Origin of the sequence: Marilutibacter maris, from assembly GCF_006546735.2 — a bacterium.
Taxonomy (GTDB): Bacteria; Pseudomonadota; Gammaproteobacteria; order Xanthomonadales; family Xanthomonadaceae; genus Marilutibacter; species Marilutibacter maris.
The window spans coordinates 1-56214 of sequence record NZ_VICD02000006.1; the positions used below are offsets into that span (position 1 = coordinate 1).

At 69.0% G+C, this 56214-nt stretch carries 53 protein-coding genes; 16 read left to right on the forward strand and 37 right to left on the reverse strand.

Going from position 1 to position 56214, the window contains the following annotated elements:
- Positions 1-56 precede the first annotated feature (56 nt).
- Positions 57-839 (reverse strand): type III pantothenate kinase, encoded by a 783-nt coding sequence (locus FKV24_RS00340; RefSeq protein ID WP_111265506.1) that lies wholly within the window; start codon positions 837-839, stop codon positions 57-59.
- Complete coding sequence (gene birA, locus FKV24_RS00345) at positions 836-1867, reverse strand: bifunctional biotin--[acetyl-CoA-carboxylase] ligase/biotin operon repressor BirA (RefSeq protein WP_141480759.1); 1032 nt, start codon at positions 1865-1867, stop codon at positions 836-838. Before birA ends, FKV24_RS00340 begins: the two co-directional genes overlap by 4 nt.
- A gap of 204 nt (positions 1868-2071) precedes the next feature.
- Here birA and FKV24_RS00350 point away from each other — a divergent pair, with 204 nt between their 5' ends.
- Both FKV24_RS00350 and FKV24_RS00355 read left to right on the forward strand, forming a co-directional pair.
- Entirely contained in the window at positions 2072-2356 is a 285-nt protein-coding gene (locus FKV24_RS00350; protein WP_111265505.1) for a hypothetical protein, read from the forward strand.
- Between the two features lie 77 nt (positions 2357-2433).
- A complete protein-coding gene (locus tag FKV24_RS00355) occupies positions 2434-3177 on the forward strand; it encodes a M90 family metallopeptidase (RefSeq protein WP_141480855.1) in 744 nt (247 codons plus the stop codon).
- 132 nt (positions 3178-3309) lie between these two features.
- Here FKV24_RS00355 and FKV24_RS00360 read toward each other — a convergent pair whose 3' ends face one another.
- The 5 genes from FKV24_RS00360 to dusA form a co-directional block, all read right to left on the reverse strand.
- On the reverse strand, positions 3310-4680 hold the full coding sequence (locus FKV24_RS00360; protein ID WP_170288161.1) for an ATP-binding protein: 1371 nt from the start codon (positions 4678-4680) through the stop codon (positions 3310-3312).
- 349 nt (positions 4681-5029) lie between these two features.
- On the reverse strand, positions 5030-5713 hold the full coding sequence (locus tag FKV24_RS00365) for a response regulator transcription factor (protein ID WP_141480760.1): 684 nt from the start codon (positions 5711-5713) through the stop codon (positions 5030-5032).
- A gap of 79 nt (positions 5714-5792) precedes the next feature.
- The gene (locus tag FKV24_RS00370; RefSeq protein WP_111265502.1) at positions 5793-6179 is read right to left on the reverse strand and encodes a PepSY domain-containing protein; all 387 of its coding nucleotides are present in this window, start codon (positions 6177-6179) and stop codon (positions 5793-5795) included.
- Between the two features lie 241 nt (positions 6180-6420).
- Positions 6421-7329 (reverse strand): arginine deiminase-related protein, encoded by a 909-nt coding sequence (locus FKV24_RS00375; RefSeq protein ID WP_141480761.1) that lies wholly within the window; start codon positions 7327-7329, stop codon positions 6421-6423.
- 39 nt (positions 7330-7368) lie between these two features.
- Complete coding sequence (gene dusA, locus FKV24_RS00380; protein WP_211371732.1) at positions 7369-8439, reverse strand: tRNA dihydrouridine(20/20a) synthase DusA; 1071 nt, start codon at positions 8437-8439, stop codon at positions 7369-7371.
- Positions 8440-8768: 329 nt separating this feature from the next.
- Here dusA and FKV24_RS00385 point away from each other — a divergent pair, with 329 nt between their 5' ends.
- The 3 genes from FKV24_RS00385 to FKV24_RS19670 are packed head-to-tail and all read left to right on the forward strand — an operon-like array spanning position 8769 to position 11199.
- Entirely contained in the window at positions 8769-9398 is a 630-nt protein-coding gene (locus FKV24_RS00385) for a hypothetical protein (RefSeq protein ID WP_141480762.1), read from the forward strand.
- Positions 9395-10645, forward strand: coding sequence for a peptidoglycan-binding protein (locus tag FKV24_RS00390; RefSeq protein WP_141480763.1), 1251 nt, complete (start codon positions 9395-9397; stop codon positions 10643-10645). The genes FKV24_RS00385 and FKV24_RS00390 overlap by 4 nt, the downstream gene beginning before the upstream one ends.
- 14 nt (positions 10646-10659) lie before the next feature.
- Positions 10660-11199, forward strand: a complete 540-nt coding sequence (locus FKV24_RS19670) for a hypothetical protein (RefSeq protein WP_249040853.1) — start codon at positions 10660-10662, stop codon at positions 11197-11199.
- A gap of 221 nt (positions 11200-11420) precedes the next feature.
- Here FKV24_RS19670 and FKV24_RS00400 read toward each other — a convergent pair whose 3' ends face one another.
- Positions 11421-12545 carry an NADH:flavin oxidoreductase gene (locus FKV24_RS00400; protein WP_211371733.1) on the reverse strand — a complete coding sequence of 375 codons (1125 nt, stop codon included), beginning with the start codon at positions 12543-12545 and terminating at the stop codon, positions 11421-11423.
- 1 nt (position 12546) lies between these two features.
- Entirely contained in the window at positions 12547-12936 is a 390-nt protein-coding gene (locus FKV24_RS00405) for a RidA family protein (protein WP_141480764.1), read from the reverse strand.
- A gap of 136 nt (positions 12937-13072) precedes the next feature.
- Between FKV24_RS00405 and FKV24_RS00410 the strand changes: the two genes are divergently transcribed.
- The 3 genes from FKV24_RS00410 to FKV24_RS00420 all read left to right on the forward strand — a co-directional run bounded on the left by FKV24_RS00410 (position 13073) and on the right by FKV24_RS00420 (position 15192).
- A complete protein-coding gene (locus FKV24_RS00410; RefSeq protein WP_141480765.1) occupies positions 13073-13975 on the forward strand; it encodes a LysR substrate-binding domain-containing protein in 903 nt (300 codons plus the stop codon).
- A 145-nt stretch (positions 13976-14120) separates the two neighbouring features.
- On the forward strand, positions 14121-14627 hold the full coding sequence (locus tag FKV24_RS00415; RefSeq protein ID WP_141480766.1) for a hypothetical protein: 507 nt from the start codon (positions 14121-14123) through the stop codon (positions 14625-14627).
- Positions 14628-14778: 151 nt separating this feature from the next.
- A complete protein-coding gene (locus FKV24_RS00420) occupies positions 14779-15192 on the forward strand; it encodes an acyl-CoA thioesterase (protein WP_141480767.1) in 414 nt (137 codons plus the stop codon).
- A 109-nt stretch (positions 15193-15301) separates the two neighbouring features.
- Here the strand turns inward: FKV24_RS00420 and FKV24_RS00425 are convergent, their stop codons facing one another.
- The 22 genes from FKV24_RS00425 to FKV24_RS00520 form a co-directional block, all read right to left on the reverse strand.
- Positions 15302-17545, reverse strand: a complete 2244-nt coding sequence (locus FKV24_RS00425) for a hypothetical protein (protein ID WP_141480768.1) — start codon at positions 17543-17545, stop codon at positions 15302-15304.
- A 13-nt stretch (positions 17546-17558) separates the two neighbouring features.
- Complete coding sequence (locus FKV24_RS00430) at positions 17559-19778, reverse strand: AAA family ATPase (RefSeq protein WP_141480769.1); 2220 nt, start codon at positions 19776-19778, stop codon at positions 17559-17561.
- A gap of 116 nt (positions 19779-19894) precedes the next feature.
- Positions 19895-20155, reverse strand: coding sequence for a hypothetical protein (locus FKV24_RS00435; protein WP_141480770.1), 261 nt, complete (start codon positions 20153-20155; stop codon positions 19895-19897).
- 17 nt (positions 20156-20172) lie between these two features.
- A complete protein-coding gene (locus FKV24_RS00440) occupies positions 20173-20601 on the reverse strand; it encodes a hypothetical protein (RefSeq protein ID WP_141480771.1) in 429 nt (142 codons plus the stop codon).
- 16 nt (positions 20602-20617) lie between these two features.
- The gene (locus tag FKV24_RS00445; protein ID WP_141480772.1) at positions 20618-22960 is read right to left on the reverse strand and encodes a hypothetical protein; all 2343 of its coding nucleotides are present in this window, start codon (positions 22958-22960) and stop codon (positions 20618-20620) included.
- Between the two features lie 47 nt (positions 22961-23007).
- A complete protein-coding gene (locus FKV24_RS00450; protein ID WP_170288149.1) occupies positions 23008-23784 on the reverse strand; it encodes a phage tail protein in 777 nt (258 codons plus the stop codon).
- Positions 23781-24833, reverse strand: coding sequence for a baseplate J/gp47 family protein (locus FKV24_RS19070; protein WP_170288150.1), 1053 nt, complete (start codon positions 24831-24833; stop codon positions 23781-23783). Before FKV24_RS19070 ends, FKV24_RS00450 begins: the two co-directional genes overlap by 4 nt.
- Positions 24830-27964, reverse strand: coding sequence for a putative baseplate assembly protein (locus tag FKV24_RS00455; RefSeq protein WP_141480774.1), 3135 nt, complete (start codon positions 27962-27964; stop codon positions 24830-24832). The genes FKV24_RS19070 and FKV24_RS00455 overlap by 4 nt, the downstream gene beginning before the upstream one ends.
- Position 27965: 1 nt before the next feature.
- Positions 27966-28412 carry a GPW/gp25 family protein gene (locus FKV24_RS00460; RefSeq protein ID WP_141480775.1) on the reverse strand — a complete coding sequence of 149 codons (447 nt, stop codon included), beginning with the start codon at positions 28410-28412 and terminating at the stop codon, positions 27966-27968.
- A 2-nt stretch (positions 28413-28414) separates the two neighbouring features.
- On the reverse strand, positions 28415-28735 hold the full coding sequence (locus FKV24_RS00465; RefSeq protein ID WP_211371735.1) for a hypothetical protein: 321 nt from the start codon (positions 28733-28735) through the stop codon (positions 28415-28417).
- Complete coding sequence (locus FKV24_RS00470) at positions 28735-29424, reverse strand: phage baseplate assembly protein V (protein WP_141480776.1); 690 nt, start codon at positions 29422-29424, stop codon at positions 28735-28737. The genes FKV24_RS00465 and FKV24_RS00470 overlap by 1 nt, the downstream gene beginning before the upstream one ends.
- Positions 29421-30479 carry a phage late control D family protein gene (locus FKV24_RS00475; protein WP_141480777.1) on the reverse strand — a complete coding sequence of 353 codons (1059 nt, stop codon included), beginning with the start codon at positions 30477-30479 and terminating at the stop codon, positions 29421-29423. Before FKV24_RS00475 ends, FKV24_RS00470 begins: the two co-directional genes overlap by 4 nt.
- Before the next feature lie 17 nt (positions 30480-30496).
- Complete coding sequence (locus FKV24_RS00480; protein WP_170288151.1) at positions 30497-31192, reverse strand: CIS tube protein; 696 nt, start codon at positions 31190-31192, stop codon at positions 30497-30499.
- On the reverse strand, positions 31189-32736 hold the full coding sequence (locus tag FKV24_RS00485; protein WP_141480778.1) for a hypothetical protein: 1548 nt from the start codon (positions 32734-32736) through the stop codon (positions 31189-31191). Before FKV24_RS00485 ends, FKV24_RS00480 begins: the two co-directional genes overlap by 4 nt.
- A complete protein-coding gene (locus tag FKV24_RS00490; protein ID WP_211371736.1) occupies positions 32733-33278 on the reverse strand; it encodes a phage tail protein in 546 nt (181 codons plus the stop codon). Before FKV24_RS00490 ends, FKV24_RS00485 begins: the two co-directional genes overlap by 4 nt.
- 45 nt (positions 33279-33323) lie before the next feature.
- Positions 33324-33485 carry a DUF6760 family protein gene (locus FKV24_RS19075; protein WP_170288152.1) on the reverse strand — a complete coding sequence of 54 codons (162 nt, stop codon included), beginning with the start codon at positions 33483-33485 and terminating at the stop codon, positions 33324-33326.
- Complete coding sequence (locus tag FKV24_RS00495) at positions 33482-33769, reverse strand: hypothetical protein (RefSeq protein ID WP_211371737.1); 288 nt, start codon at positions 33767-33769, stop codon at positions 33482-33484. Before FKV24_RS00495 ends, FKV24_RS19075 begins: the two co-directional genes overlap by 4 nt.
- Before the next feature lie 74 nt (positions 33770-33843).
- The gene (locus FKV24_RS00500; RefSeq protein ID WP_141480779.1) at positions 33844-34278 is read right to left on the reverse strand and encodes a phage tail protein; all 435 of its coding nucleotides are present in this window, start codon (positions 34276-34278) and stop codon (positions 33844-33846) included.
- A 6-nt stretch (positions 34279-34284) separates the two neighbouring features.
- Positions 34285-35523, reverse strand: coding sequence for a phage tail sheath family protein (locus FKV24_RS00505; RefSeq protein WP_141480780.1), 1239 nt, complete (start codon positions 35521-35523; stop codon positions 34285-34287).
- A 10-nt stretch (positions 35524-35533) separates the two neighbouring features.
- On the reverse strand, positions 35534-37108 hold the full coding sequence (locus FKV24_RS00510) for a phage tail sheath family protein (RefSeq protein WP_211371738.1): 1575 nt from the start codon (positions 37106-37108) through the stop codon (positions 35534-35536).
- A 188-nt stretch (positions 37109-37296) separates the two neighbouring features.
- Positions 37297-37905, reverse strand: a complete 609-nt coding sequence (locus FKV24_RS00515; protein WP_170288153.1) for a Pvc16 family protein — start codon at positions 37903-37905, stop codon at positions 37297-37299.
- Between the two features lie 220 nt (positions 37906-38125).
- Positions 38126-42142, reverse strand: a complete 4017-nt coding sequence (locus FKV24_RS00520; protein ID WP_170288154.1) for an ATP-binding protein — start codon at positions 42140-42142, stop codon at positions 38126-38128.
- 596 nt (positions 42143-42738) lie between these two features.
- Between FKV24_RS00520 and FKV24_RS00525 the strand changes: the two genes are divergently transcribed.
- Positions 42739-43056: a hypothetical protein gene (locus FKV24_RS00525; protein WP_211371739.1), complete on the forward strand. Its 318-nt coding sequence runs from the start codon at positions 42739-42741 to the stop codon at positions 43054-43056.
- 143 nt (positions 43057-43199) lie between these two features.
- Here FKV24_RS00525 and FKV24_RS00530 read toward each other — a convergent pair whose 3' ends face one another.
- A complete protein-coding gene (locus FKV24_RS00530) occupies positions 43200-45182 on the reverse strand; it encodes a TonB-dependent receptor domain-containing protein (RefSeq protein WP_111265477.1) in 1983 nt (660 codons plus the stop codon).
- Between the two features lie 332 nt (positions 45183-45514).
- Here FKV24_RS00530 and FKV24_RS00535 point away from each other — a divergent pair, with 332 nt between their 5' ends.
- Genes FKV24_RS00535 through FKV24_RS00560 form a run of 6 tightly spaced genes read left to right on the forward strand, consistent with a single transcriptional unit; the run spans position 45515 to position 52190 of the window.
- Entirely contained in the window at positions 45515-46771 is a 1257-nt protein-coding gene (locus tag FKV24_RS00535; protein WP_141480783.1) for an isochorismate synthase, read from the forward strand.
- A complete protein-coding gene (locus FKV24_RS00540) occupies positions 46768-48432 on the forward strand; it encodes a (2,3-dihydroxybenzoyl)adenylate synthase (protein WP_425481552.1) in 1665 nt (554 codons plus the stop codon). The genes FKV24_RS00535 and FKV24_RS00540 overlap by 4 nt, the downstream gene beginning before the upstream one ends.
- Positions 48429-49310: an isochorismatase family protein gene (locus FKV24_RS00545; protein ID WP_111265475.1), complete on the forward strand. Its 882-nt coding sequence runs from the start codon at positions 48429-48431 to the stop codon at positions 49308-49310. The genes FKV24_RS00540 and FKV24_RS00545 overlap by 4 nt, the downstream gene beginning before the upstream one ends.
- Positions 49307-50614, forward strand: a complete 1308-nt coding sequence (locus tag FKV24_RS00550; RefSeq protein WP_141480784.1) for a condensation domain-containing protein — start codon at positions 49307-49309, stop codon at positions 50612-50614. The genes FKV24_RS00545 and FKV24_RS00550 overlap by 4 nt, the downstream gene beginning before the upstream one ends.
- Positions 50611-51411 carry a siderophore-interacting protein gene (locus tag FKV24_RS00555; RefSeq protein WP_141480785.1) on the forward strand — a complete coding sequence of 267 codons (801 nt, stop codon included), beginning with the start codon at positions 50611-50613 and terminating at the stop codon, positions 51409-51411. Before FKV24_RS00550 ends, FKV24_RS00555 begins: the two co-directional genes overlap by 4 nt.
- On the forward strand, positions 51408-52190 hold the full coding sequence (locus tag FKV24_RS00560) for a 2,3-dihydro-2,3-dihydroxybenzoate dehydrogenase (protein ID WP_111265472.1): 783 nt from the start codon (positions 51408-51410) through the stop codon (positions 52188-52190). The genes FKV24_RS00555 and FKV24_RS00560 overlap by 4 nt, the downstream gene beginning before the upstream one ends.
- Before the next feature lie 6 nt (positions 52191-52196).
- On the opposite strand, the gene FKV24_RS00565 is transcribed toward FKV24_RS00560, so the two are convergent.
- The 4 genes from FKV24_RS00565 to FKV24_RS00580 all read right to left on the reverse strand — a co-directional run bounded on the left by FKV24_RS00565 (position 52197) and on the right by FKV24_RS00580 (position 54386).
- Entirely contained in the window at positions 52197-52853 is a 657-nt protein-coding gene (locus FKV24_RS00565; protein ID WP_141480786.1) for a hypothetical protein, read from the reverse strand.
- Positions 52854-52909: 56 nt separating this feature from the next.
- Complete coding sequence (locus FKV24_RS00570) at positions 52910-53353, reverse strand: hypothetical protein (protein WP_407067492.1); 444 nt, start codon at positions 53351-53353, stop codon at positions 52910-52912.
- Positions 53354-53403: 50 nt separating this feature from the next.
- Complete coding sequence (locus FKV24_RS00575) at positions 53404-53880, reverse strand: hypothetical protein (protein ID WP_111265470.1); 477 nt, start codon at positions 53878-53880, stop codon at positions 53404-53406.
- A 158-nt stretch (positions 53881-54038) separates the two neighbouring features.
- Complete coding sequence (locus tag FKV24_RS00580) at positions 54039-54386, reverse strand: HAD family hydrolase (RefSeq protein WP_425481553.1); 348 nt, start codon at positions 54384-54386, stop codon at positions 54039-54041.
- A 101-nt stretch (positions 54387-54487) separates the two neighbouring features.
- Here FKV24_RS00580 and FKV24_RS00585 point away from each other — a divergent pair, with 101 nt between their 5' ends.
- Complete coding sequence (locus tag FKV24_RS00585; protein WP_141480787.1) at positions 54488-55891, forward strand: tyrosine-type recombinase/integrase; 1404 nt, start codon at positions 54488-54490, stop codon at positions 55889-55891.
- Between the two features lie 3 nt (positions 55892-55894).
- On the opposite strand, the gene FKV24_RS19995 is transcribed toward FKV24_RS00585, so the two are convergent.
- Positions 55895-56146 carry a helix-turn-helix domain-containing protein gene (locus FKV24_RS19995; RefSeq protein WP_141480861.1) on the reverse strand — a complete coding sequence of 84 codons (252 nt, stop codon included), beginning with the start codon at positions 56144-56146 and terminating at the stop codon, positions 55895-55897.
- Positions 56147-56214 lie beyond the last annotated feature (68 nt).

A 56214-nucleotide genomic window follows, 5' to 3' on the forward strand; every position in this document is an offset into this window, starting at 1 on the left:
CCACCAGGCGGCGACCCCGAGGTTGAGGACGGCCAGGAATACGATCAGGGCTCGGATCAGCATGGCGGCGATTCTAGCGGGTCGAGTTCGGCCGTCGCCCAGTGCGCCAGCCCCTCCAGCACCAGTCCGGGCGACCACCGCGCCGACGGCAGCATCGGCAGCAGGCGCTCGCCTCCGCCGCCATGCACATGCAGGGGCGGCTTCGATCCGAGCAGGCGCGCGGCCTCCTCGACGCTGCGCGCGATCAGCGCCAGCGCCGCGCCGTCGCAACCCGATGCCAGGGCGTCCTCGGTATCGGCGGCGAACTCGCGGTAGTCGCCACCGGAGACCGGCAGCTGCGCCGCGCGGGCATTCAGCGCCTCGCGCATCAGCGCCGGCGATGGCGCGATGCGGCCGCCGAGGTGACGGCCGCCGGCGTCGAGCAGGTCGACGGTCAACGCGGTGCCGACGCCGCAACTCAGCGCCGGACCGCCGCGCCGATGCAGCGCGACCAGGGCCAGGAAACGGTCGACGCCGAGTTTGTGCGGACGCGCGTAGGCGATCGTCATCCCGGCGAAGCGCGGCTGGGTGCGTGCGCACGAGATCCGGCCGCAGTGCCGGCTCAGGGCATCGAGCACGGTCGCGGTCAGCTCCGGCGAAGCGACGCTGGCCAGATAGGCGACCTCGAAGCGTGCCGGCAACGCCGCGTCCATCGCCGCGGCCACATCCTCGATGCGATGCGGCAGCGCCAGCACCTCGCCGACGCCGCCGTCCGCGCGCAAGGGGGCGCACTTGAGGCGGGTATTGCCCAGATCGAACAGCCACCGGCCCGGCGGCCGGCTCTTGGATGTCGCGCTCACGGGGTGTCCTCCCGGTTCCGTGCCGCGTCCGCCGCTTCGCGCCGCACGCTGACCTCACCCGAATGCACGTTGCAGACCTCGCCCGAGGCCAGCCGCACCTGCAGGGCGCCGTCCGCGGCCAGCCCGGTGACCGTCGCCGCGCGGCCGCCGGTTTCCGAATGCAGGGTCACCCGGCGGCCGCGGAGAACGTCCAGCGCCGCATAGCGGGGCAGGAACGGCGCCAGCCCCTCGACGTCGAACGTGGTCAGCGCCGGCAGCCAGTGCGCGAGCAGGGTCGCGGCCAGTCGATTGCGGTCGCAGGCGCCGTCGGCGGCCAATCCGGCCAGGTCGCACCATGGCTGCCCGATCGAGGCGGCCGCATCGTCGGCCGGCATCCGCACGTTCAAGCCCAGGCCGATCACCGCATGCGCCGGGCCGGCATGCTCGCCGCCGCCCTCGACCAGCAGGCCGCCGAGTTTGCGCAGCCCGTCCGCATCCTCGACGACGATGTCGTTCGGCCACTTCAGCCGCGCCTGCCGCACGCCCAGCGCATGCAGCGCCTCGACCGTGGCGATGCCGGCGACCAGGCTCAGGCCGCCCAGGCGCGCCAGCCCGCCCTCGAAGCGGCGCCCCAGCGACAGGTACAGATGCGCCGCCAACGGCGATACCCAGACCCGTCCGCGGCGGCCGCGCCCTCCGGTCTGGCGCTCGGCCAGCAACACCCGTGCCCGCCGCGGCTGCAGATCGGCCGACGGTCGCCGCAGCAGTTCGCTGTTGGTCGAGTCGATGCTCCATGCCAGCTCCAGCGTCTGCAGTTGCGCGAGCAGCGGCGCCGGCAGGGCCGCGCGGATCGCCTCGGCGTCGAGCAGGTCCAGCGGCGTCGCCAGCATGTAGCCGCGCCCCGGCCGCGCCTGGATCGGCACGCCCGCCTCGCGCAGCGCCCGGACCCGTTTCCACACCGCCGCGCGGGTCTGTCCGAAGCGCCGGGCGAGCGCGTCGCCGGACACCGGGCCGGTCATCAATGCCTGCAGCAGGTCGCGCTCATCCATGCCGGCGCCCTCCGGCCGACGGACGGTCATCGTGTTCAGGGAACTGGGCCGGAGCCCGGGAAACAGTCATGGCGCGGTTCATCGGCGGCATTATGCGCGAGCCGCTCCTGCTGCAATGCAGCATGAACAATCGAACACGATCCGCAAAAACGGGCTATATTCGGGATCTGCCGGGGACCGCCCGGCGCCCGGCAAGGACCCCCCATGCTCCGGATTCGCCTCTGCCTGTCGATCATCGCCTTCGCCGTCGCGATCACCGCGCCGGTGCTGGCGCGCGACACCAAGATGAGCAGTCCGGACGGTGGCGGTTGCTCGGAGTCGCCGACGCCTGCGACGGCCCTCAGGGAGACGCCGGCGCCGAAGGCCAGCCGCGCAACCAATCCGGAGCGCGAGACCCGCGCCAAGCCGAGCGTGCACGGCGATGCCCCGCACAGCGGGCGGATGCCCTCGCGACGCTGGCACAGCTTCCTGCCGGGCATGGTGCGCTGAGCGACGCTGCGGCGGCGCGCCGCCTTCGATCCCCCTGACCGCCTCCACGATTCCGCACAGGATTGCGCTTGCTCGGTCTGTTCAAGCGGCTGCGTCGCACGCCGCCACCGATTCCCGATGATATCTGGAACAGCGTCCGTGCCGACACGCCCTGGCTGTGCCGGCTCGATGAGGTTCGTGCCGGCAGGCTGGCGACACTCAGCGCCCGCTTCCTGCACGAAAAGGCGATCACCCCGGTCGGCGAATTGACCCTGGACGCACCCGCGCGCTGCCGGCTTGCCGCGCTGTGCTGCCTGCCGCTGCTGGAGTTCGGCGGCGAAGGGCTGCACGGCTGGCGCCAGGTGCTGGTGTATCCGGACGCCTTCCGGGTGAATCGCAGTCACGTCGACGCCGCGGGCGTGCTGCACGAGTGGCAGGACGAGCTGATCGGCGAAGCCTGGGAACAGGGGCCCTTGATCCTGTCGTGGGCCGACATCGAGGCCGATTGCGCCGATCCGCGGGCCGGTTACTGCGTGGCCGCCCACGAGATGGCGCACAAGCTCGACGCCCTGGACGGCGTGCTCGACGGTACGCCGCCGCTGCCGCGACCGTGGCAACGCGAATGGGCACGCGACTTCCAGAGCGCCTACGACGCCTTCGCCGACGCGGTCGACGCCGGCCGCAGGACCGCGATCGACCCGTATGCGGCCGAGTCGCCGGAGGAGTTCTTCGCGGTCGCCACCGAGTACCACTTCAGCGACCCGCAACTGCTGCGCAGCCAGATGCCGGCGGTGGCCGATCACCTGCGCCGGCTGTACGGTGCATCGCCGTTCGAGCCCTAGCCGCTCCTACGGGCAACAGCTCGGGACCCAGCCCCGTGATTCGCGCAGTGCGCGAATAGGGGTGTGGATGGAAGATATCCGGGCGCAGCCCGGGGATCGCGGCTTACGCCGCGCCTACGACCCGTTCCACCGTTACAGGCCCGGCGGCAGCCTGACCTCGAAGCGGGCGCCGCCCAGCTCCTCGGAGCGCAGCACGTCGAGGGTGCCGCGGTAGCTGCGGACCACGTCCTGCACCGTCGCCAGACCAATGCCGTGGCCCTGCACGCGCTCGTCGCCACGGACGCCGCGCTGCAATACGCGCTCGATCTTGTCCACGGGAATGCCGGGGCCGTCGTCGTCGACCGCCAGCAACAGGCCCGGGCGGCGATTGGGGGCGACCTCGCCGGGCTTGACCGTCAGCAGCACCCGCGAGCCGGCCCACTTGAACGCGTTCTCCAGCAGGTTGCCAAGCACCTCCTGCAGGTCGCCGGGCTCGCCATGGAAGGCGATTCCGGGCTCGATCTCGAACTCGCACAGCACGCCCTTGGACGCGTAGATCTTCTCCAGGCTGCGCACGATCTGGTCGGCGTAGGGCTCGATCTCGACCGGCGCCGCGAACAGCATGTGGCCCGAGCGCGCCGCGCGACCGAGCTGATAGGACACCAGGTCGCTCATCCGCCGCACCTGCAGATCGACCTCCTCGCGCAGTTCCTCGGCCGGCACGTGCTCGGCGCTGCGCGCGCGCAGCACCGCCAGCGGGGTCTTCAGGCTGTGGGCGAGATCGGCCATGGTGTTGCGCTGCCGTTCCAGATTCTCGCGCTCGCTCTCGATGAACGCGTTGATGCTCTCGGTCAGCGGTTCCAGCTCGCGCGGGTGACGGCCGCTCATCCGCGACAGCAGACCGCGCTGCACGCGCTTGAGTTCGTCGACCACGCGCTTGAGCGGGCGCAGGCTCCAGCGCAGGATCAGTCCCTGCAGCAGCAGCAGGATCAGGCCGGCGCCGCCGAGGTAGCGCCACAGCGCCTCGCGGAACACCGCGACCTGGCGCCGCAGCTGGGTGGTGTTCTCGAGGATGTAGATCGTGTAGCGGATGCCCTCGCCGGTGTCGCCGGTCTCGTGGATCACGCCATAGCCGTAGCGGTAGACCTCACCGATGCTGCCGTCGAGTTCGGTCACCGGCAGCTTGCGGTCGAAGCGCTCCTCGCCGGCCTCCAGCATGTCGCCGGGCGGCAGCTCCGGGCCGACCGCCGAGGCCGAGTCCCAGTGCGAGCCGTCGAGCACCACCTCGGCATAGAGGCCGCTGCCGGGCATGTCGAAGCGCGGGTCGACCGCGTCGTAGGGCGGGATGAACTCACCGTTGCGGGCGAACTCGCCCTTGCCGGTGTAGGCCAGCGCGTAGCTCTTCAGCCGCTGGTACAGATTGCTTTCGGCGGTATCCAGGAACGCGCGGTCCAGCGCATAGCCGGCCAGCGCCAGGAACGCCAGCAGGCCCAGGCTGGCGGCGAGCAGCTGCCGTGCCTGCAGCGAACGCGGCTGGCCCCAGCTCACCGTCCAGCTCCACGGGACGGTGAGCTGTCCGTGATTCGCGAGGCGGACGATCCCGGAACGAGACACCGTCCTCCAGGCCGTGCGCACGTCGCGGTCATGGCCCCCTGCATGGCAGGAAGCGCCCGGACAAGTGCAAGTGGGTTGGAAGACGGGCTGGACATGCGGCGACAGGTTAGCGGTGCGGCGGCCGGGGATGCATCAGGGCGCTTTCGGGCGGAGCGGGCCGGGAAACCGGACGCTGGAAACGAAAGGGCGCGGACAAGGCCGCTGCCCTGTCCACGCCCGTCGTGGCCGGTCCACGTCGAATCCGGGACCGACGCCGGCTTCACTCCCCGCTGCGCGGGATCGCGAAGCGGTAGCCGCGACCGCGCACGGTCTCGATCGGCTTGAGCGCGCCTTCCGGATCGAGCTTCTTGCGCAGACGACCGATGAAGACCTCCAGCACGTTGGAGTCGCGGTCGAAGTCCTGCTGGTAGATGTGCTCGGTCAGGTCGGCCTTGGAGACCAGCTCGCCGGCATGCATCATCAGGTACTCGAGCACCTTGTATTCGTAACTGGTCAGGTCGACGTTCTGGCCGTCGACGCTGACCGTCTGCGCGGCCAGGTCCAGGGTCACCGGCCCGCACTCCAGGGTCGGCTTGCTCCAGCCCGCGGCGCGGCGGACCAGCGCGTTGATGCGCGCCAGTAGCTCCTCGACGTGGAACGGCTTGACCAGGTAGTCGTCGGCGCCCTGCTTCAGGCCCTCGACCTTGTCCTGCCAGCTCGAACGCGCGGTCAGGATCAGGATCGGGAACTTCTTGCCCTCCTCGCGCAGCGCCTTGATCAGCTCCATGCCCGACATCTTGGGCAGGCCGAGGTCGATGATGCCCAGGTCGAACGGCACTTCGCGGCCCATGTACAGGCCTTCCTCGCCGTCCTGGGCGGCGTCGACCGCGTAACCGTCGCGCTTGAGGCGGGCGGCCAGGGTCTCGCGCAGCGGGGCTTCGTCTTCTACAAGCAGGATTCGCATGGGAACTCCGTTCGGGGGAACTCCGTGGAGGGGATGCCCGAGGCCGCCAACGGCCCGGGAATGCCTACACCTTGGAGCTTCAGTCGTCGTCGTCGCGTGTACGTCGCGCATCGAGCCGCTCGGGCATCGGGCGCGGCGCGCGCGAGGAATGGGGATCGTCCATGTAGACGCGGACCCGGCCGCTGGAGTCGACCACCTTGATGCGATTCACGTCGCGCCCGTCGAAAGGCACGCGTTCGGCGCTGAGAACCTGCCCGCCGGTACGCCGCTCGACCCGCCGCACCGCGTCGCTGAGCGCACGGTGGTCGGCACCGCGCGAGTGCCGGGCCGGCTCGGCCGGCCGCGACTCGCGACGGTCCGTCGGCGCCGGACCGCGTCCGAGTTGCTGCGCCGCGACCTCACCGCCGACGACCGCGGACGCGGCCAGCAGGATCAACACGGTGGAGCGGGCGAGCGATCTGGGCATGGGTCTCCGGCGCTTGCGGAACAGGTCGTTTCGGGAGCTGCCGCGACCGTTCACCGGAAACCGGTGCCGACGCGGCTGTGCAGAGGCCACGTGGGTGGCGTTGCAGGGGCATTCTCTGAACAAGGCGGTGAATCCGATCTGAACTTTTCCGGTATCCGGGCGGCCCCCATTCAGCCACGCCCGGGGAACGGACGCAAGCGGGCCGCCGCCATGGGCCCTGTCGGCAAGCCGTTGAGCGGACTCAGAAAATCTCGCCGACGCAGCAGCGCAGCGAGCCGCCGGCGGCCTCGATCGCGTCCAGCGCCACCGCGGCCACCCGGAATCCCGCCGCCCGCAGCGCGAATCGCCCGGCCTCGCCCAGTGCCCGCTGCGCGCGCGTGCTCATCCAAACCGTGTCCGCGCCCAGGGCGATCGCATTGCCGGCGTAGGCGGCGCGTGCCCCGGCCGACAGCATCAACGCATGCGGCGCGTACAGGCCGGCGATCGTCGCGGCCAGCGCCGGGTCGGCGAAACCGTCGGCGCAGACCAGGGCCGCGCGTCCGGCCAGCACCGCCAGCACGACATTGGTGTGGTACTCGCCCGGGGCCAGCTCGAACATCAGGGTCGCGCGCAGGCCAAAGGCCTCGTGCATCAGCCGCGCCCCGGCCTCGTCGCAGCGTTCCGACAAGCCGCAGAAGCCCAGCCCGCGGGCGCGGTCGATCACCATCGAGCCGGTCAGCTCGCAGGGATGCGGCTGGGTCGACAGGTCGTGCAGCGCGTAGCCCAGCACATCGCTGAAGAAGCCGCGGATGTCCGCGCGGGCGGCCTCGCGCTGGCGGACCGGATGGCGCATCCGCGCGACCAGGCAGCGCCCGGCCACGGTCGCGAACACATTGTTGGGGAACACCGCATCCGGGGTGGCCGGATCGCCGGCGAAGCAGACCGTCGGCAGGCAGGCCGACAGGGCGCGGTGCAGCCCGCGATGCTCGGCCAGCGCGCGCGTGGCATCGAAACCGGCGGCGGCCATGTAACGGTTGTCGCCGGCCGACTGCTCGGCGCGGGCGAAGCCATCCGGGGCGACCAAGAACGCCGCCCGCGCGGTCGCCGGCCCGAAATCGGCGGCGCAGCCACGCGCGGCATCGAGGAAGGCGGACGGGTCGCGGGTGATCATGGCGATGGCGTCATGTCGGCGGGCCCGCGAGCGACCGGATCAGGCCCGCTGCCGCTCGGGCCCGGCGAAGGACTCGGTGAGCGCCAGCGCGCGCTCGACCAGCGACCAGTCGGCCCCGGGCTTGTGCGCGCCCTCGCTGAGCACCTGGCGGAACGCGCGACCGCCGCGTTCGCCGGCGAACAGCCCCAGCAGGTGGCGGGTGATGTGTTTGAGGTAGACCCCGCGCTCGAGCTGCGCCTCGACATACGGCCGCAGCGCGCGCAGCAGCTCGCCGCGCGACTTCAGCACGCCATTGAAAGGCGGCCCCGCGAACCAGGCCACGTCGAGCCGGTGCAGCAGGTACGGCGTGTGGTAGGCCGCGCGGCCGAGCATCGCGCCGTCGGTGTGCGCCAGGTGCGCGGCCGCCTCGTCGGCATCGGCGATCCCGCCATTGACCAGCACCCGCAGATCGGGCCGCTCACGCTTGAGCCGGTAGGCCCAGTCGTAGCGCAGCGGCGGCACCTCACGGTTCTCCTTCGGACTCAGGCCCTGCAGCCAGGCGTTGCGGGCGTGGACCACGAAGATCCCGCAACCGGCCGCGGCGACGGTGTCGATGAAGGCGCGGAAGCGGTCGTAGTCGTGGTCGTCGTCGACCCCGAGCCGGCACTTGACCGTCACCGGCACCGGCCGCTCCAGTCCGGCGCAGGCCGCGACCATCGCCGCCACCGAATCGGCGACCAATGCCGGCTCGCGCATCAGGCAGGCACCGAAGCGCCCCGCCTGGACCCGGTCGGACGGGCAGCCGCAGTTGAGGTTGATCTCGTCAAAGCCCCACTCCGCACCGATCCGCGCCGCCTGCGCCAGCAACGCCGGCTCGCTGCCGCCCAGTTGCAGCGCGACCGGATGCTCGACCGGGTCCATCGCCAGCAGACGCTCGCGATCGCCATGGATCACCGCGTTGGCATGGACCATCTCGCTGTACAACCGCGCATGCGGCGCCAGCAGCCGATGGAACACCCGGCAATGGGAGTCGGTCCAATCCATCATCGGCGCCACCGACAGGCGCAGCGAGGCCGGATCCGGCATCGCGGCGGAGGTCGGGCCGGAGGACGATGGAGTGAGAGCGGTCATGGGACGAAGTGGCGGACAGGCACTGGGGGACCGCCATTCTCGCCGGTTGTCGGGGGCGGGTCGAATGGAGGCGGCGAACGAGCCCGGCCCGACATATCGGATAGCCCCGCCGGCCGCATGGCCCTCGTCACGGCACCTAGCCACTGGAGGGAGCAACGTGACCGCGTCTGGACACCCGCCGTGACCGCCGGTTGTCTGGCCACCGCTCGATGGGAGTTTTCCGACCCTTCCCCCGGGTGGTTTTCCGATACGTCCAGACCGGACGACGTGGCATGCTCGTTGGCAGGTACGCCTTCCGTAGGCAACTGATCAACCGGCAGGAGCATCGAATGGATATCGTTGTGGGTACTGGGGCTGGGCGACTGAGCTTTGCCGCGTTGCTGGCCGTCGCCTTGGCGGCGTGCAGCGCGACACGTGCAGCACAGCAGGCTGAGGCGGCCCCAGCGAACCAGAACGAAAGCTGCTTCTCGATCGGAGAGGCCAATGATCGCGAGCACTGTCTCGCGCAGTTGGCCGAACAGGATGCGGCCGCGTGTGAACATACAGATCCGTTGACCTGCCAGCCTTCCGGACCGGAAGCCACCGACGCTCCACCCACACTTGACCAGCGCCGCGACCAGGCGCCCCTGGAGTCGTCATCCGGACACGTTCAGTTTCCCGAAGCGTTGCGCGGCTTCTGGGTCTCTTCTGTGCAGAACTGCTCGGATGACACCGAAGGCTTGATGGAGATTTCCTCGGACCAGCTCATTGGCTACGAGGAAATCCTCAAAGCGACACATGTCACCAAACTGTCCGACTCGCCGATGTCGTGGAAAATCGATACGGAGGTCGACATCGGCCCCAGCGGCTTCTTCTCCGAGTACGGCCCAGTTGAGTTCACGCTGAAGGACGGGATCCTCGTTTCGGACTACAAGCCTTTCGTGGACGCCTACAGGAAGTGCGCCCAGGAGGAGCCATGAGCGACAACGACGCGCGTGCCTATAGGGTGATGGAGTTGGGCCCCATCCGGGGAGGCATTCAGTTGAATGAGCCCGTAACCGACTTCGACAGCCTGGAAACGCATCACCCGGGCGACAACCACAACGCACGAATGCACGAAGGAACGATCGTCAATGGACAGAAGGGGCGCGTTCACGGGTTCATAGGAGGCGAAGTACAGGAGATCGAAGTCACCAGGAATGGGCGCACCTATGGTCTGGCACCCGACCAGGTCCTATTGAAGAAGGACTTCATCCTGGAGGACCCGGATCACCCTGAAAGATCCAGTGCGGCTCGCGCCGTCGATGTTCCTTCACCTGTCGCTGGATACATCGGCAAGACAGATGACACCTATGGACTGGTGGACATCTATGACCGGCCGGGTGGTGAAGTCATAGCTCGCATCCGGCACATGAAGCCGATCGCTGTTGAGGAAGGCCAGTTCATCGAATACGGTCAATCACTCGGCACTCAAAGCAATCAGAAGACCCCGAACAAGCACGTCCACATGGAGATGGACACCCGCTACTACCAGCAGTTCGAGAACTACGTATCCGACCTGGTCGGTGGGAGGCTTCCAATCGAAGCCGAACATCGTGAGAACGTCGAACCCCAGCCCGTCATCGACGACGGCATCTTCCGCCTGGGCGAATCCGGCGAGCGGGTTCGCGATCTTCAGCGAGTGATGGCCGAGGAAGGCTATCGCGCGGCCGGTGGGCAGCCGCTGGACCAGGACGGCGTCTACCGCCTCGGCATGCAGGGGGCCGTGCTCGACTTCCAGCGCGACCACGGTGTGCCGCAGACCGGAGACGTCGATCCGGCCACGTTGCGCTTCGCCCCGCCCACGCGCTCGCGTGAGGTCGATCGGCAGGACCACTTCATGCACGGCCAGTCGATGCCGCCTGCGGTGCCGGAGCCGCCCACCGCGCCCGGACATCCGGACCACCCCGACCATCGCCCCGGCCTGCCGGACCCGCTGGAGCCACCGGTCAACCAGCGCGGGCCGCGAACCGGCAACCTCGGCGATCCCCAGCTCGACCGACTCGCCGAAGCGCTGCTGACCGACGACGACGCGGCCCTCTCCCGTATCGCCGCCGAGATCGAGCGGTCGCCCGAGGTCCAGGCGATGGTCCGGCAAGGCCACCAGGCGCTCGCCGAACAGGAGCGGCAGCAGGAGCAGGAACGCCAGGCCCAGCAGCAACAGAGCGCGGCCCATTCCCTCGGATAGACGCAGGAGGCTCCATGGACGGTGGAGATTCGATGAAGGACGCCGCCCGGCTGCTGACCGCGCTGGTGGCCAAGTTCGAGCAGCGCGAGGCACGAATGCAGGCCGCGTTCGACCAGAGGCTGCAGGCGCTCGGGAACGAGGTCAGCCAGTTGCAGCAACGGGTCAACGGCATCGTCGACGGCGCCCAGGCCCGGATCACCGAGGAAGCCAGGGCGGCGATGGGTCCGGTCGCCTCGGAGTACGGCCGCGCCGTTGCCGGCACCTCGGCGCAACTGCGCGGCGTCAGCCGGACCGTATGGACCTGGTACGGTGGCCTGGCGATGCTCGCCGTGCTACTGCTGGCGATCGGCTGGGGCGTGCTGGGCTACTACCGCCGCGAACTCGCCCAGACCCAGGACGAACTCTCGCGCTACGAGAACGCCGTGCCGGTCGTGCAGGCGTTCTACGCCTCCGACGCAACCCTCTGCGACGGCCGCATCTGTGTCAACGTAGATCGCAACGGCAAGCGTCTGGACGACAAGCAGCAATACCTGCCAGCCAAGCCGCGGCAATAGCCCGCCCGATGGCGTCTCTCCTGTCGCATGTTCAGACCGCAGGATTCGATCCTGCAGGTCCAATCAACTTCTGGACGTCCAGAGAATCGCCAACCTCCACGTCCCGGCCACGATCTGCCGCCGACCGTGCGCGACATCGGCAGGTTCGGGCACGGCGCATCGAGCACAACGACCTTCGTGGCGACGCCCCTCCCGACTGGAGGAGCGGTCGGCCGCGGCCATCAGCCTTCCGCGCAGACACGCTCGGCGTTCTCCAGATCGGCGACCGGCGACAGCAGTGCGCGATTGAACTCCGAGACGGCGAGCCCGGCATCGACACGTCGCGGCCAATCGGCGTTGGCGAGCGCGCCACGTCCCAGCGAAACCAGGCTGGCCTCGTCCGCGGCGATCATCGCGGTGGCGCGCTCGGGATGATGGAGCGAACCGTTGGCGATGACCGGCAGGCGGGCATGCTCCCGAGCGAGGGACGCCAGGCTCGCGCCCGCCCCGAACGCCGGCTGCCACGCCTCGAACTCGGTGGTGTGCACGTAGTCGACCGGCAGCCGGCCGATTCGCTGGAAGATGGTCCTGGCGTCTTCCAGCCCTTCCTCCCACTTGTGCAGGAAGTCGTTGACCTTGCCCTGGGAAACGCGGACCCCCACGACCTTGCCGTCACCCACCCGCTGGCGGACGGCGACGGCCACCTGCTCCAGCAAGCGGATGCGGTTGCCGGTATCGCCTCCGTAGCCATCCTGCCGGTGGTTGGAGTAGCGGGTCAGGAACTGGTCGATCAGGTAGCCGTTGGCACCATGGATCTCCACACCATCGAAGCCCGCGGCGAACGCACGCGCGGCGGCTTGCGCAAAGCCGTCCACCGCCTCGTCGATCTCCGCCTGCCCCATCTCCAGCGGAACGGGATAGCGGCCCTGCCCCCGGTAGAAGCTCATCTGCTCGCCCCTGGGCTCGACCGTCGACGGTCCGGCGCCGCGGTCGCGGAACCGGTTGCCCTGCGACAGCGCGCCGGCATGCATCAACTGGGCGAAGATCCGCGCGCCATGGGCGTGGACGCGATCGACGATCCCGTGCCACGCCGCCTGCTGCGCATCGTCGGTCAGCCCCGGCTGGTACAGGTAGCCCTGCGAGAACGCGCGATCGGTGTAGATGCCCTCGGTGATCACCAGCCCGAACCCGCCACGCGCGAACGCCTCGTAGTAGCCGCGCATGCGCGTGGTGGGGACGCCCTCCGCGGTCGCGCTCACCCGGGTCATCGGCGCCACCGACAGCCGGTTGCGCAACTGGATCGGCCCGATCCGCGTCGGCGTCGACAGGATCCCGTGGGGGTGCATCGGGGTGGCGGAGGCGTGCATGTCAGCGCGCCTCGTCGACGACCGCGATCGCCTCGATCTCGATCACCACCTTGGGATCGTAGAGCGCGGAAACCTGGGCGATGGTGTCGGCGGGATAGGGCTCGGAGAAGAATTCGCGCCTCAGCGCGACGACGTCCTTGAAGTCGGCCATGTCGGTCACGAAGATCGTGACCTTGGCGACCTTGTCCAGGCTCGAGCCGCCGGCCTCCAGCGCTCGCCGCAGGTTGGCGAAGGCCTGGCGCCCCTGGGCAAGGAAGTCGCCGGGGACGATCTTGCCCGACGCGTCGTAGCCGGCCTGGCCGCTGACGAAGAGCAGGCGGTCGACGCGGATGGCCTGCGACAGCAGATAGGGGGCGTAGGGGTCCGGATGGGCGTTGACCTTGGCGATCATGGGGTTCTCCTGGGATAGACTGACTTGGATGAGTCGCCCTCATGTCGAGAGCGCAGGACCACTCTTCCAGAGCGTGAAAACGCCGACAAACGACCATTTCTCGCCACATAGATGAGATGAATTCACCCGTATGCCAATGACCCGAAGAAGACTGCCGCTGTCCGCCCTGCGCGCGTTCGAGGCAGCGGCGCGGATCGGCAGCTTCAAGGGCGCCGCCGAGGAACTCGGGGTGACCCCGACCGCGATCAGCCACCAGATCCGCGACCTGGAAGCGGAACTGGGCATCGCGCTGTTCACCCGCCAGGTCCGCAAAGTGGTCCTCACCGATGCCGGGCTCCAGCTGTTCCCGGTGCTCCGCAACGGCTTCGACGCGTTCCAGGACGCGATCGAGCGGGCGGCGAAACCGGGAGGCCGCACCGTCGTCACGATCGGGGCGACCAACGCCTTCACCGCGCGCTGGCTGGTGCCGCGGCTTGCCGCCTTCAGCAAGCTGGAGCGGTCGATCGACCTCCAACTGGCGGCCTCCGACGATGTCGTGCCGCTTGCCCGCAGCGAGGTCGACATCGCCATCCGCTACGGCCAGGGCGACTACCCTGGCCACGTCGTCGAGCGTCTGTGGCAGGACGAGTTCTCCCCCGTCTGCAACCCCCTGCTGGAGATCGACAGCGCCGAAGCGGTCGCCACCACGCCCCTCATCGACTTCAAGTGGAAGCGCGCGACGCCGCGCAACCCGACCTGGGAACGCTGGAGCAAGGCCTCCGGCGTGGCGATTCCCGACGACACCCCGTTCTTGCGCTTCAGCGACGAAACCCACGCGATCCAGGCCGCCGTGGCCGGACAGGGCATCGGGCTGCTGAGCACCCTGCTGGTGGCGCCGGAACTGGCCTCGGGTGCGCTCGTGGAATGCTTCGGGCCGCGCATGCCCGCCCACGACTACTTCCTGGTGACGCGGCCACGCGCAATGGACAATCCGGCCGTCGGCGCGGTTGCCTCATGGATCAAGGCGCAGTTCGCGACATCACCGCCAAGCGATGGCTGACCGCGCATCCGAATCCTCCGCGCGCGGGCGGCGAACCATGACGGCGCGTGCCCGTGCTTGACCGGTCCCGCACCGGCGCACACGATTCGGGGCTCATCCCATGCGTGGGACCCGTTCGCCCCCAGACAGCCAATAGGGAAGCCTCATGTATCGCTATCTGTTAGCCGCAGCCCTTGTCGCATCGCCATTCCCCGGCGCCTCGGCCATGGACACCGATGACGCCGCCGAAAAGGAGATCCTGGCGGTGGTGGACGCGTTCAAGCACGCGATCATCGAGAAAGACAAACCTGCGTTTCTCGACCTGTTCCTGCACGACCGCGCCACCTGGCAACCGGTGATGTCCGATGAGCGACATGCCCGCGCCAAGCTCATCGAGCCGGCCGCGGCGAGGGCTGCCTACAGCCCCGAGGAGACGCCCGAGAAATTCATCGACGGCATCGTCAACAGCGCGGCGGGCATCGAGGAGACCTTCGAGGACGTGCAGATCGATACCGACGGCTCGGCCGCCTCCGTAGCGTTCGACTTCAAGTTCCTGCGCAACGGCAAGGCCCTAAACGTCGGCCGCGAGTACTGGCTGATGGTCAAGACCGACACCGGTTGGAAGATCGCCTCGGTCGTCTGGTCACGCAATACGCCGCCGACTTCGGACTAGTTCGCTCCCTCGACACGCAACTCCGGACCAGGCCCGGCTTGCCCCGGATAGCACCCGGCCAGCGCCCGCACATCGATGTCGGTGGAACACGCACTGAAAGACAAGCTGACCTGATCCAGCACCGCCCACGCCGGACCGGAGGCCGCCCGCCATGCCATTGACGATCAACCGCACCATCCTGTTCGGGGACTGCGATCCCGGGGGCGTGGTGTACACGCCGCGGATCGGTCACTTCGTGGTCGAGGCGGGGCTGGCGTTCCTGTCGCACCTCCTCGACGGACCGGCGGCGCGGCGGATCTTCGCGATGGGGGTGCTGCCACCGGCGCGGGCGCTGTCGATCGAGTTCCTGCACCCGATGACCTGGGACGAGGAGATCGCGATCGAAGTGTCGGTCGAGGAGATCCGCACGCACGCGTTCGCGCTGCGGGTCGTCGCCCGCAACCGCGACGGCACCGAGACCTTCCGCGCCTCCCAGACCCAGGTCTGCGTATCGCCGGACACCCGGCGCCCGGTGCCGTTGCCGGCGGACCTGCGGGCCGCACTGGAGCGGGATCTGGCCAGCTGATGCCTCCGGCCGCCGCGGTCGCTTCGCGTCCGCGTCCGGAAAGGCCGTTCGCGCCCGTTGCGGAAGGCTCCGGCTTCATCCTTGCCCGCCCGATCAACTGACAGCGTCGTCAATACGAGACGAAGTCCCCATACGAAGCGTACCTCGACCATCGCGAGCCTCTGCGACGCGCGCCCTCGGCATCGAACAGGGCCATGACGCCGCCCAGCCACTGGTCGACATCGTCGCCGGCATATGCGTCCTGGAACGTCCCGATCCTGCCCAGCGACGTGGCCAGCTCGTGCAGCTCTCTCCTCACGTTGCGCGATTGCCGCATCTTTTCCAGATCGTCCCGATGCTTTCGGGCCCACTTCAACCAGCGGGCCCGACCCTCGTGGTTGCCCCGATCGTCCGCCTGCAGGCCCAGGTAGATCGTCTGCACATAGGCGATCGAGGAGTGGCCGATCGTCTCGTGTCCGGCGAAGGTGAGACCGAAACCGGCACCGAGCCCAAGGGTCAGCCCCCCATACAGCGGCACGCCACCGACGCCGGCGCTCAGGCCGACCGGCACGGTGGCGCGCTTGTACAACAGTTTGAAGCTCGGCAGGCTGACGTCTCTCGCCAACATGCGCCTGGTCGTAGTTCCGCTCTGATACCAGACCAGCGTGACCTGGGTCCCCGCATTGACTCCGATGCCGACGCTGCCCACGGGGAGGCTCATCTTCTCGATCGTCGCGCCGACGGTGCCGCTCAGCAGGTCCATCAAGGTGCCGCCGGCGGTGACGCTGATGTCGGCGGTCGCATCGACCGGCGCGCGCAGCAGGTTGGCGACGGCTTCCACGCTGCCGCTGATGGTGGCCGTGATATAGGTGCCGTCGTTGTCCGGATTGGCATCGTTGTATATATGCGACAACGACAGGGTCCCGCTAAATGGTCCGGCATCGACGGAGGTAACGCCCTCGATGACGAAACCGGTCTTGCGTTCGTGTTTGCGCCCCCGGCTGGCGGTTTCGCCCCTGTCGAAATTGATCTTCCTGGTGAACCGCTTGCCGGTGACCGAGATCCCCGCTCCCGCGCCAAACAAGCCCATCAAGGCTCGGACATCGGCACGCGCGTCGACGGATATGGCCTTGACCCGAGTCCGCCTGCGTCGCTCCAGTTCACGAATGGCGCTGTATTGCGGATCGTCGTTCTTCAGCCTGGTACCCCGCCCCCCCAGTCGCCTAAGCATCCGCTTGACGAACTTTCCCGCCTTGTACAGGACGAAGGTGGTGACAACGTCGGAGATCGAGCGCAGGTAGTGCGCGACGAAATGTTCGAGGTTGTCGTACGAACCGACAAGCGCCCCGCTGATCCCGGCACTCACCGAGGCGCTGGCGCCGGCTTTCTCGGCGATGTTGATGTTCAGGGCGCCGCTGACCTTGATCTTGATTGCCGAGCGGATCTTGTGGTCGTCGCCGGTGGTGATCGTCCCGCTGAGCTGCAAGGTCAACTCGGGACCGAGCCTCGCGAGCAGGCTGGTCGGCACGGGAATGCCCAGCGCGCCCGCCGTCAGAGCCATCGATATGACGTCAATCCCCAACGTGCCCGACCCATCGACACTGCATGCGGCACCCCGCTTGCGAAGCTTCCGCAGCGGCGATCCCCTGCCGACCGCCGCGTTGTACAGCTTGACGTAGCGTCGCTGCCCGTTGCGCCGGATGGCATCGCGACTCGCGGGCCCGCCGCCCATGACCGCGTCCGGGTTCTGGAGGCCATCCAGGGAGCTGGACTCATCTATCCGCGACACTCCGGAAATGCGGGACGAATCCTCGGTGGCGACTTCGGGGCTACCGACATCCGAGGCGCTCCGGTCCTCGGCATGCTCGTTCCGCCCGGACTGAAAGTACATCTCCAGCAGATCGTCCGCGGCGACGTTCCGGCGCCCGTCCGCTTCTGCGCCACCCGCTCCCTCGCTCTCGACCACGGTCGATCTTTCGATCAACTCCATGAGGCTTTCTATGGTCGGCTCGTTGCCGACCCCGGACGCCTCCGGATCGTCCGGTCCGAGCTCGTCGTACTCGTCGTCGGACTCCTCGTCGACCGGATCGTTTTCTCCGATATCGGCCACGAGCGCCGCGACATCGCCGCCGCCCTCCAGTTCCACGTCTTCGAGCGTGTCTAGCAATTCCCGGGCACCGGAGGCCTTCGGGCGATCGAACCCCGGCGCCGTATCGTCCGAGAAGTCGTCCATGTCCGGGTCATGCTCGACATCGAACGCGTCGTCGCTTTCGTCATCGAACCCGTCGACCGGTTCGCTGTACGGTTCGAGCGCCCCCTCGCCCTGCAGGCGGGCCAGTGTCTCTTCAGGCAGTTCTCTTTCCGAACCAGGCATGGCGATGCGCCTCCTAGGGCTGTTTCCGCTCGGTGCGGAAGATGGATTCAAGTTCCTCGTCCTCGAACACCCGCCCGACCTTGGCGTACTCGCGCTGGGTGGCCGCGGACAGGTGACGCATGCCGACCGCGACGTCCTCAGCCGCGGCGAGGTAGGCGGCGGACACGGCGATGTTGCGCAGGTAGCCGCCGGACAGCTCGATGCCGTCGGCAAGACGTTCCAGGTCGATGTCATCGCTGCGTGGCGTCCGCGCCGGTAGCAGGCGCTGCCAGATCGCCAGGCGCTGGGTGCGGTCCGGAACCGTGAAGGGCACGATGAAGCGCAGGCGGCGGACAAAGGCCTCGTCCATGTTCCTGGGCAGGTTGGACGCCAGGATCACCAGTCCTTCGTACTCGTCGACCCGTTGCAGCAGGTAGCTGGTCTCCAGATTGGCGTAGCGGTCGTGGGAATCGCGGACCTCGGTGCGCTTGCCGAACAGGGCGTCGGCCTCGTCGAAGAACAGGATTGCGCTGTTGGCCTCGGCCTCGTCGAACAGGCGCGCCAAGTGCTTCTCGGTTTCGCCGATGTACTTGCTGACCACCTGCGACAGATCGACGTGATACAGGTCCAGGCCCAGCTCGGTGGCCAGGACCGCGGCGGCCATCGTCTTTCCGGTGCCGGGCGGCCCGGAGAACAGCGCACTGACCCCACGCCCCAGCATCAGGGTGCGGTCGAAGCCCCATTGCGCCATCACCTTGTGGCGGTAGCGGACGTGATGGCAGAGATCGCGCAGGGCCTTGCGGCGCGAATCCGGCAGCACCAGATCGTCCCAGCCCGGACGCGCACGTATGCGCCGGGCCAGGGCGGACAGTCCGCCGCTGTGCAGTTGGCGGGCCGCGGCCAGCAGCATGCGTCGGGAAACGAACGGTGCCCGCGGTTCCCGCAGCCGCGACAGCGCGGCGGCGGTCGCCCCGGCGGCCTCGATCGCCGCGGGCGGCAATCGCACCGTCGCGGTGAAGGATTCCAGGTCCAGGTCCGGGTCGATCGGCTTGAACACGGAAGTGGCGTCGCGCCAGCACGCGGCCAGTTGCGCCGCATCCGGCGTCGGAACGCTCACCTCGACCACCGGCCGCCGGCCGAGCCGGCAATGGTGTCGCCAGTCGTCGCACCCGCCCGAGAACAGCCAGGGGCGATAGTCCGCGAGTGCCTGCCGCATCGCATGCTGCAACGGTGGCGAGCGCCCCGACATCCAGTCGTCCAGTCCGTCCCAGTACACCGCCGCACGCTGCATCATCGCTTCGCGCAGGACGATCGCCGGCAGTCCCGGCGTCGCCAGCTCCAGCAGGGCGCGCTCGACCACCAGCAGCGGCCGCCGCTGGCGCGCGGCGAGCGTCGCCGCCAGCATCTTCTTGCCACACCCCGCCGGTCCGGCCAGGTGGATGATCGCTCCCGGGCCCTGCACGGGTTGCGCCTCCAGCAGGTCGATCAGGGCGGCAAGACGTCCCGGTGGCAGTGTCGGCCCACCGGCATCGCCGCCCACCCCGACCACCCGCACATACGCAGCGATCCGTTCGTCCGGCGCATCGTCTCCAAGCAGGAACGCGAGCACTCTCGGATCCGGCTGCAACGGCTGCCTCGGCGCCGGCGGCGGATCGGACTGGCGGCCATCCGGCAACCGCAACAGATCGTGGCGCCGCAACGGCGCCTGTGCGCCGAGTCGGCTGCGCAGGCGCCAGCGCGCGTGGCCATCGACGGCGAGCAGCCGTTCGGCAAGTTCCAATGTCGGCCATCCACCACGATGATCGGGCAGCAGATAGCCGAGCAGGTCGCTGAAGCGGCTGTCCAGCGCCGGCAACATCGACAGCAGCAACAGGTCGCGGTCCTGCGGCTCCAGTGCGGCGTAGTCGGCCAGGCGCTCCAGTCGCAGGCATACACCCCGCGCCTGCGCGACCCGCGCCGATGCGGCATTTCGCGACCGCAGCGCCTCGCCGCGTTCGCGCGCGCTTTGCAGTTCGGGCCTCGCTTCCGGTTCCAGCAGGGTTCCGGTCAGTATCGTGTCGACCGTTTCGACGATCCCGCCGACGCCACGCTGCCGCCATTGCCGCGCATGCTCCGGTTGCGCGGGCACCTCGGTCTCGCGTACTTCGGTGGCCGCACGCACGAGCCACTCCACCCGCTCCAGTTCGGCGCGCAGGTGTGAGTTCGAACAGGTGAAGCCGGCGTCGACGATCGACGCGGCCTGGGCGCTGGACATGGTCGTGTTCCTTTGGATCCGATCAGGCCTGCGTCGCCTTCGACAAAGGCGGCACCCGACACGGCCCCGTTCCTCCCGGGCCGGAATGCCGGATACCGCCTTCGTCACGGCGACGCCTAGGGGGTCCCGCCGTTCGAGGAGGGCATCGCGGCATCGGCCGCCGGCGGCACCTGGCGGACGCCCGCATCGTGCGAGCGGACGCCGGACGCATCCGACTGGTTTGCGAGCATCTCGCCCAGCACCGCCATCGCCCCCTCTATGCGCAGCAGGGTCCGGGCAAGCTGCGCGCGCTGCTCATCGAGCTCGGCGAGGGCTTGCCGGCCCTTCTGCTGCTCGGCGGCAAGCGTTTCCAGGCGTCTCTCCAGAAGCTCCTTCATACCGCCCTCCCCTCAGTTCACGAGTCGGCCGGGTTACCGACCGGCATCCAGCACAGACTGCGCGCGGCAGGTCCGCTCGTACCACCGGGAAGGTCGCAGTCCTGCGAGAAATCCACCCTCCACTCCTCGCCCTTCCTCACCGGCATCGTGATGCTGCAATAGTCCACCAGCGTCTTGTTGCTGCCGTCGGCGTCGCGATGCGCCGATGCGGCGGCGCGGGTGCTTCCGTTCACCTGACCCACCAGGTTCCCCTGACGCTTGTCGGTGTGACAGTCCAGCCATGCAACCACGACCCCATCGCTGGCGGCGGTGTAGTCGGTGCCCCATTCGCAGTCCTGCTGCGTCGGGCCAAACAGGCTCGAAGGTCCGTTCAGCGTCATCCCGTCCTTGACCGTGAGGGTCTCGACGGTGACATCTTTATCCGCAACAACGTTCATGTCGTTCATAAATCCTCCATTGGGTTCAGTTGCCTATCGGCATGAAATACAGGCGACGCTGATTCGATCCGCTTGTGTCTCCAGGCAGATCGGAGTCCTGCGTGTGACTCACCTTCCACGTCTCTCCCTTTCTCACCGGCATCGTGATGCTGCAGTAGTCCACCAGTGTCTTGTTGCTGCCGCCGGCATCGCGATGCGAGGAAGCGGCCGCGCGGGTTTCTCCACCCACCTCGCCCACAATATTTTCCTGTCGCTTGTCGATGTGGCAGTCCAGCCAGGCCACCACGAATCCGTCGCTGGCAGCGCTGTATTCGGTACCGAACTCGAGGTCCTGCCTCTGGCCCAGCAGACTCGAATTTCCGTTGAGGGTCATGCCGTCGCCCACGGTCAAGCCGCCATTGGCGTTCATGTGGGCCGCACCGGCGACGTTCACCGCGTTGCCGGTGACCGTGAACAGCCGGGTTCCACCGCTCCAGACCTCCAGCGGATGGGAGCTGTCGTCCGGCGCATGCCCGATCGACAAGGTCCCGCTGGTGTCGATGCGGGTATCCGACACGGCAAGACCACCATTGGCGTTCAACCGGGCTGTCGCGCCCACGGCCACACTGCTGGTGGACACCGCGAACAGCTTGGTGCCGCCGCCCCACACCTCCAGCGGATGCGTGACGTCGTCCGGGGCGTGCCCGATCGACAGGGTGCCAGTGCCGTCGAAGCAGGTGTCCGACACCGATATCCCGCCATTGGCAGAGAAGGGCTTGTTCGAGCAGACGTTCACGCCATCGGCGGTGACCGCGAGCAGTTTGGTGGCGCCGTCCCAGACCTCGAGCGGGTGCGAGACATTGTCGGGCGCATGCCCGATCGACAGGGTGCCGGTGCCGTCGAAGCAGGTGTCCGACACCGATATCCCGCCATTGGCGGAGAAGGGCTTGTTCGAGCAGACGTTCACGCCATCGGCGGTGACCGCGAGCAGTTTGGTGGCGCCGTCCCAAACCTCGAGCGGGTGCGAGACATTGTCGGGCGCATGCCCGATCGAGACGGTGCCCGAGCCGTCGATCCGCGTGTCGGCGACCACCAGTCCGCCGCCGGGCTTCAAGGGTATCGACTCGCTCACGTTCACGGCGCCGGGCGTGACCACGAACAACTTCGCATCGCCGCTCCACACCTCCAGCGGATGCGTGCGGTCGGAGGACGCATGCCCGATCGACATTACGCCGCTGTCGTAGATCTTCGTATCCGCAACGGTGACGCCGCCGTTCGCATGCAGAACGACGCCCGCATCCAGGGCGGCACTCTCGGAGGTCACGCCAAGAAGCCGCGCATTGCCGTCCCATACCTCCAGGTTGTCGTCGGGACTGCCGTTGGAATAGCTCTTCCCGATCGACATCCGGCCATTGGCGCCGATGGTCGCCTTCGAATAGACCTGGACCCCCTTGGTTTCGTCCATGACGCAGAACAGCGGCGCGGAAGCGCCGGGGTCGGCGTTGTTCCAGACCTCGAAATGATAGGTCGGCGACTGCGCGGTCCCGACCGCCATCATCGCTTGGGCGTTGAACAGGTCCGTCACCGCGCCGGTCCCGGTGACCACCAGGCCATCGCGCGCCTCCATCGGCACGGACGCTGCGACCCCTTCCCCGGTCACCTCCAGCAACGGGCTGTCGGCTTCCGCATCGACCTCGAATCCACCGCGCGCGGTCAACAACACCCGGTAGTCGGGCGGCACATAGCCGCCATCCTCCGGATAGGCGTCTGCGGTCTGCGCGGCAACCACGTTCTCGACCCGAAGCGTCGCCGCCTCGCCCGGAGGTCCCGGCAGGTGCGCGCCGGCATAGCGCCGGGTGCGCCCATCCACCCGGACGCAGTCCATGTCGACGGCATCGATGCTGCCTCCGGTCACCCGCACCCGGGCCAGCGGCAGCGCTCCCTCCGGCACCTCGCTGCCGATACCGATCGTCTTCGCGGGCGCCTGGGTGAAGCGGGTTTCGCCGCCACTGCCCTCTTGCGGGTCGGACGGCGTCTCCACGAAACTGACGAAGACGAGGTAGTCGCCGTTGGCGGCATCGGCTTCCAGCGTCACCGTGGTCGCCTCGGCCAGCAGGACCTGGTTGCCCATCGCGTCCAGCGCCGAGCCTGGCGCGACCACGACCGACAACGGCGATGCCCCACTTCCGTCGATCCGCACCGCCAGGCCCTCGAGGACACCCGGCGCATGCAGGTGCGTCTCGTGCCGGGTCTGGCGATCGACGTGGTAGTTCTGTTCGTCGACGAAGTCCGCGGTCGCCAGGAACTCGCCATCGAAGTAGCGCAACCTCGAGGTGACGTACAGCGGCCGTCGCTGGTCGGCCGGCGGCGTGCTGGGGGTGTTGCTCATGACATCTCTCCTGTCGATGATTCGGGTCTGACCTGGTGGCGTGGCGCTCACGTCCGCGACGGCGGGTGATCGCTCACCGCCTGCAGCAGCGGCGCCGGCAACTTCACACCGGTCTGCATGTCCACCGGCACGCTGCCGAGCACGGTGTTGCGCGCCACGTACACGCCCTGCGCCGCAAGCACCGTTTCGCGCAGGGAGGGCGGATCGCCCAGCTCGGGATCGGGCCGATCCAGCAGGACCAGCGAGGGGTACTGCAGTTGCAGGCTGTAGTAGGTGTGCGCGGGCTTCTGCAGCTCGATCGCCGCCTCGACCTTGCGGTAGAGCTGGCGCAGCGTCGCCGGGTTCTGGCGCGCCCGGATGGTCAGGCTCACCACGAAGTGGTAGTGGTTGACCGACGAGTCGCCGTCGTCGACGCTGATCTCCACCGCCTCGGTGACGCACAGCCTCAGCATCTGCTCGATCCCCCTGCGAGTGCCGCGCAGCATGTACAGGGGCACCACCGATGCCACCACGTTGCGGCGGGTCGCGTCGGACCAGTCTTCGCGCAGGTCGACCGCCACCCAGCTCGCCAGCCACGGCAGGAAGTCCTCCGGCGTGTCCTGCGGGCGGAAGTAGGCGGAGATCCCGTCCAGGGTCTCGGCTAGTCCCTGCAGGCGTTCGACACCGCGTCCGGCGCCGCTCGCGGGCACCGTCACTCCGCCGGACAGCACCGCCTGGAAGGCGAGCAGGAAACGGCCAATGAAATGCCCGTCCTGCAGCGGCGCCGGCAGGTACTGCAGGTACTGGCTGACCTGACCGTCCTTGCAATCACCCCTCATCATCATTCGACCTCCGTGTCCGGCATCCAGGCGACCCACCGACTGCCCTGCTGGCCCAGGACGCCCTGCAGCACCATCGCGGCCGGATCGAAATCGGACGGCGCCATCTGCGGCAGCTGATCGTCCGCCAGCACGACCGAGTCGCCGCCGTTGACGCTCGCGCCCTCGACGAAGGCGACGCCGGGCACCGCGGCCAGCCGCACCGTCAGATCGCTGCCGCGGACGGTGCGCCCGAACGGCCAGCCGCCTCGATCGGCACCTCCATGAAGTGGATGCAGATACTCGAACAGCACCCGGCGGGCCCGCTCCAGGACCTCGGGTGCGCGGAAGTCGCTGTCGATGTACAGGGTGGCGGCGACCTGCAGCGCTACGAAGCGGGGACCGGCCACGCATACCGTCGTGGTCACGATGCGGCGGTCCTCGAAGAACGCCGACAGCGCATCGGCCAGATCGGCCGACGGTTGCGACCAGGGGGCGCTGTCGGTTGCCTGCGGCAACACGACAAGACTGATCGCGCCGGGCTGCGCTTCCGGCGCCGCTTCGCCGCCGCCGGCGGCTGCATTCACCTCGGGCAGGCAAACCAGACGCGCGATCGACCCGCCATCGGCGCTGGCGATCGCATCGGCGGCGTGCGTCTGCGGGAAGGTCGACAGCGCCAGTCGCTCGTAGTCGGTCACGGTGACCGCGCGATAGCGGCGGCGCAGCAGCTGCAGCACTTCGCGCACCGTCTGCAGCGGCTCGCCGGCTGAAGGATCGTGCGGACCTGCCAGCGCAGCCTCATCCCCCGAGACCGCCTGCAGATCGCGCAGCGCCGATTCTCCGTATCCGGTCAACAGCTGCAGGAACGCGCGGTAGCTTTCGGGCTGGATCCGGTTGCTGCGATAGACCAGCATCTCCGTCAGCCACGCCAGCATCTCCAGCACCGCGATTCCGGGGTCGGAAGGGTTGTAGTCGGTCCAGTCCGAGCCGTACCCCGGCAGCGCGGCAACCGCGCCGGAGATCAGCTCGTCGTAGTCGATATCGTCGAGATCGGGCAGTTCGATCGGCATGGTCATGCGCTCCCGGCAATCGTCACGGCGTGCCTGCCCGAGCAGACCAGCAGCACATCGAGCCTGCGGTCGGCGATGTCCTCGGCCACCTCGTTGCCGACCGCGGCTCCGGTCCGGGTCAGCAGCGGCCGTCGCGACACGGACAGCTCGCCGACCCCGTCGACGCCCGGCAGCGAGGCCAGCAGTCGCATCAGGTCGGAGTCGTGCACCATCTGCCCCAGCTCCCAGCCGGCGTGGTCGAAACCGCCCGACAGCGGGTGCAGAAACCGCTCCAGCGCGCGTTCGACCTCCTCCCCCAGCGCACCGGCACGGTCCATGCCGCGCGCGACGACGGTGACCGTGACCGCGACCTGCATCCAGTCCGGTCCGGACAGCCCCAGCGCTACCGCGGGCGGCATGCGCGAGCGGATGAAGCCTTCGACCTGGCGCAGCAGGCCCAACTGCGGCGACGGCCGCGCGCGCTCGTCGTCGGGAACGACGATGACCAGAACATGGCCGGCACTGGGCGCGGAGCCGGCACTGGCGGTCGGGTCGAAGCCCGGCGTGATCGCCCTCACCTTGGCGATCTGCGGGAACCCCTGCCTGACCAGGTCCTCATAGTCCTGGCGCGCGGTGGCGCGACCGCGGTGGCGCAGCAGCTTCGGCCCCCAGTCCATGACCGCGCCGTTGTCCTCGCCGTCCGCGCCGCCCGACGCGGCCACGAGGTTGTCGACCGAAGCGACGTGGGCAACCGCGGTGACCAGGCGGTTGATCACTCCCGCGGGCAGATTGCCGTCGGCACCGCCGCCGGAGCGGTAGTGGGCCATCACCACGTTGTTCCTGCCGGCCGGCGGAACCCGACCGTTCCTGCCGTCGCCGAAGGTCACCGTCCCGCTGCCGTGATCGAGCGTGTAGTGGCGATCCTGCGGTCCGGAGGCCGCGAAGCTGCCGACCTGCTGCCAACGCATCCAGGCGGTGCCGGTCTGCGCCGATCCGTCGTCCGGCTCCGCCTTCCCTGGCAGCTCGCCACCGCCCGATGCCGGGTCGGAGGACGGCGCGAGCGGTTCGCGCACCACCAGCCTGGTGTTCTCCAGGACCGGCGTATGGGCGAGGACGAAGGTCTGCCCGGGGGTCTGATGACTGGACCCCAGCACCTCGTCGTGCACGCCCCGGGCGTTGCTCGCGGCCACGCTGTTGGGCAGCACCCGGCCCGCGCACGGAGATACCGCGTAGCCGCCCGCGCTCAGGCGCGCACGCAACCAGTACAGGGGCAGCGATCCGAACTGGGCGCTGCGCAGGTGGTCGGACGGAGCGATGAAGCGCAGGAAGCCGCTCTGGGCGAAGCCTTGGGTACCGTCCTCGACCTGCAGCGTCCGCCACCGGGTGACGCCTGACTCGGCGGAGACCGGATATTCCCAGCGCACGTCCGCCAGGCCCTCGCCACCGAAACCGTTGCTCCCGTGCTTCACCGCGTTGACGCTCTCGCGGGTCACGCCCGACAGCGGGCTGACCTCCAGATACAGCGACACCGAGGCTTGGCCGAGCGAATCGCCGAAGGCCAGGTAGAACGCCGGCTGGTCGTCGTCACGGAAACGGAACGGCGTCAGCGGGGTCGAGAAATCCAGCACCTGACCGCCCTCGCCATTGTCGACCACGCAGACGGGCTTCACGCTGGGGGTGTACTCGGCGCTCACTGCGAGGCCGGCGAGGACAGGCGGACGACAGCCGTTGTCGATGACGCCGGTGACCGCATCGCCGTTGGCGGGGTCGGTGGCGGCGGTGATGCCGGTGCCATAGCTGCCCGACGCGATCCGGATGCGCAGGCTCGGCTGCTCGACATCGGACGGGGCGCGGAAAAGCCGGATTCGCGCGGTGCCGTCGTGCTTCAGTGTCGACACGCTGGTGTAGGTGGCATCGGGCGGGGCATCGGCGTCCGCCACGTCGCTCCCCTGCGGCGGCGGGTCCGAGGTGAATTCGGGCATCACCGCGCACCAGCTGTCGCCGGCACCCAGCTCCCAGGCGAGTCGCGGATCGTCGCCGGCCACCAGCGCCTGGTCCGAGGCGGCCAGGGTGACCCGCAAGGTGATCGTTGCGTCCGCCGCGGCCGGTACCGGCGCGTAGACGACGGTGCAGCAATCGTTCAACGCCGGCTGTGGCCCCAACGGCTGGTAGTCCTTGCCGGTGTCGATCGCCAGACCATTGAACAACACCTGCTCGGGTGCAGCCTCGGCCATCAGGACCGGCGCGGTCGTGGTCAGATGCGCGTCGCACCAATCGGGGATCGAGTCGACGCCTCCCAACGGAACGGCGTCCAGGCGTACCCGGACCCAGCAGGCGTGCCCGGCCGCGGGCGCCGACCGCAACGTGCAGCCGGCCATGTCCGCGGGGCGCGTCTGCGGATCGAACAACTGGCAGCGATAGGTCCGGTCGTCGGTCGTGCCCGCGCCGGGGACAAGCGGCTTCCACGCAGCGCCCTCGTCGGCGTCGGAAAAATACTCCCAGACCACGCTGCCGGCCTCCTGCAGGTCCGCCCAGGCCTCGGCATCGGCGGCGGACGCGAAGTCGATCGACAGCTCGACCGTCGCGTCGGCAATCGAAAGCACCTCGTCGGCGGCCAGATAGACCGCATGCTCCACCGCCTCTTCTCCGGCGAACACCTGGTAGCTGCCCGCCGCCCTGGCGGTCGCGATCGAGGTATCGAACGAGATCCGGTCGAGACAGTTCGCCTGCTTCGGCTGGTAGCTGATCGCACGCGCCAGCAGCGGCCCGCCGGCCGGCAGCAACTCCAGCGCATCACTGGTGTAGAAGGTGACGCTGCTGCCGTCGGCGCGTTGTCCACGTACCTGGGTGCCGGCCGGCACCCGCACCTGCTGGGCGCCCCCGTTGGCGGTGAACGTCAGCGGCACCTCGGCCGCGCGCGCGGGCCGCGGCTGCAGGCCGAGCATGCGCAGATAGGCCAGGAAATGCCGGTTCGGCATCTGGTTCAGGCGCACGATGACCTGCTGCGCCATGCCGGCGAACGCACCGATCAGGGCCGAGGCCGCATCCGGGCCGGCGCCGGGCGACCAGCCCGACAGTGCCTGCGCCAGCCGCGATGTCTGCCGGACCAGGTCTGCGTTGTCGCGCGAATCGATGTCGGGAGGCGTGATGGGCTTCATGTCAGGCCGGCTCGGCAGCGGTGAGATAGAAGGGGTAGACCATGTTGAAACGGCTGTTGGTGGCCCGGATCAGGTAGCGGATCTCGACCGTCACCGCGCCCTCGGACGACTGCGACGGCTCCGATCGCACGCCGATCAGCTCGATGCGCGGCTCCCAAAGTTCCAGCGCCTGGCGCACGGCATGGTCGATCTGTCCGAGGGTCGAGGCATCGAGCGACGCGAAGACCAGGTCGTGGATCGCGCAGCCGAAATCCGGGCGACTGACGCGCTCGCCGATGGCGGTGCCGAGGATCAGCCAGATCGACTGGTGGACCAGTTGTTCGCCGTCGGCCTCGGCGATGCGGCCATCCGCATCCAGACCGATGCCGAATCCGTCGGAGCCGAGCGTGGGCAGACCGTAGTTCCATCCACTGCCGAGAAAGCCGCGCTGGCGCTTGTCCGAAGCCATGCTCAGCGCCCCCTCACCCGGGTCTGTCCGGGCAGGATGCTGACCGCGACGCCATTGGGCACGCTGACGCCCCGGTCGCCGTCCAGGAGCAGGGCCTGTCCCATCGAGCGCAGTCGCAGCGCGCCGGTCGGCCACAACGCGGACACGCAGGGCAGCGGGCTCCCGCCCTCGGTCAGGTGCGGGCAGCCGGCGATCAGGTACGGCGGCGGCTGGGTCACGATCGGCTTGCCGCCAAGCCGGACCCGCGGATTCGGAGCGGTCGGCTCCGCCTTGCCACCATGGCTGCACAGCACGGTATTGGCGATGGTTGCCAGAAAGCCCATCAGGTCACCTCCAGAGCGTCCTTGTTGATGCGTACGCCGGCCAGGCACTCGATGTCGATGCCGCTGTCCGCGGACAGCCGGCCTTTGGCCCCCTGCAGCTCGCAGGACGACCTCGCGGTGACCTTGAAGGCGTTGCAGGAGACATTGACGTCGCCGTCGTCGCTGCTCAGGTCGATGCCCCCGGCGGCAGCGACCCGCACCTTGCCGGCGGACTCGATGGTGACGACGTCCTGGCTGGCGTCGATGACGACCTTGTTGCGTTGCGCGGCATCGATCAGGGTGATCGTCTCCGCGCCCTCGGTGTCGTCGAAGGTCAAGGTGAGGCCGCTGCGCGAACGGATCACCCGGCGATCGTTGCCGCCGTCGCGATTGTCGTCCGGCGGCGCGTCGACGCCGTTCCAGAGCGCGCCCACGACATAGGGCTGGTCGATGTTGCCGTGCGCGAACATCACCAGCACCTCGTCGCCGACCTCGGGCAGCATCCACACTCCGCGGTTGGCGCCCGCCATCGGCGTGGCGATCCGCGCCCAGCCGCTCTCGTCCTCGCTGCTGAGCCACGGCAGCCGCAACCTGACCCGCCCCATCCCTTCCGGGTCGACATTGTTGGAGACAAGCCCCACGACCGCGCCGTAGATGCGCCCGGGAACATGCGTGGCATCCGGCCACCGGCTTGATCCGGGCAGCGTCATGATGCGTTCCTCCGTACCTTGATCGTGGTCTGATAGCCACTCGTGGAAGAGAAGCCGTGGCGCGCCTGGGTGATGTAGTACGGACCACTGAAGCGCTCGCCCATGTCGCCGAGGGACACCACGCTCCCCGCCCGCAGGCGGGTCGAGCCATGACAGACGCCCTCTCCGAGAATGAAAGCCAGACCGCGGTTGGCGAACTGCCCCCGGCTGGCGGCATCCGCCTCGTCCTGGGAGTCGACCGGCTGCGCGATGCGTACCGAGCAGCTGTCGCCAAACGCGCGATCGGCGATATCCGCGCCCAGGGTTCCGCCCATCGCCCGCAATCCCGCGCTGTCCGCGTATCCGACGATCGCCTGCTTGTTGCCGATGTCCCAACCGTTGACCTGCAGCGCGCCGACCTGGCCCTGACTGGTCATCCTGAGTTCGAACGACTCGATGTCGCGGTTGCTGAACAGCTCCGCCACCGGTTCGGCCGCGGTCTGGTGCGGGCGGAAGCACAGGGTCGAGCCCTGCATCGCGACCTCGTAACCGATCGCCTCGGCGCGGGCGCTCAGGAAACCCAGGTCGGACTGCGCGTGCTGCCAGACGTGCTCGTGAACCACGCCGCTGTCGACCACCTGCGCGGCCAGGTCGTTGTCGCGGGCGATCTGCGCGGCGATCTCGCTATCGCTCATCTGCACGAAGGTCCGCGTGCGCCCGCCGCGCAGCAGGCGATGGCGCCGGTCGTAGCCGCGCACCAGCAGGCGCGGCTGCGCGTCCGTGCCGACGCCGAGTTCGAGGCTGGTGATCTCGCCGCTGATGACCGTTTCGAGACGGTCGACATAGCCGAGCGCAACCTCGACCTCGGCGCCGATCGCGAACAGATCGCTGTCCACCCAGGTGTAGCTCTGCGTGGCCTGGTGCCAGCTGGCCAAGGTCAGCGCGAACATCGACGGACCGGCGATGTCGTCCAGCACCGTGATGCCCAGCACGTCCGGCGCCACCGTAACGGGCAACGGCATGCGATCGACCTTGATCCGGTAGTCGGGAATCGCGCAGTTCTCGGGAACGTTCATGATCGGGCGCCTGGCATTCAGTTGCGGAGTTTGGGAACCAGAAGGACCTGACCCGGCGTCAGCCGCAACGGATCGCCCAGCGCATTGGCGTCGGCGATCGGCCGCCAGCGCCGGGCGTCGGCGTACATCGCCTCGGCGATGAGCATCAGGGTGTCGCCCGGCTGCACCGTGTACTTCTTGGCCACGTCGGCGGAGTGCAACTCGTCGGCCGGGCGCGACAGCGCCTCGCGGGCGACGAACCGGCAGCTCACGGACGCCCGTACCGGCGTCCCGTCCGGCAGGAACAGGGTGACGGTGGTGTCGGCTTCGGCCAGCACACCGCAGAACAGGGTGCCGCGCCCCCAGCGCAGGGTGCAGGTCGGCGGTTCGTGGGTCTCGCGATCAGGCCGGGTCAGCCGCTCTATCGCCCAGGTCTGGTCGAGCACATCGTGCGGCGCATTGCGGGTCACGCTGGCGAACGGCACCAATGCCCGGGCCCACGGTGCCGACGCGGGGTCCGGTGCATCGTAGGTGTCGAAGAACAGGTCCAGCGCGAGACTGGCCGGCGGGCTGCCCCTGAACTTCAGCGCCGATATCCAGCCGACCTGCGCGGCCTCGTCGCGCTCCCACGTGGCCTTGCGCCGGAACACCAGCCGGGCCGGATTGAACAGCGCCTTCAGGCTGACCGGCACGCCGTCCCGCACATGTTCGATCGTGAGTTTCTCGAGCTTCACGACCATCCTCCCTGGCGCTCGGCGTCCACTGCCAGGCGCTTCATGATGTGCCTCTCGACCTTGCGCGCCAGCTGGTCGATGTCGACCGGCGCTCGCGGTTCGGGGCGCGGTACGGACACCCCCGGGGTTTGCCCGGCATCGTCCGTCGCCGGCAATGGCGATGGCGATGGCGAAGACATGAACGCGGCGACCGCATCGCCGCTGTCCGCATCGATGGCGGCGGACCGCGAGGCCGCTGGATCCGTATACCCGGCGTGTGGAAGCGTGGATGACGGATTGCGGCCGGGCTGGAACCCAACGGCTGTCGCCGGTACGGCCGCAACCGTGGCGCGTGCATGCCCGGCGCGCGGCGCCGTCGGCCTGAGCCCGACCGGGCTGGCAGCTGAGCTGGAACTCGAAACGGTCCCACCGCGCTCGGCGCCAACACCACCGGGCGGATACACCGGCCTCGAATGCAGAACCGGACGCAGCACATCGGAAGCATCGCCCGCCACCCACGGGTCGCGACGGCTCGCCCCCGCGCCCGCAAGCGTTGGTGCCGGCTGCGCCGGTAATGGCGATGCCGGCGCGACGGCGATGTGCGGCGTCGATACCGGCGATGACCCGCCCGTATCACTCTTGGCTACCGGGTTGTCCGTTGGCCCGCGTCCGGCATCCGCCGGCCTGCCGACGACGTTGCGCATCGGAGCCGACAACCCTGCGCCCGGTCGGCCACCGGCACTGGACTGGACCGCGTCCGCAGGAGCGGAACGCACTCGTGTCCGTGTATTGCGCAGCGGCGGAACGACGACCGTACCGGCGCCAACGCGCGGCTCTCCGTCGGCACCCGCATCGGTCGCGGCCCGCTGCTGCGGCTGCGGCTGCGCCGTAACCATCTCACCGGCTTGAATGCCGCGACGCGATCTCGCCCGGTGTCCGCCAGCGGGTACGCTGAGCACCGTCGTGCTGGCCGGCACGGGCGCCTCCGTCGCCGCGGATACCGGCGCGCCGGCACGCCCCGGGGACGTCGGGGCCGCGGCCGCCTCGTCCTCCCGGCCGGATTCGATAGGAACGCGTCGCAGCGCCGGCATGGCATCGCCCACCGAAGCGTTGTTGGCGGCCGGCGACTGCGGATGCGACACCACCACCGGCAGACGCCGCGTTCGCGACCGCTCCGGGGCCGTCGACGCTATCGTGGCGCTGGCGCGCTCCGGCTCTGGCTGCGGCGGCACCCGGATCACCGGCACCATCGCGGTGGCGCCCGACGACCGGACCGGCCCGGCCGAAGACGGGCCCGCCGCGGAGACGCGCCAACTCACGTGCACGATCGGCGCCTCTTCCACGATGCCCTCGGCCGCCCGCATGCGTCCGGCCAACCCGGTGCCCAGAGGCTGCGAACGGGTACGGAAGCAATCGATGCGCCGCCATATCCGTTCGCCCAGCGCGGTCGGAATGACCGTCGCCCTGCGCCGTAGCCGCTCCACCAGGCCAGGGACGAGGTGGCGCTGCCACGGCGCGCTCGCGTGGTCGTCCGCCATCGACGCGACTGTCGTCGTCCCGCTCATCGTCCACCGGTCTCCGACTCGACCAGCTCGGCCACGGCATGTGCCGCGCCAACGCCACGGCTGAGCAGGGGCTTGTCGATCCCACGATGGACCAGTTCGATCCGCTCGACCGCGATCTGGCTGGATTGCATCGCGTTGAAGTCCGGTCCGACCCACTTGACCGGCAACGCGGCGCTGACGTTCCACCACATCACCGGAACATGACGCCGGTCCAGCAGCATCACCGTGATGTCGCGCCGGGTCAGGTCGCCGCGGCACACGCGCGCGTGCCAGCTGTACAGGGTGTCCAGCTCGGTCACGCCGCGGGTCAGCACCAGCCGTGGATGGCGGGTTCCACCGGGGAGCTGATGGCGGTAGCCGTTGACCCCGCCTTCGTCGTGGCCGGTCACCTCCACCTCGCTCTGCAGGCCGCCCACCGCGCTGAAGCTGCCGGCCAGCAGGCCGTCGACCTCGACGAAGAAGTTGTTGCCCGCATGCGGGTCGAGGCGGACTCCCAGGTGATTCCTGGAAGCCACCAACGCCGCATTGATACCTATCGACATGAGATGAACTCCGCTGCGTTCCTGATTCGAATCCATCGCCGCGCCTCAGCCGGACGGGCGATTGAGCTCCTCGTTGACGGCGGCGACCTCGGCGACCCAGCGCCGTCGCTCCAGGTGATCCAGACCCAGGACGTCCCGGTAGGACCAATGCAGATAGCGGGACAGGTACGCTACCTCCTCGAACAGTCGCTCCGAGGGGTAGCTCACGCTTCCCCCGGTGGCTGCACCTCCACCTCGAACCGCTCCTGGCAGTGTGGGCAGCTCACCGGCAGACGCGCATGGCCCTGCTCGTTGAGGCGCCTGTAGAGGTCCTGCAGATAGACGAAGTCCTGCGACGCAAGCCCTTCCATCACCTTGGTGTTGATGTGCTTCAACCCGCCCAGGCCGACGACGACCCGGGACAGCAGGACGATGACCAGGTACCCGGGGTTGCTCCGCACCCTCGCGTCGTTGAGCGGCGCGATCTCGTCGTAGGCCGTCGCCAGGCGCATCCGCCCTTCCCGGTGCGTCGCTCCCTCCTCATCCGTGTAGCCGCAGGGCAGGACGAAGGGAAATTCCGCCGTCGCTACCACGTCTGCACCTCGACGCCCTCGTGGGTCAGCTCGAGCGCCTCGATCGCGACGGCGTCGGAGGTGGCATCGAAGCCGGGGCCGTTCCAGCGCGCAGGCCAGGCATTCTTGAGATTCCAGCGGATCTGCTCTTCGCCCTTCTCGTTCATCAGGATGATCGACAGGTCGCGGCGCTGCAGATCTCCGGAATTCACGCTGTCGCGCCAATCCCACAGCGAACGGTCGGCGGTAATGCCCCGGCGCAGGGTCACGTTCGATCCCGACGAGAGTCCGGGCAGCTTGCGCTGGCCGAGGGTGGGGTCGGTGCCTTCGCGGTAGCTGACCACCGTCGTCGAGCTGTCCAGCCCGCTGCACTCCTTGAACGCGGTGCTGGTGATGCCGTCGATCTCGACCTTGAAGTTGTAGCCTCTGAACGGATCGGTCTGGGCCATGACTGCTTATCCTCCAACGTGTTGAAAAATGGCGAGATCGTTCCCGCCTACCCGAATGTCGATGGTGATGAACTCCGCCGGTGCGACCACCGCGATACCGGCCTCGACCACGACCTGCCCGCTCTCGCGTACCTGCGGAGGATTGGTATCGGCGTCGCAACGCACGAAGTACGCCTGCTCCGGCGTACCTCCCGCGAGCACGCCGCTGCGATACATGTTTTCGAACAGGGCGTTGACGATGCGGTTGACCCGCACCCACAGCAGCGGCGTATCCGGCTCGAACACGAGCGGAGCCAGCACTTGCTCCAGCCGGCGCGTCACCACCTGCAGGGTCCGCCGCGCGGTCACGTAGCGCAGCCCCGAATCAGCACCGTCGTAGAAGGTCCTCGCCCCCCAAACACGGATGCCGCGCTTGCGGAAGCCGCGCAACGGATTGATGCCGGCCCGGCCCACCGCCGCCGGCGCATCCGCGCCTTCGCCGTCCAGTGCCACCGCGCCGATCACGACCTCGTTCGCCGGTGCGCTCCAGACCCCCGCCGCGCGGTCGTTGCGGCTATACACACCCGCGATGTGTCCGCATGCCGGCACCGCCATGCCAGACATCGCGTCGACCGCGGGATGCGCGTCCGTGTGCTGCGACGGACGCCCACGGGCCACCTGCAGCCATGGGCCATAGCCGGCACCGAAGGAGGCCTCCACACCCGGCCGCCCACGCATGGCCGCCGCCAGTGCCTGGCGATAGGCGTCGAGGTCGTCCGCGCGCCGTGGCGCATCGAGGATCGCGAAGTGGCGGCCGCCACGGGCGCACCATGCCAGGATCCGTGCATGCGCCCGGGCCAGCTCATCGGCCGGGACCGACGCCGCCAGGTCGGGCGCGCAGACCAGGTCGAAGTCGCCGGCATGCGTCTCCATCGCCTCCAGCGCGTCCACATCCGCCTGCCCGGTCCCGGCGCTGTCCGCCGGGACCAGGTAGCACCGTCGCCCGCCATTGGCAAAAAAGCCTCTGAGCGCATACGGCGTCATCCCCCGCATCGCGGCTGCCGCGGCGACGATCGCGTCGCGCTCGTCGCAATCCAGGCGGATGACGCGGTCGATACCGCGCACGCCGAGAAACACCGGCGTACCGGTATGGACGGGCTCGACGCCCGCGTCCACGGCCCGAGGCGACAGGTAGACGCCGGGAAGCGTCGCCTCCATCGTGGAAGCAACGACCTGCATGCGGGGGCTGGCGTCGCGGGCGGGCATGCGATCGTCCTCAGGCGCTCGTGGTCGGCGTGGCGCTGCCGGAGGTCAGGCCCAGCTGGAACACCACGAACTCGGCCGGCTTGGTGATCGCCACGCCCACCTCGGTGACGACCTCGCCGGCGTCACGCACGCTTTCGGGATTGGTGTCGGCGTCGCACTTGACGTAGAAGGCCTCCGCCGCGGTGCTGCCGAACAGCCCGCCCTCCTGCCACAGACGGGTCAGGAACGAGGTGACGTTGCGGGTGAGCTGGCCCCACAACGCCTGGGTGTTGGGCTCGAACACCGCCCACTGCGTGCCGCTCTCCAGCGACTGGCGGATGTAGTTGTAGGTGCGGCGGGTGCTGACGTACTTGAACTGCTCGTTCTCGTCGACCTGCAGGGTGCGCGCGCCCCAGACCAGGATCCCGCCGTTGATCTGGCGGATGCAATTGACGTTGATGCCGAGGACGCCGTCGCCATTGGGTTGCGAGCCGGGGTTGTTGAGATACTTCTGCTGGTTGTCGCTGACGTAGGTTTCCAGTGCCAGCGCGCCGTAGACGGACTCGTTGGCCGGCGCCTTGAACACGCCGCGCTGGGCGTCCACCCGGGCATACACGCCGGCGATGTGGCCACTGGGCGGCGCGTAGATCTTCTGGCCGCTGCCGGCGTCGACGACCTGGATCCACGGGTAGTAGATCGCCGCGTAGTCGGAGTCGTTCGGAAGCTGGCTGCTCGGATAGATCGGCTGGTTGTCCTGGTTGGCCCAGTCCGCGCCCTGCGGCGCATCCAGCACCGCGAAGCAGTTCGGTGCGTTGTCGGTGCAATGGGTGATCAGCGCGCGCCAGTGGTTCTCGCCGGTCAACCCCGGCGCGGCGACGATCGAGATGTCGGTGAACGGCTCCAGGGCCGCCAGCGCCTTGCCGATGTCGTACTCGGCACTGTTCAGATCGGCCAGGCTCTTGGCCCGGTACTTGAGCCAGAGATCCTCCGCCCAGCGTTTCGACGCGCCCTTCAGCAGTTCCTTCAGCGCACTCCTGGGGGTCGATTCGAGATCGGCCAGGCTCTCGTCGAGCCAGTTCCACAGCGCGTCCTGCAACGGTCCCGCCTGTGCCGGCCGCGTCGGCAGGTCCATGTCCTGGAGCGCCGCCTGCAGACCGGCCTGCAGGCGCTTCTGCCGGTCCGCCTTCAGCGCCTGGCCATGACCGGCGAGAAACCCGGATACCAGGTCGACCGCGTTCTTGGCCAGCCACTGCTCGGCGGCCTTGACCCCGAACCACTGCCCGACCTTGCCCGCGATCGTATCCTTCTCATGCATGCACGACGCACGCGTGACGTAGCAGCGGGTGCCGCCGTTGTCGAAGAACCCATAGACGCCGTTGGCCAGCATATTGAGGCCGACGTCGTAGACAGGCAGCTTGCCGTCCACCGCGAACAGCTCGGCGAACTGCCGGTAGCTGGTCACGACGCGGACCGTTCCTGGCGGCGGCCCGCCGACGGTCAGGCCGACAAAGGCGGCAACATTGGTGCTCGCGCCCTGGATCGGGCCGGGAGCAGGGGGCACCTCCTGTACGTGCACCCCGGGCGTTTGGTAGGTCGTGGTACTCATGGTGCTCCTCCTCGGATGAAACGCTGATCAGGTGATGCCGCGCGCGGACGCGGCGAATCGGTATCGGGTACGGGCTCCGGCTGCTTCGTCCAGGCCACCGGACCCTCCGCGGGACGCGTCGGACCCTGTTCGCGGGACCGGCAGACCGGACCGGTGCCCACGCGATGTCCGGGGACGATGTCCGTCGCTCATGAAGGAGCCTCTGCCGGCCGGCGCGACGACGCCGTGGCCGTTGCCGAATCCAGCTGCATGTCGAGCACGCTCGAGCGCACCGGCGGGCCGAGGTCTTCGACGCCGCCGGTCCCGACGCAGATGGTGACCTTGTATTCCAGCGCCGCCCTCGGCTTTCCGCCCAGGGCCAGCCAGAAGTCGCCGCGTTGTTCGGCGGTTCCCTGGATCGCCACCGTGGACAACGGCATCGGCTGCAGCTTCATCGCGCCCCGACGCAGCTCGTCGGGCACGAAGCGGTGTTGCAGCAGCAACCTCAGCGCCCAGCCGAGCAGGCGATGCTCGGTTTTCTCCGGGGCCTGGTCACCGGCCGCGGCCCACGCGGTCACCAGGTAGGAGCAGTCCACCCGCACCGGTGCCTGATGGCCGACATAGGTGTCGCCCTCGAGCCGGGCCGACGGCACGCGACTGCGCAGGTCGCGGTTCTCCAGGATGGAGTGCAGGAACAGATTCAGGGTCGGGATCGTCGCCGCGAAATCCTCGTCCGGCCGGGCGAAGCTGATCGCGATCTGGTCTTCGAGCTTCGGCGGTATGCCGGCCCTGACCAGTGCCTCGATCGTTTCGTCCAAGCTCTCCAGCACTGCCCGGCTCCCGCCCCGTGAATTGGACGCTCAGCCTAGGAACGGCCCCTGCGACGGGACAGGAACAGAACGGACATCGACATGCAAAGAACGGCCATGCACGGAAAAACGAGAGCAAGATCACATTTCAAGGGTGACGAACCAATCGAATCTCTCGCGATCGCGCGCCATGACCGCAACAGGGCCGCCGGCCGCCTCGTGACGGTCGTCAGTCGTCGGTCGTATCGAAACGGGCGCGATAGATGCGGTACAGATAGCCTGGGTTGTCGAGGCCCACCCGGGCGCCGGCTTCCGACAGGGTCCGGCAACTGCCGTCGCTGATCAGCCGCCTGACCCGCAGCAAGCGCTGTTCGCGCAGCCATGCCACCGGCGACTGCCCGGTCAGTTCGATGACCCTGCGCCTGAGCTGACGCTCGGACAGGTGCGCTCGACGAGCCCAGGCGCCGACGCTGAAATCGGGATCGGCGAGCGCCTCCAATGCCGGCGCCAGCAATGGCACGTCCCCCGCGTCGGAGACGATCTTCTCCTCGCTGCTGAAATACAGACTGGCGTCCGGCCAGGCCCGCGAGATGGCCCCGATCAACGCCTCGAAGCCGAAGGGCTTGACCAGGTACTCGCTCGCGCCGGCCGCCACCCCCTCCTCGCTGCGGCGGGTCTCGGCCCGGGCCGATATCAACAAAACCGGGATCGCGGCCAGGCGCTGATCGGCCTTGATCCGTGTGCACAGCTCGATCCCGCTGATGCCCGGCAACACCACGTCAGAAACCACCGCACCGAACGCGTTGCACTGCAGCTGTTCGATGGCCTCCTCCGCGGAGGACACCACCTTGACCGGGCAGTACTCACCCAGGCGATGTCCCAGATAGTTCGCCAGTTCGGGATGATCCTCGACGATCAACACCTTCCTGCTGTCCATCGCCTTGCGGCCGGTGGCCGGCAACCGGACCGCCGCTTGCGTCGGCTTGGAATCCAGTTCGTCCAGAGACACGTGGGCGCTGCCGAGCGGCAGCGTGATCCAGAAGCTCGCGCCGCCCTGCGGCCGGCTTGACGCGCCTATCCTTCCGCCGTGCAGTTCGATGAGCTCCTTCGCGGTGGCCAGGCCGATTCCAAGCCCGTCGCGACCGGCGCGCTCACCCCGGAAGAAGCGCTGGAACAACTGCTTCGCGATGGCCTGCGAGAATCCGGGGCCGGAATCGCTGACCGTGATCCGCAGGGTCTCGTCCCGGGTTTCCGCGCTGAGTTCGACATCGATCACGCTGCCGGCCGGCGCGTGGCGGCTGGCATTGTCGAGCAGATTCTCCAGCACCGTCGTCAGGCGGTCGCGATCGGCGAATATCGGCAGGAAGTCCACATTGCGGCGCAGCTCGTAGCCCAGCTCAAGCTTCCGGTCCAACACCCGGAACCCGTCGACGACCTGCTCCAGCCATTTACAGGCGTCGAACGAAGCGATGTCCAACTTGAGCTGGCCGGCCTCGGCCTGCGCCAGGCTCAGCAGCTGCTGCACCAGCAGGGTCAGCCGGTCAAGCTGGGAAATCGACAGCCGCAACCGTTCCGCGGTGTGCTCCGACAGCGTCGATACACGCGCCTGGACTTCCTTGAGTGGCATGCTCGCGAGCATCAGCGGTGTGCGCAGTTCATGACTGATGTCGGCAAACGAGCGCACCCTGAACTCGTTGAGCCGCTCCAACCGCGAGGCCTGATCCGCCAGCCGCAGGTTCTTCTTCTCGATAATGCGGTGGCTTTCGGACAGCTTCACCAACGCGTCCTCGGCCTGCCGCTTCTCGATATCCAGTTCCCGGGTTCTCGCCTCGACCTGACGCCCCAGCGCCTTGGCCTGAAGGCGGGCACCGCGTACCCGCTGCCATGCCACCAACAGCACCAGCGCCATCAGCCCCAGGACCACCGTCAGCCTGAAACGCGTGGTTTCGAACCATCGCGCCGGAACGGTGAACTCCAGCATCGCCGGGGTCGCCGCCCATGCTCCGTCTCCGTTGGCGGCGACCAGCTCGAAGCGATAGCGGCCCGGCGACATCGAGGCCAGCGAAACGGTCCGCTGACCACCGACGTCGACCCAGTGTCCGTCGCCGGGCATCAGTCGGTAACGGAACCGGACCGCCCTGCCGTCATGAAGGTCCGCGGCGCTGTAGTGAATGCTCAGCGACCGGACCCCGACCGGCAACGGCGACGGCCCCGAAACGAATCCGGTGCCTGCGGCCCGCAGTCCGTCTATCACCGGCACCGGTGCCGCCCTCGTCCTGGAGAATCGCTTCGGATCGACCCGGATCACACCGCGCTGATAGGGAAACCAGATTCTTCCGTCCCTGTCGAATGCCGCGGTGGGCTGCACGCCACCGTTACCCTCCAACTCGGTGACCCCATCGGCGAATCCCAGCATCAGCGGCGTCAACGTCGCCGACTCCCCTGAGATCCACGCCAGCAGATCGCGCCTTCCGAGCTTGAAGACACCCTGGTTGCTGTTGACCCACAAGTTGCCACCATCGTCCTCGAGCACCGCGTGCGGACTGTCCGATGGCAGCCCCTCCGCGCGCCCCAGATGCAGGGCTTCGGGCGCCTCGCGCGGATCGATACGAGCCAGCCCATAGCCTTCGGTGCTCGCCCAGACCACGCCGCTGCGGTCCTGCATCAGGTCGCGCACGGTGATGCCTGCCAGCAGCTCGGCGGCGACCGCGCCACGGCCCTGCCGCCACAGCCCCCGGTCGGTGCCGAGCCAGGCATTGCCATCGGTGGCATGCAGGATGCTGTGGACCGCGGCATCTCCCGTTTCCGGCCAGACCCTACGCCAGGATGCGCCACTGCGGCACCAGGCCCCCCGGGTCGTGCCCAGCCACAACCGCCCGCTCCGATCGAAGCTGATCGCCAGTATTCGTGCCTGCGCAAGCGGCCCGGGCAGGGGCACCGCCTCGAAGCGGCGCCGACCGGGGGGCTTGCGGAACAGGCCCGGCGCGTATGTGCCGACATGGATCGAGTCGTCCGGCGCCGCCGCGACCACCCACGGGTTCGCTCCCGGAAGCCCGCTTTCGATGCCATAGCGCTCGATGTCGCCATCGGGCGCGATCGCCTGCACCGGCCCGTCGAGACTTCCCAGCCACATCGTCCCGGCGCTGTCGCGGGTCACCGAGTACACATTGTCTGATGACAGTCCGTCGGCGACGCCAAGGGTCTCCACGCGCGGCCGCGACAACGCATAGAGACCATCCCGCAAGGTACTGACCCACGCCGTCCCGGTGGCGTCGAAGCTGACGTCGGTGATCCGGCCATCGCTTTCCAGCACCTGCGCACCGTCGCGGAAAAGGGCGCCTCCGGAGCTTTCCCATAGCGCACCGTCGGCCGCGCGCCAGCTCTGCGACCGCATCGGGCCGCGATGCCCCGCCCGATCCCCGACCCGGTGCAGGGCCCGCTGATCGAAGCGAAACAAGCCCCGGTCGGTGCCGACCCACAAGGTGTCATCGCGATCGGAACGAAGCTGGACGATGTGGACCGGATCGCGCCCGCCGCGCAGCAGCCAGTGCGATGTGCCGTCGCGCGCAAGGCGCAACAGGCCACGGTCCAGCGCGACGATCAGGCTGCCATCGGATCCCACGACCGCCATCGGGGGCAGCCCGGGAGGCCTGTAGGCATCGGCGTCGTCGAACAGTACACGACGTTGCCGGCCGGTCTGCAGCACGATTCCCTTGCCACGGACAAGCAACCAGGCCTGATCGTCGCCGACCGGAAACGCCGCCGTCACTTCGTCGCCCGGATCGAAGATCTGGCGCGCGTGGAAGCCGCCTTCGCGGTCCTCGCAGAACATCCCCTGCGCGGTGGTCACGCACAGCGGTCGCTCGTGGATCGAACGTATCGGCGAACCGGTTCGACCGTCCGCGCCCAGGCGGATCCGTCGAACACCGCCCACCTCCAGACGCAGCAGATCGCCACCGGCCGTCAACGCATGGAGGCGTCCGCCGCTGTCCGGATAGATGTCGACGATCCTGTTGTCGCGTATCGCCGGCGAGTTGGAGGTGTTGTAGACCTTGAAGGCCTGGCCATCGAATCGCACCAGCCCGTCGTGGGTCGCGATCCACAGGAATCCCTTGCCGTCGACGTGACTGCCGGCGGCGCTGCTCACCGGCAACCCGTCGCTCAGACGATAGTGACGGATCACCCACGGGCCACGCGCATGGGCGGGCAGGATCGCGCCCACCGCAAACACCAGCAGCACGCTCACCCATGCCACCACGCGGGCGGCGCGAACACGAATCCAGATCAGGCCCATCGACTTCTATGCGCAGCGGCGACGTCCGCGATCTGTCCACTCACAATGGCGATGGCACACGCATCGTCCTTGACGGCCCGGAGCCGGGTCGCATCGCTGTCCTGCCGGCGGCCGCATCAGGCGATGACGCACCGGCAGGGTCGCCGGGCACCGGGCCGATGGACTTTCGCAACAGGGGTCATCTGAATGGGCAGAACGCTGGGGAGGTGTCAGTCCCGTTCAGGATGTCAGACATGCACGACCGGCACGAGTCTTCAGTCGGCGATGCCGTGGCCGGCCCCATCGGTTGCGCCGGCACGCGCGCGCAGCATGCGTTCGACGCGCGTGGTGGCGTCCCTGGGTGCTTGCACACGTTCTTGCCCTTGCCTTGGCTAGGCTCTTGCCCCCGGGACTGATCCCGCCACCGGAGAGCGAAGATGAAGGCCGCCCCTATCCTGCTGCCACTATGCCTGGCCGCCGCCGCATGCAGCCCGCCCGCGGATGCGCCCGACGCCGCCGCGCCGACGGACGCCGCACCCGCCGCAGAGGCTGTGCCCGACGCCGCACCCATGGAACCGGCACCCTCACCGGAAGCCGCACCCGCACCGATGGACGCCGCGGCGCCGGCCGACGATGCGCCGAAGGCGAAGATCACGATGTTCAACGCGACCTGCCCCGGCGACATCGAGGTCCATGCCGACGACGGCGGCCCGGTGTTCGTCAACGGACGCGAGGCCGCCTACAAGTCGTTCAGCGAGAGCTACTACGAGGCGACCGACGCCGAGACCGGCGTGACCGTCTCGGTCAGCATCAATACCGACGGCACCCTGTCGCTGTCGTACACCGGCAAGGGCGGCGCCAACGGCATCTGCGCCCTGGCCGAATAGGCGGCCGCCGCCGCGGGCCTGGATGCGCGGACGATTCCGTCACCGTGCCCGCATCGCCTGCGGCAACGCCCCGGCCGCCCGGGCCGGGGCGCTGCCATCGTCGAGCCACGCGGCCGCACCATCCGGGCGTGGTCGGCGGCGGCTCAGAACCGGTAGCCGACCGTGGCGACGAACTCGCGGCCCGGTGCCGGGAAGCCGATGTTCAGGCCGCTGCCGGGATGGTAGGAGTAGGTGCCGTGGTCGTAGTGGAAGTCGTCGAGCAGGTTGTTCACGCCGACGCCCAGGGTGATCCGGTCGTCGCGCAGCTTCCAGTTCGCGAGCAGGTCGAGCACCGCGTACGAGCCCTTGGCCGGCGCCTCCGGCGAGATCCGGTTCTCGGCCGCCTCGACGTAGCGCGCACGGATGCCGTAGTGCGCGACCGCTGACGGGGTCCAGTCGAGCCGGCCGGTCCAGGTGCGTCCGATGGTGGTGCCCAGGCCGAGGTCGGCGTCGTTGAGCGGGCGGCCGTCGAACGCGTTGTCCGACTCCCACACGCCGACGCTGAAGCCGATGTCGTCCCATTGCTTGCCGACCTCCAGCTCGAAGCCGTCGACCTCGGCGGTGCCGGTATTGGCCCAGTAGCCCCACTCCGTCGACGGCGGGCCGACGAAGATCGCGTTGATGAAGTGCTCGATCTCCTGGCGGAACACGGTGCCGCGCAAGTGGAAGCCGTCGCGCTCGTAGGCGAAGCCGAACTCGACGTTGTCGCCCTCCTCGCCGCGCAGGTCGCCACGGTGCGCGTACAGCGCGCTGAAGAAGGCCTCGCGGATGGTGATGCCGCGAAATGCCTGCGAATAGGCGCCGCGCAGACTGAGGTGATCGGTCAACTGCCACTGCAGCGACAGGTTCGGGCTGAGCTTGCTGTCGGAATTGCTCGCACCGGCGCCGACACCGCTGTCGACGTCGAGCCGGTAGTGGTCGTAGCGCAGGCCGGTCGACAACAGCCATGCCGGCGCGAAGCGCCAGTTCGCCTGCGCGTACAGGCCGGCGACGCGCGCATGCTGTTCGGTGCTGCCCCAGTACGCCGGTGGGGTCGCCTGCTGTGTCGCGTCGAGGCTGTCGCGGCGGAAGTCCAGGCCGTAGACCAGATCCAGGTCCTGCCAGCGCGAGGTGTTGCGCAGGTCCAGGCCGATCGAACTCTGCTCGCCGGAACCGTAGACCAGGCCGGTGCTGTTGCGGCGGTTCTCGAACTCGGAGCGGTTGTAGAACACCGTCGCCTCCACGTCCACGGCATCGCTGCCCGGATCGTAGCGATGGTTGTACGACACCGTGTCGCGGGTCATCTTGTGATCGGAGAGCAGGAAGCGGCCGGCGAAGTTGGTCATGTGCGGACGCTCGTAGTAGGTCCCGGTGTCGTCCAGGTGCTCGGCCGACAGGTCGAAGCTGTGCGCGTCGAACAGACCGGTCAGCTTGACCTGGCCGCGACGGTGGTCGTACGCGGTCGGATCGACCCGGTCGCCGTTGCCGTCGTCGTAGTCGCCGCCGTCCTGGCGCACGTAGGTCGCCATCAGGCCCAGGCCGTTGGACAGACGCCCGTACACGGAGGCCACGCCCTTGTAGTTGTTCTCGCCGTTGAAGCCGGCCGAGGCCTTCAGCAGCGCGCCGAAGTCCTGGTCGGGACGCAGCATGTCGAAGGCATCCTTGGTACGCACCCGCATCGCGCCGGTCAGCGCGCCCGGACCGGCGGTGGCGGCACCGGCGCCGGCGTCGAGTTCGATCGACTTGATGAATTCCGGCTCGATCTGCACCCGGGTCTGGTGGTGGTACAGCTCGGCCGGCTGCTGCGCTCCGTCGATGGTGACGTTGAGCATGGTGTCCTCGAAGCCGCGCACGTAGACCTTCTGCGACACCGTCGAACCGCCGCCGACGGCGACGCCGGACTCGTTGGAGAGCAGGTCGGACAGGTCGGAGGCCTGGGTGAGCTCGACCTCGTCGGCGTCGATGTCGAAGTTGCCCGGCTCGCGCTCGGCCTCCACGACGATGGTGTCGATGGTGGTGGCGTCGGTGCCGTCGGCGGCCTGCGACAGCGGCACGATCGCGAGGAAGGTCAGGCCTGTCAGCGACAGGCAGCGGGGGGTGAAAGCCATGTTTCATTTCCTTGTCATGGAGGCGGCCCCGCCGGGGCCGACCGAAGGCGCAGCGGCGCCGCAAACCGGGCCGTGATCCCTTGCACCGGACCCGGCCGCGGGAACCGCCACGGCGCGCTGCCGCAGCGGAAGCGGCGACATTGTGATCGGATCGACTGTCAAACACAAATGCGAATCACTAACATTTAACGCGCCGTCGCCCATCATCGACGGCGACGACGGCACGGACGCCCGTCCACGCCGTGCGTCGATGCATGCCGCATCCCGCCAGCGGGCCACCACGCCTGCCAGCTGATTCCACTGACAGCCCCCGACAGCCCGCAGGTAACTTCATGGACGCTTCCTCCAGCGCCGCGACCGCGTTCGCCGACGCGCCGGCAATCCCGCATCCGAGCTCGCCACGGATTTCTCCCCGTCCGCCACGCGATGCATTGCTCGATGCCTGGCGGCCGGGCGATGGCCTGTTCTCCTCGCCACGCCAGCAGTTGCATTGCCGCGGGGTACAGGCGCGTTTGCGCAGCGCCGCCAACGACGGACTCGCCGACGCCGCCGACGCCCTGCTGGCCGGATGCGGTCGCGACGGCAGCGATCGCCTGCCACTGATCGGCGCGATCCCGTTCGACCGTCACGCCCCGGCGCGGCTGTGGCTGCCGCAACAGGCGGTATTCGCCAGCGGCCACGCGCGGCATCGCGGCAGCCGGCGGCCCTCCGACCGCGGCGGCGACGCGCACGCCTTGCCGCCGGCGCGCTCGGTACCCTCGGCATCGGACTACCTCGCCGCGGTCGCGCAGGCGCTGGCGCGGATCGAACGCGGCGAGCTGGACAAGGTGGTGATGTCGCGCTGCCTGCGCCTGCGTACCCGGGTCGACGTCGACGCGCTGCTGTCGGCACTGCTGGCGCGCGACCCGGCCGGCTACACCTTCGCGGTCGATGCCGGCGACGACACGCGCGCCGGCCAACTGGTCGGCACCAGCCCGGAGCTGCTGCTGCGCAAGCACGGCGCGCGGGTCACTTCCAATCCCCTGGCCGGTTCGGCGCCGCGCAGCGTCGATCCGGACGAGGACGCGCATCGCGCGCAGGCACTGCTGGCCTCAGCCAAGGACCGCCACGAGCACGCCCTGGTGGTCGACGCGGTCGCGACCGCGCTGGCGCCCTGGTGCCGGAACCTGGAAGTGCCGGCGACGCCGTCGCTGCTGGCGACGCCGACCATGTGGCATCTGTCGACGCGGATCGACGGCACCCTCGCCGATGCCTCGACCCATGCCCTGCGCCTGGCCCTGCAACTGCACCCGACGCCGGCGGTGTGCGGGCACCCGACCGCCGCGGCGCGCACCGCGATCGGCGAGCTGGAAGGCTACGACCGCGACCTGTTCACCGGCCTGGTCGGCTGGTGCGACGCCCACGGCGACGGCGAATGGGCGGTGACGATCCGCTGCGCCCTGGTCGAGGCCGAAGCGGCGACGCTGTATGCCGGCGCCGGCGTGGTCGCCGGCTCGACGCCCGAGGCCGAGCTGGCCGAAACCAGCGCCAAGCTGGGCACGATGCTGGCGGCGATGGGGCTGCCGCCGTTGACCGAGGGCCAGCCATGAACGCGATGACGACGCCGGACAGGCCCGACGCCGACTTCACCCCATGGCCGGACAACTTCGTTCGCCGCTACCGCGAGCGCGGCCATTGGAGCGGCACCACCCTGCACGGCCGCCTGGCCGAGGTCGCCGCCGCGCAACCCGATCGTCCGGCCCTGGTCTGCGGCGAGCGCCGCTGGAACTATGCCGAGCTCGACCGCCGTGTGCGCGCCGCCGCCGCCGGCCTGGCGCGCCTGGGCATCGCCCGCGGCGACCGGGTGGTACTGCAACTGCCGAACATCGCCGAATTCCACGTCGCCTGCTTCGCCCTGTTCCGGATCGGCGCGCTGCCGGTGTTCGCCCTGCCCGCGCACCGCGAGGCCGAGCTCGGCCACTTCATCGCCGACACCGGCGCCTGCGCGGCGATCACCGTCGACCGCGAGGCCGGCTTCGACCACGCCGCGATGATGCGTCGCCTGCGCGAAGCGCATCCGTGTCTGCGTGAACTGGTGGTGGTCGGCGGCGGCGGAGACGGCCACGACTTCGACGCGCTGTACGCCGACAGCGGCGACCGCGACATCGACGCGCACCACGACGCCACGGCGGTCGCCTTCCTGCAGCTGTCCGGCGGCAGTACCGGCACCCCGAAGCTGATCCCGCGCACCCACGACGACTATCTCTACAGCGTCCGCGAGAGCGCCCGCATCTGCGGTTTCGATACCGATACCCGCTACCTGTGCCTGTTGCCGGCGGCGCACAACTTCCCGATGAGCTCGCCCGGCGCCTTCGGCACCTTCCATGCCGGCGGCTGCGTGGTGATGGCGCGGCATCCGGAGCCGGCCGCGAGCTTCACCGTGATCGAACGCGAGCGCGTCACCGCGACCGCGCTGGTGCCGGCGCTGGCGTTGGCCTGGCTCGCCTCCGCCACGCGCGGGCGACATGACCTGTCGAGCCTGCGCCTGATCCAGATCGGCGGCGCCCACCTCGCCCGCGATGTCGCGCGGCGGATGATCGAAAGCTTCGACGCGCGCCTGCAACAGGTGTTCGGCATGGCCGAAGGCCTGGTCAACTACACCCGTCTGGACGACCCGCCGGACCTGATCGCCAGCAGCCAGGGCCGCCCGATCAGCGACGACGACGAGATCCGCATCGTCGACGACGGCGATCGCGACGTGCCCGAGGGCGAGGTCGGCCATCTGCTGACCCGAGGCCCCTACACCATCCGTGGCTACTACCGCGCCGACGCCCACAACCGCCGCGCGTTCACCGCCGACGGCTTCTACCGCACCGGCGACCGGGTCCGCCGCCTCGCCTCCGGCCACCTGATCGTGGAGGGGCGCAGCAAGGACCAGATCAACCGCGGCGGCGACAAGATCGCGGCCGAGGAAATCGAAAGCCATCTGCTGACCCATCCGGCCGTGTTCGACGCCGCCCTGGTCGCGATGCCCGACCGCTGGCTGGGCGAGAAGGCCTGCGCCTTCGTGGTGCTGCGCGAGGCGCTGGCGCCGCGCGAGTTGCAGCAGTACCTGCGCACGCGCGGTCTGGCCGCGTTCAAGATTCCCGAGCGCATCGAGATCGTCGACACCCTGCCGCGCACGGCGGTCGGCAAGGTCGACAAGCGCGCCCTGCGCGCCCGCTTCGCGCCCCCTGCTCCCATCCAGTCCGCCACCGAGGCCACCGCATGAGCATTCCCCGTATCGCCCCCTACCCGCTGCCGGACCGGTTGCCCGCGCAGGACCGGGTCGACTGGCGGCCCGATCCCGAACGCGCGGTGTTGCTGGTGCACGATCTGCAGGACTATTTCCTGGATTTCTACGACACCGCGCAGAGCCCGGTCGCGCCGATGCTCGACAACGTGCGCGCCCTGCGCGAGGCCTGCGACGGGGCCGGGGTGCCGGTGATCTATACCGCGCAGCCACCGCAGCAGACCGTGCGCCAGCGTGGCCTGCTGCAGGACTGGTGGGGGCCGGGCGTAACCGCCCGGCCGGAGCGCGCCGGCATCGCCGCCACGGTCGCTCCGCGCGACCACGACACCGTGCTAACCAAATGGCGCTACAGCGCGTTCGCATCCAGCGACCTGCTGGAGCGGATGCGCGAGCAGGGCCGCGACCAGCTGCTGATCTGCGGCGTCTACGCCCACATCGGTTGCATGACCACCGCGCTGGACGCGTTCATGCGCGACATCCAACCGTTCATGCTCGCCGATGCCCTGGCCGACTTCAGCGCCGAGGAACACGCCATGGCGCTGGCCTACGTGGCGCGCCGCTGCGGCGTCGCGTTGACCACCGACGCCTGCATCGACGCCCTGAAGGCCACGTCGGGTCTGCCGGCCAGCCTGGACGCCCTGCGCGCGGAACTGGCGCGGATCATCGAGCTGCCGGTCGAACAGGTCGGCGCCGACGACAACCCGCTGCACCTGGGTCTGGACTCGATCCGCCTGATGAGCCTGCTCGAACGCTGGTCCGCGGCCGGTGCCGAGATCGGCTTCGTCGACCTCGCCGAACGCGAGCGCGTGGCCGACTGGTGGGCACTGCTGCAGCGGCACCGCGAGGCGTTGCGATGAGCGCGGACACGCGGCCGCTGACCGCACCGCAGTACGGCATGTGGGCCGGCCAGCGGATGGAACCGGACAGCCCCGCATTCTGGACCGCCGAGGCGATCGAACTGCGTGGTCCACTGGACGCGGCCGCGCTCGGCCATGCGGTGATCGACACCCTGCGCCGCTGCGACGCCCTGCACATGCGTTACCGCGACGACGGCGACGGCGTGCGCCAGCGGCTGGACCCGGCGCGCGCCGTGGCGTGGCCGCAACACGACTTCAGCGGCGAGGCCGATCCGTGGCGGGCCGCCGAGGCCTGGATGCGCGCCGACCTCGACCGCCCGGCACGGCTGGGCAGCGGCCCGCTGTTCGCCACCGCGCTGCTGCGGCTCGGTCCGCAACGGCACCTGTGGTACCTGCGTGCGCACCACATCGCGCTGGACGGGTTCGCCTACCTGCTGCTGATCCACCGGGTCGCGGCGGTGTACTCGGCCGCGGTCGACGGACGCGAAATACCGGCGGCGCGCGACTTCGCGCTGGCGCCGGTGATCGACGAGGCCGAGAGCTACCGGCAGTCGCCGCAGCGCGCGCGCGATCGCGACTTCTGGATGGCGCGGCTGCAGGCGGCGCCGACGCCGGTGACCCTGGCGCCGCTGCAACCGCCGTCCGACGTTGCCCGCTCCGAGCGTCATCGCCTGCCACTGTCGCAGTACGCACGCTGGCAGGCCGGCGCGCACGAATGCGGAGTCGACTGGGGCGCGTGGCTGATCGCCGGCATCGCCGCGTGGATGCACCGCGCCAGCGGCGCCACCTCGATCTGCATCGGCCTGCTGGTGATGAACCGCCTCGGCAGCCGCGCCCTGGGCGTGCCGTGCATGAGCATGAACGTGGTGCCGCTGCAACTGCGGATCGATCCCGATGCCGGCTTCGACACGCTGGCGCGCGAGGCCTCGGCCGCACTGGCGCGGCTCCGTCCGCACCAGCGCTACAACTACGAATGGATGCGCGAGGACATGGGCCTGGCCGGCAGCCACGCCCAGCTCTACGGGCCGGTGCTGAACCTGATGCCGTTCGACCGCGGTTTCCGCTTCTCCGGACTGGAGGCCGAGGCGCACCCGGTCTCGGTCGGTTCGGTCGAGGACATGGACATCACCGTGTCGCCGCTGCCCGACGGCCTGCGCGTGGACATCGAAGCCAATCCCGCCGCCTACGACGCCGCCACCCTGGGCCGCCACCATCGCGACCTGCTGGCGACCCTGGACGCCGCGCTGGACGATCCACGCGCGCCGCTGGCGCGACTGCACGCCACCGTGGAGGCGATCGCATGAGCGCACCGGCGACCGGGCTGATCCGGGTACTGGACGGCGGCGCCGCGCTGACCCCGCGGATGCGCCGCCTGCGCTTCGAGGGCGAGGTGTTGGCGGCGTTTCCGGCGGACTGCGAAGGCGCCCACATCAAGCTGCTGTTTCCGCTGCAGGATGGCGAGTCCCCCGCCCTTCCGACGATCGGCGCGGGGGGACCGCAGTGGCCGCGGGACCGGCCACGGCCGTGGTCGCGGACCTACACCGTCGCCGCCATCGACCCGGCCCGGCGGTGGCTGGATGTCGACTTCGTCCTGCATGGCGACGACGGCCCGGCCTCGCGCTGGGCGGCGCGGGCGACGCCCGGCCGGGTGCTGGGCCTGATCGGCCCCGGCGGGCCGCCACTGTACCGGCCCGACGCCGGGCGCTTCCTGCTGATCGGCGACCCCAGCAGCCTGCCGTTGCTGCGGGCGGTGATGCGCAAGCTGCCGGAGACCGCGGCCGGCGATGTGCTGATCGAGCTGCCCGACCTCGGCGAGCGCCAGCCGCTGCCGCCGCGTCCGCAGATGCGCGTGCGCTGGCTGCAACGCGCGGACCTGCTCGACGCGGTCCGCGCACTGGCACCGCCCGAAGGCACGGTTTCGCTCACCCTGGCCGGCGAAAGCGGTCAGGTGGTCGCGATCCGCCGCTACCTGCGCGAGCACTGGGGCCTGCCCAAGGCCATGATGTACGCGGTGCCGTACTGGAAGGAACGGCTGGACGAGGACGGCTACCACGACGAGCGTCATCGGATCATGGACGGTTTCGAGGCGGAGGCCGCATGAACGCACAGTCAGGGGAGTTCGCCGGACACTTGGCGCTGGTCACCGGCGCCGCCTCGGGAATCGGCGCCGCGGTCGCGCGCATGCTCGCCACGCGCGGCGCGGGCCTGGCGCTGATCGACCGCGATGCCGACGGTCTGCGAGCGCTGGCGGCGACCCTGCCCGTCGATGCCACCTGCCTGACGGTGGATGTCGTCGACGCGGCCGCGGTCGAGCGCGCGGTGGATGCCATCGAGGCCGACCGCGGGCCGCTCGACCATCTCGCCCACGTCGCCGGCATCCTGCGCATCGGCGACGCGCTGGAGATGGCGCCCGACGACTGGGATGCCTGCATGGCGGTCAATGCCCGCGCGGTGTTCGGCACCACCCGCGCGGTCGCGCGAAGGATGCGCGAGCGAAGGCGCGGCAGCATCGTCGTGGTCGGTTCCAACGCCGCGACGACACCGCGCGCCGGGATGGCCGCCTACGCGGCGTCGAAGGCGGCGGCGAGCGCCTACCTGCGTTGCCTGGCATTGGAACTGGCGCCGCACGGGGTGCGCTGCAACCTGGTCTCCCCGGGGTCGACCGACACCCCGATGCAACAGGCCCTCGCCGGCAGCGCGCAGGCGCGGCAGGCCATCCTGGACGGCGTGCCCGAACGCTACCGGCTGGGCATTCCGCTGGGCCGGATCGCCGAGGCCGCGGACGTCGCCGAGGCCGTGTGCTTCCTGCTCGGCGAACGCGCCCGCCACATCGTCATGCACGACCTGCGGGTCGATGGCGGCGCCACCCTGGACGCCTGAGCCGGCTCAGTGGCCGCGCCCCTTGTCCTTGCCCTTGCCTTTGCCCGAATTGCCATTGCCGCGATTGCCCTGGCCATTGCCATTGCCATTGCCACGGCCCTGGGCACTGGAGCGGCCGTTGCCGTTGCCGCCCTGGGCATCATGGCCCCGCTGGCTGGCGCCGCGGCCGCGGCCCGGGAAGTCGCGCTCCAGGTCGGCGTCGATCGTGATCGTGCGCCCCCAGCGGTCGTAGCTGGGCACGAAACCGCGCTTGAGGCGATGGAATTCCGGCGAACCGGGCTTGATGCCCAGATCCTTGGCGACCGCGCCCCAGCCGCGACCGTGGTCGCGCTCCCAGACGTCGGCCACGTAGCGGCACGGACGGCCGATGATCGAGGCGATCGCGCAGGCGATGTAGACATCGCCCGGCGCCCAGCGCCGGGTATCGAGCAGATCGACCACCAGCGAACGCGGGGCACCGTGGTAACGGACCATCTCGTCGATGAAGGGGTCGCGATAGCGGTGGCCGTAGCGGTTCATGTCGCCGAGCCAGGTATCGACCCAGACATCGCCGGAACGCGGGTTCCAGCCGAAAGTGAAGTCCTGGGCCGCCGCCGGTGCGGCGAGGCCGGCGCCGGCCGCGAGCGCGGCGGCCAGGGCGAGTTTGCGTGCAATGGAAACCATCGTGCGGGCCTCGTTTGCGGAATGGGGGGAGTGTAGCCGGCCGACCCGGGCCGGGCTCAGCGCGAGATCACGAACTTGCCGAACGCCACGCCGATGTCCCAGCCCTTGCCGGTACCGGCCAACGCCAGCGAAACCTCGCCCTTGGTCACCACCTGGGCCTTGCTCGAGCGCACCGCGCCGGCATGCGCCTCGGCACTGACATAGGTGCCCAGCAAGTCATTGATGCTGTCGACGCCGGAAAACTCGCCGACGCCGTTCTCGATGGTCGACTTGCCGAAACTCAGGCCGCCGCCCTTGGTCTCGATCCGGACCGCCATGCGCTGGCCGTTGTCGCAACTGATCGTGCCGTTGCCCGACGCGGTCTTGTAGAACACCGACCAGCCGGACAGGTTGAAGCGCAGTTCGCAATCGACCTCACCGGCCTGCGCCGGCACCGGCGCCAGGCCCAGCATCGGCGCCGCCAGCAACAGCGCCGCGAACATCATCGACGGACGTTTCATAACTACCTCCAGCAGGTCGTCCCGGCGGCAAGGCTACCACCGGTGCGGGGTCAATCGCGGTCGCGCCAGCGGCGGCCGTCGTGACGACGGTCGTAGCGGACGCGATAGTCGCGGGAATCCCGGTGATGACGGCGATCGCGACGGTCGTAACGGTCGCGGCGGTCATAGCGGTCGTAGCGGTCGCGGTACCGATGATCGTAGCGGTGCTTGCCCGGCCCATGGCGGTAATAGCCGTGGGCGACGCCGTAGGGCGGGCCTCCGCGGTAGTGACGGCTGTAGTACGAGCGCGGCACGTAGCGGTAATAGCTGCGGTGGCCGCGGCGATCGCGGACGATCACCACGCGGTCGTAGCGGCCGTAGTTGCCGTGGCGGTAGTAGGGGTTGCCGCCGTGATAGATCACGTCGGCCACATCGACCAGGACCCGGACCAGATCGTCGCTGGCGCGCGCCTGGGTCGGGAACAGGCCGGCGACGCCGATGCCCAGGGCAATCGCGGTGGTCGCGATCCAACGGTTCAAGGCGATCATGGCGCTCTCCTGCGGTGGGTGGACATGGCCCCACCCTGCCCCCGCCCCGGTGAACCGGTTTTTAACCTGCCGCGATCGGGCGCGCGAACCGATATCCGGTAGGGTCCCCGTTCAGGAATGCCGCAACGCAACGTGGCGGCGATCACGTCACCGCACCGTCACTTGCCGGCTTCGGCGGCCTCCGCGGCGATCGCGCGCAATGCCTGCGGCCATTCGGTCGCGGTAGGGACCACCCGCAGGCGCGGCGCGGCATGGTCGACCGAGGTCTCGGCCTCGTGCGCCCAGGTCAGGTGATAGGGCACGTGAACGCCCCAACCGCCCAACGCCAGCACCGGCTCGATGTCCGACCGCAGCGAGTTGCCGACCATCGCGAACTCGTCCGCCTCGCAGCCGAACTCCTCCAGCAGGCGGCGGTAGGTCGGCACGTCCTTCTCGCTGACGATCTCGATCCGGCGGAACAGTCCGGCCAGGCCGCAGTCGCGGACCTTCTTCTCCTGGTGGAACATGCGCGTCTTGTATGTTGCTGATTGTGCAACCATTTTAGAGTACAGTTCCGTAATCGGGGCAAATCTGGGGCAACATCGTGGCACGTCCTTCCAAAGCCGTAATGGCCGCCAGGGCCAAGTCCAAGGCGTTACTGGCTCAGGATTGGCAGTCATCCGTACCCGGCGTGTTCTTTATAGCCGTTGGCGAGCCTCGATGGGCTGCCCGGATCCGGTGGCAGAAGGACAACGCCGTTTATCGCGACAAGACCCATGTCTGGAAGCTGTCGATCAGCCCCAAGACCGGGGGCTACACCGAGAAAGATCTGCTCCATTGGCAGAAGCAGGCGGAAGCCTGGGCCGAAGCCGAATGGCTTGCGTTGGAGAAGTCCAAAAAGCAGTTCTCACGAAGCGCGCAAGCCAGTTCATGGACGCTGGAAATGCTGCTGACGAAGTACCTGGAAGGCCTGGACGACGGGTCGATCAAGTATCGCTCATGCGCCTCGGATCGCTCTCGCGTGCGAGTCCTGCTGGGTATCGCCGAGAAAGGCGCCAACGCCCGCAACAAAGCGTTCGCTCCCGTGCTGGGCAAGACGATGGACGAACTGGTGCCCACTGACTTCTATACGGAGCACCCACGATCCCATCCCCGGGCCATCCTGCTCCACTACAAGGGCCGCAACGGGCAGCCACCCAAGAACAACGCCTGCATCAAGCTCATCCAGACCATCCGCACGGTGATGGGCCATGCCATCCGTGAGTGGGGGCTGGACCTGGACCTGGCTAAGGTGCCATTGCCACCGATCACCAAGGATCCCGGTCGGGACGAGACTCTGACCGATGAAGAGTTCCGCTGGATCATGGACGAGATGAAAGAATGCGATCAGGCCACGCGGGACGTTGTGGTGATGAACCGCTACTCGGCCATGCGTCGTAGTGAGGCGGTCAAGCTGGACTGGGAGCGGGTGACTTCGGACAACACTGCAGCAAAGCTCACGAACACCAAGAGCCGACGGGTCAACGGCAAAGATCTGCCGCGGGAGCGCACCGTTCCTTTCGCCCCTGCCGTAGTCGAGATGTTGGCGCGTCGCCGCGAAGCCAGCGATACCCAGACCGGCGCCGTGTTCCTGACTGCCGCTGGCGCCCGTATCTGGCCAGATGCCGTCACGAAGGCCTGGGAGCGCGCACGCAGGCGCGCCGCCCGAAAGCACAATCGGCCCGACCTGCTGAACAAGCGGCTGCACGATCTGCGGCACACCCGCATTACGGAGCTGGGCGAGGACATGCCCGTGGCCATGATCGCCAAGATGTCGGGGCACGACGACTTGGCCTCCTTCATGAGGTACTTCAATCCGAAATCGGATGCCATCCGGCGCAAGATGGCGGAGGCCGACCGCAGGCGCCTGGCTTCGGGCGGCACCGGAGGACCGTCGGCGGTAGAGACGGCAGTGGCGGTGTTGTCGGAACTGTCGCCTGACGAAATGGCCCAGGTCATGGCTGTGTTGTTTTCCAAGAAGGTAGCAGCGTAGGCCCTACTTCTTCTCGATCCACCGCTCGATCAGATCACTTATCCGCGCCTGCTCCTTCGGGGGCAGGCGTCCCACCATCAGGATGATCTTTGCCAGCGGGTCGGACGTGGCATGGAAGTACGCCACTGGCAGGCCCAAGGCCTCGGCGATCTGGGCCATCGTTTCTTGGTCAGGTTCGTGCTTGCCGGTCTCGTAGCGGCTGACGCGGGGCGCGGAGCTGTCGAATTTCCTTCCTATGAGGCCTCCCGATCCCATGAGACCAAGGGGAGGCTTGCCCGGGTGATCATGGTCTTCGGCGGTATTCCGTTCCTCATGGGCAGCTG

Excerpts from the sequence above, each read along its gene's own strand:
- birA (WP_141480759.1), bottom strand. The coding sequence starts at position 1,867 with ATGGATGAGCGCGACCTGCTGCAGGCATTGATGACCGGCCCGGTGTCC.
- FKV24_RS00350 (WP_111265505.1), top strand. The coding sequence starts at position 2,072 with ATGCTCCGGATTCGCCTCTGCCTGTCGATCATCGCCTTCGCCGTCGCG.
- FKV24_RS00365 (WP_141480760.1), bottom strand. The coding sequence starts at position 5,713 with ATGCGAATCCTGCTTGTAGAAGACGAAGCCCCGCTGCGCGAGACCCTG.
- FKV24_RS00370 (WP_111265502.1), bottom strand. The coding sequence starts at position 6,179 with ATGCCCAGATCGCTCGCCCGCTCCACCGTGTTGATCCTGCTGGCCGCG.
- FKV24_RS00375 (WP_141480761.1), bottom strand. The coding sequence starts at position 7,329 with ATGATCACCCGCGACCCGTCCGCCTTCCTCGATGCCGCGCGTGGCTGC.
- dusA (WP_211371732.1), bottom strand. The coding sequence starts at position 8,439 with ATGACCGCTCTCACTCCATCGTCCTCCGGCCCGACCTCCGCCGCGATG.
- FKV24_RS00385 (WP_141480762.1), top strand. The coding sequence starts at position 8,769 with ATGGATATCGTTGTGGGTACTGGGGCTGGGCGACTGAGCTTTGCCGCG.
- FKV24_RS00390 (WP_141480763.1), top strand. The coding sequence starts at position 9,395 with ATGAGCGACAACGACGCGCGTGCCTATAGGGTGATGGAGTTGGGCCCC.
- FKV24_RS19670 (WP_249040853.1), top strand. The coding sequence starts at position 10,660 with ATGGACGGTGGAGATTCGATGAAGGACGCCGCCCGGCTGCTGACCGCG.
- FKV24_RS00400 (WP_211371733.1), bottom strand. The coding sequence starts at position 12,545 with ATGCACGCCTCCGCCACCCCGATGCACCCCCACGGGATCCTGTCGACG.
- FKV24_RS00405 (WP_141480764.1), bottom strand. The coding sequence starts at position 12,936 with ATGATCGCCAAGGTCAACGCCCATCCGGACCCCTACGCCCCCTATCTG.
- FKV24_RS00410 (WP_141480765.1), top strand. The coding sequence starts at position 13,073 with ATGACCCGAAGAAGACTGCCGCTGTCCGCCCTGCGCGCGTTCGAGGCA.
- FKV24_RS00415 (WP_141480766.1), top strand. The coding sequence starts at position 14,121 with ATGTATCGCTATCTGTTAGCCGCAGCCCTTGTCGCATCGCCATTCCCC.
- FKV24_RS00420 (WP_141480767.1), top strand. The coding sequence starts at position 14,779 with ATGCCATTGACGATCAACCGCACCATCCTGTTCGGGGACTGCGATCCC.
- FKV24_RS00425 (WP_141480768.1), bottom strand. The coding sequence starts at position 17,545 with ATGCCTGGTTCGGAAAGAGAACTGCCTGAAGAGACACTGGCCCGCCTG.
- FKV24_RS00430 (WP_141480769.1), bottom strand. The coding sequence starts at position 19,778 with ATGTCCAGCGCCCAGGCCGCGTCGATCGTCGACGCCGGCTTCACCTGT.
- FKV24_RS00435 (WP_141480770.1), bottom strand. The coding sequence starts at position 20,155 with ATGAAGGAGCTTCTGGAGAGACGCCTGGAAACGCTTGCCGCCGAGCAG.
- FKV24_RS00440 (WP_141480771.1), bottom strand. The coding sequence starts at position 20,601 with ATGAACGACATGAACGTTGTTGCGGATAAAGATGTCACCGTCGAGACC.
- FKV24_RS00445 (WP_141480772.1), bottom strand. The coding sequence starts at position 22,960 with ATGAGCAACACCCCCAGCACGCCGCCGGCCGACCAGCGACGGCCGCTG.
- FKV24_RS00450 (WP_170288149.1), bottom strand. The coding sequence starts at position 23,784 with ATGATGATGAGGGGTGATTGCAAGGACGGTCAGGTCAGCCAGTACCTG.
- FKV24_RS19070 (WP_170288150.1), bottom strand. The coding sequence starts at position 24,833 with ATGACCATGCCGATCGAACTGCCCGATCTCGACGATATCGACTACGAC.
- FKV24_RS00455 (WP_141480774.1), bottom strand. The coding sequence starts at position 27,964 with ATGAAGCCCATCACGCCTCCCGACATCGATTCGCGCGACAACGCAGAC.
- FKV24_RS00460 (WP_141480775.1), bottom strand. The coding sequence starts at position 28,412 with ATGGCTTCGGACAAGCGCCAGCGCGGCTTTCTCGGCAGTGGATGGAAC.
- FKV24_RS00465 (WP_211371735.1), bottom strand. The coding sequence starts at position 28,735 with ATGGGCTTTCTGGCAACCATCGCCAATACCGTGCTGTGCAGCCATGGT.
- FKV24_RS00470 (WP_141480776.1), bottom strand. The coding sequence starts at position 29,424 with ATGACGCTGCCCGGATCAAGCCGGTGGCCGGATGCCACGCATGTTCCC.
- FKV24_RS00475 (WP_141480777.1), bottom strand. The coding sequence starts at position 30,479 with ATGAACGTTCCCGAGAACTGCGCGATTCCCGACTACCGGATCAAGGTC.
- FKV24_RS00485 (WP_141480778.1), bottom strand. The coding sequence starts at position 32,736 with ATGAGCGGGACGACGACAGTCGCGTCGATGGCGGACGACCACGCGAGC.
- FKV24_RS00490 (WP_211371736.1), bottom strand. The coding sequence starts at position 33,278 with ATGTCGATAGGTATCAATGCGGCGTTGGTGGCTTCCAGGAATCACCTG.
- FKV24_RS00495 (WP_211371737.1), bottom strand. The coding sequence starts at position 33,769 with ATGCGCCTGGCGACGGCCTACGACGAGATCGCGCCGCTCAACGACGCG.
- FKV24_RS00500 (WP_141480779.1), bottom strand. The coding sequence starts at position 34,278 with ATGGCCCAGACCGATCCGTTCAGAGGCTACAACTTCAAGGTCGAGATC.
- FKV24_RS00505 (WP_141480780.1), bottom strand. The coding sequence starts at position 35,523 with ATGCCCGCCCGCGACGCCAGCCCCCGCATGCAGGTCGTTGCTTCCACG.
- FKV24_RS00510 (WP_211371738.1), bottom strand. The coding sequence starts at position 37,108 with ATGAGTACCACGACCTACCAAACGCCCGGGGTGCACGTACAGGAGGTG.
- FKV24_RS00525 (WP_211371739.1), top strand. The coding sequence starts at position 42,739 with ATGGAACCGGCACCCTCACCGGAAGCCGCACCCGCACCGATGGACGCC.
- FKV24_RS00530 (WP_111265477.1), bottom strand. The coding sequence starts at position 45,182 with ATGGCTTTCACCCCCCGCTGCCTGTCGCTGACAGGCCTGACCTTCCTC.
- FKV24_RS00535 (WP_141480783.1), top strand. The coding sequence starts at position 45,515 with ATGGACGCTTCCTCCAGCGCCGCGACCGCGTTCGCCGACGCGCCGGCA.
- FKV24_RS00540 (WP_425481552.1), top strand. The coding sequence starts at position 46,768 with ATGAACGCGATGACGACGCCGGACAGGCCCGACGCCGACTTCACCCCA.
- FKV24_RS00545 (WP_111265475.1), top strand. The coding sequence starts at position 48,429 with ATGAGCATTCCCCGTATCGCCCCCTACCCGCTGCCGGACCGGTTGCCC.
- FKV24_RS00550 (WP_141480784.1), top strand. The coding sequence starts at position 49,307 with ATGAGCGCGGACACGCGGCCGCTGACCGCACCGCAGTACGGCATGTGG.
- FKV24_RS00555 (WP_141480785.1), top strand. The coding sequence starts at position 50,611 with ATGAGCGCACCGGCGACCGGGCTGATCCGGGTACTGGACGGCGGCGCC.
- FKV24_RS00560 (WP_111265472.1), top strand. The coding sequence starts at position 51,408 with ATGAACGCACAGTCAGGGGAGTTCGCCGGACACTTGGCGCTGGTCACC.
- FKV24_RS00565 (WP_141480786.1), bottom strand. The coding sequence starts at position 52,853 with ATGGTTTCCATTGCACGCAAACTCGCCCTGGCCGCCGCGCTCGCGGCC.
- FKV24_RS00570 (WP_407067492.1), bottom strand. The coding sequence starts at position 53,353 with ATGAAACGTCCGTCGATGATGTTCGCGGCGCTGTTGCTGGCGGCGCCG.
- FKV24_RS00575 (WP_111265470.1), bottom strand. The coding sequence starts at position 53,880 with ATGATCGCCTTGAACCGTTGGATCGCGACCACCGCGATTGCCCTGGGC.
- FKV24_RS00580 (WP_425481553.1), bottom strand. The coding sequence starts at position 54,386 with ATGTTCCACCAGGAGAAGAAGGTCCGCGACTGCGGCCTGGCCGGACTG.
- FKV24_RS00585 (WP_141480787.1), top strand. The coding sequence starts at position 54,488 with ATGGCCGCCAGGGCCAAGTCCAAGGCGTTACTGGCTCAGGATTGGCAG.
- FKV24_RS19995 (WP_141480861.1), bottom strand. The coding sequence starts at position 56,146 with ATGGGATCGGGAGGCCTCATAGGAAGGAAATTCGACAGCTCCGCGCCC.